38 protein-coding genes, 1 pseudogene and 1 other annotated feature are annotated in these 41,105 nt (G+C 46.8%); of the genes and pseudogenes, 36 read left to right on the top strand and 3 right to left on the bottom strand.

Features of this window, described 5'->3' with window-relative positions:
- Both E1963_RS18005 and E1963_RS18000 read left to right on the top strand, forming a co-directional pair.
- Positions 1 to 121: helix-turn-helix domain-containing protein (locus tag E1963_RS18005; RefSeq protein WP_132281075.1), on the top strand; the 121-nt coding region annotated here is incomplete at its 5' end.
- A 314-nt stretch (positions 122 to 435) separates the two neighbouring features.
- On the top strand, positions 436 to 1,401 hold the full coding sequence (locus E1963_RS18000) for a calcium/sodium antiporter (RefSeq protein ID WP_132281072.1): 966 nt from the start codon (positions 436 to 438) through the stop codon (positions 1,399 to 1,401).
- 42 nt (positions 1,402 to 1,443) lie between these two features.
- Here E1963_RS18000 and E1963_RS17995 read toward each other — a convergent pair whose 3' ends face one another.
- Complete coding sequence (locus E1963_RS17995; protein ID WP_243117797.1) at positions 1,444 to 2,355, bottom strand: DDE-type integrase/transposase/recombinase; 912 nt, start codon at positions 2,353 to 2,355, stop codon at positions 1,444 to 1,446.
- A gap of 237 nt (positions 2,356 to 2,592) precedes the next feature.
- Positions 2,593 to 2,806 (top strand) — a binding site (T-box leader).
- Between the two features lie 91 nt (positions 2,807 to 2,897).
- Here E1963_RS17995 and proS point away from each other — a divergent pair.
- The 15 genes from proS to E1963_RS17920 all read left to right on the top strand — a co-directional run bounded on the left by proS (position 2,898) and on the right by E1963_RS17920 (position 19,206).
- The gene (gene proS, locus E1963_RS17990) at positions 2,898 to 4,340 is read left to right on the top strand and encodes a proline--tRNA ligase (protein WP_132281066.1); all 1,443 of its coding nucleotides are present in this window, start codon (positions 2,898 to 2,900) and stop codon (positions 4,338 to 4,340) included.
- Between the two features lie 109 nt (positions 4,341 to 4,449).
- Complete coding sequence (locus E1963_RS17985; protein ID WP_117772154.1) at positions 4,450 to 5,217, top strand: transposase; 768 nt, start codon at positions 4,450 to 4,452, stop codon at positions 5,215 to 5,217.
- 191 nt (positions 5,218 to 5,408) lie between these two features.
- Positions 5,409 to 6,734 (top strand): CCA tRNA nucleotidyltransferase, encoded by a 1,326-nt coding sequence (locus E1963_RS17980; RefSeq protein WP_167482253.1) that lies wholly within the window; start codon positions 5,409 to 5,411, stop codon positions 6,732 to 6,734.
- A gap of 151 nt (positions 6,735 to 6,885) precedes the next feature.
- Complete coding sequence (locus E1963_RS17975) at positions 6,886 to 7,977, top strand: protein kinase family protein (protein WP_132281060.1); 1,092 nt, start codon at positions 6,886 to 6,888, stop codon at positions 7,975 to 7,977.
- Between the two features lie 49 nt (positions 7,978 to 8,026).
- Positions 8,027 to 9,763: a phospho-sugar mutase gene (locus tag E1963_RS17970; RefSeq protein WP_132281057.1), complete on the top strand. Its 1,737-nt coding sequence runs from the start codon at positions 8,027 to 8,029 to the stop codon at positions 9,761 to 9,763.
- A gap of 144 nt (positions 9,764 to 9,907) precedes the next feature.
- Positions 9,908 to 10,216 carry an HU family DNA-binding protein gene (locus E1963_RS17965; protein ID WP_227188315.1) on the top strand — a complete coding sequence of 103 codons (309 nt, stop codon included), beginning with the start codon at positions 9,908 to 9,910 and terminating at the stop codon, positions 10,214 to 10,216.
- A 127-nt stretch (positions 10,217 to 10,343) separates the two neighbouring features.
- Positions 10,344 to 10,583, top strand: coding sequence for an RNA-binding S4 domain-containing protein (locus E1963_RS17960; RefSeq protein WP_066571498.1), 240 nt, complete (start codon positions 10,344 to 10,346; stop codon positions 10,581 to 10,583).
- Between the two features lie 49 nt (positions 10,584 to 10,632).
- Positions 10,633 to 10,917, top strand: coding sequence for a sporulation protein YabP (gene yabP / locus E1963_RS17955; protein WP_049730510.1), 285 nt, complete (start codon positions 10,633 to 10,635; stop codon positions 10,915 to 10,917).
- Positions 10,918 to 10,923: 6 nt separating this feature from the next.
- Positions 10,924 to 11,277, top strand: a complete 354-nt coding sequence (yabQ, locus tag E1963_RS17950; protein WP_132281054.1) for a spore cortex biosynthesis protein YabQ — start codon at positions 10,924 to 10,926, stop codon at positions 11,275 to 11,277.
- A 62-nt stretch (positions 11,278 to 11,339) separates the two neighbouring features.
- Complete coding sequence (locus E1963_RS17945; RefSeq protein ID WP_132281051.1) at positions 11,340 to 11,663, top strand: FtsB family cell division protein; 324 nt, start codon at positions 11,340 to 11,342, stop codon at positions 11,661 to 11,663.
- A 220-nt stretch (positions 11,664 to 11,883) separates the two neighbouring features.
- Entirely contained in the window at positions 11,884 to 13,287 is a 1,404-nt protein-coding gene (locus tag E1963_RS17940) for a SpoIIE family protein phosphatase (protein WP_132281048.1), read from the top strand.
- Between the two features lie 71 nt (positions 13,288 to 13,358).
- Positions 13,359 to 14,729, top strand: a complete 1,371-nt coding sequence (tilS, locus tag E1963_RS17935) for a tRNA lysidine(34) synthetase TilS (protein WP_132281045.1) — start codon at positions 13,359 to 13,361, stop codon at positions 14,727 to 14,729.
- Positions 14,713 to 15,240, top strand: a complete 528-nt coding sequence (hpt, locus tag E1963_RS17930) for a hypoxanthine phosphoribosyltransferase (RefSeq protein WP_066571507.1) — start codon at positions 14,713 to 14,715, stop codon at positions 15,238 to 15,240. Before tilS ends, hpt begins: the two co-directional genes overlap by 17 nt.
- Before the next feature lie 16 nt (positions 15,241 to 15,256).
- On the top strand, positions 15,257 to 17,104 hold the full coding sequence (gene ftsH, locus E1963_RS17925) for an ATP-dependent zinc metalloprotease FtsH (protein WP_132281042.1): 1,848 nt from the start codon (positions 15,257 to 15,259) through the stop codon (positions 17,102 to 17,104).
- 44 nt (positions 17,105 to 17,148) lie between these two features.
- Positions 17,149 to 19,206, top strand: coding sequence for a glycoside hydrolase family 13 protein (locus E1963_RS17920; RefSeq protein WP_132281039.1), 2,058 nt, complete (start codon positions 17,149 to 17,151; stop codon positions 19,204 to 19,206).
- 116 nt (positions 19,207 to 19,322) lie between these two features.
- Here the strand turns inward: E1963_RS17920 and E1963_RS17915 are convergent, their stop codons facing one another.
- On the bottom strand, positions 19,323 to 19,658 hold the full coding sequence (locus E1963_RS17915; RefSeq protein ID WP_132281036.1) for a helix-turn-helix domain-containing protein: 336 nt from the start codon (positions 19,656 to 19,658) through the stop codon (positions 19,323 to 19,325).
- A 121-nt stretch (positions 19,659 to 19,779) separates the two neighbouring features.
- Here E1963_RS17915 and E1963_RS17910 point away from each other — a divergent pair, with 121 nt between their 5' ends.
- The 6 genes from E1963_RS17910 to E1963_RS17890 all read left to right on the top strand — a co-directional run bounded on the left by E1963_RS17910 (position 19,780) and on the right by E1963_RS17890 (position 26,417).
- Positions 19,780 to 20,337 (top strand): hypothetical protein, encoded by a 558-nt coding sequence (locus E1963_RS17910; protein ID WP_132281033.1) that lies wholly within the window; start codon positions 19,780 to 19,782, stop codon positions 20,335 to 20,337.
- Between the two features lie 18 nt (positions 20,338 to 20,355).
- Positions 20,356 to 21,081: a LytR/AlgR family response regulator transcription factor gene (locus E1963_RS17905; protein ID WP_132281030.1), complete on the top strand. Its 726-nt coding sequence runs from the start codon at positions 20,356 to 20,358 to the stop codon at positions 21,079 to 21,081.
- Positions 21,078 to 22,382, top strand: a complete 1,305-nt coding sequence (locus E1963_RS17900; protein WP_132281027.1) for a sensor histidine kinase — start codon at positions 21,078 to 21,080, stop codon at positions 22,380 to 22,382. The genes E1963_RS17905 and E1963_RS17900 overlap by 4 nt, the downstream gene beginning before the upstream one ends.
- Positions 22,383 to 22,405: 23 nt before the next feature.
- The gene (locus E1963_RS19855; RefSeq protein WP_167482252.1) at positions 22,406 to 22,558 is read left to right on the top strand and encodes a hypothetical protein; all 153 of its coding nucleotides are present in this window, start codon (positions 22,406 to 22,408) and stop codon (positions 22,556 to 22,558) included.
- Positions 22,559 to 22,632: 74 nt separating this feature from the next.
- Complete coding sequence (locus E1963_RS17895) at positions 22,633 to 25,758, top strand: type 2 lanthipeptide synthetase LanM family protein (RefSeq protein ID WP_132281024.1); 3,126 nt, start codon at positions 22,633 to 22,635, stop codon at positions 25,756 to 25,758.
- 101 nt (positions 25,759 to 25,859) lie between these two features.
- Complete coding sequence (locus E1963_RS17890; protein WP_132281021.1) at positions 25,860 to 26,417, top strand: DUF3795 domain-containing protein; 558 nt, start codon at positions 25,860 to 25,862, stop codon at positions 26,415 to 26,417.
- Between the two features lie 2 nt (positions 26,418 to 26,419).
- Here E1963_RS17890 and map read toward each other — a convergent pair whose 3' ends face one another.
- Entirely contained in the window at positions 26,420 to 27,229 is an 810-nt protein-coding gene (gene map, locus E1963_RS17885) for a type I methionyl aminopeptidase (RefSeq protein ID WP_132281018.1), read from the bottom strand.
- Positions 27,230 to 27,545: 316 nt separating this feature from the next.
- Between map and E1963_RS17875 the strand changes: the two are divergent.
- The 13 genes and pseudogenes from E1963_RS17875 to E1963_RS17815 all read left to right on the top strand — a co-directional run bounded on the left by E1963_RS17875 (position 27,546) and on the right by E1963_RS17815 (position 40,769).
- Positions 27,546 to 28,793: pseudogene (locus E1963_RS17875) on the top strand (IS110 family RNA-guided transposase).
- Between the two features lie 296 nt (positions 28,794 to 29,089).
- Entirely contained in the window at positions 29,090 to 30,166 is a 1,077-nt protein-coding gene (locus tag E1963_RS17870; RefSeq protein ID WP_132281012.1) for a 6-phosphofructokinase, read from the top strand.
- Between the two features lie 35 nt (positions 30,167 to 30,201).
- A complete protein-coding gene (gene dnaX / locus E1963_RS17865) occupies positions 30,202 to 31,776 on the top strand; it encodes a DNA polymerase III subunit gamma/tau (protein WP_132281009.1) in 1,575 nt (524 codons plus the stop codon).
- Positions 31,777 to 31,813: 37 nt separating this feature from the next.
- Positions 31,814 to 32,158 carry a YbaB/EbfC family nucleoid-associated protein gene (locus E1963_RS17860; RefSeq protein ID WP_132281006.1) on the top strand — a complete coding sequence of 115 codons (345 nt, stop codon included), beginning with the start codon at positions 31,814 to 31,816 and terminating at the stop codon, positions 32,156 to 32,158.
- A 14-nt stretch (positions 32,159 to 32,172) separates the two neighbouring features.
- Positions 32,173 to 32,769 (top strand): recombination mediator RecR, encoded by a 597-nt coding sequence (gene recR / locus E1963_RS17855; protein WP_132281003.1) that lies wholly within the window; start codon positions 32,173 to 32,175, stop codon positions 32,767 to 32,769.
- Between the two features lie 93 nt (positions 32,770 to 32,862).
- Positions 32,863 to 33,969 carry a LacI family DNA-binding transcriptional regulator gene (locus tag E1963_RS17850; protein WP_132281000.1) on the top strand — a complete coding sequence of 369 codons (1,107 nt, stop codon included), beginning with the start codon at positions 32,863 to 32,865 and terminating at the stop codon, positions 33,967 to 33,969.
- A 257-nt stretch (positions 33,970 to 34,226) separates the two neighbouring features.
- A complete protein-coding gene (gene fsa / locus E1963_RS17845) occupies positions 34,227 to 34,880 on the top strand; it encodes a fructose-6-phosphate aldolase (RefSeq protein WP_132280997.1) in 654 nt (217 codons plus the stop codon).
- 23 nt (positions 34,881 to 34,903) lie between these two features.
- On the top strand, positions 34,904 to 35,740 hold the full coding sequence (locus tag E1963_RS17840; protein WP_066571560.1) for a transketolase: 837 nt from the start codon (positions 34,904 to 34,906) through the stop codon (positions 35,738 to 35,740).
- On the top strand, positions 35,728 to 36,666 hold the full coding sequence (locus E1963_RS17835) for a transketolase family protein (protein ID WP_132280994.1): 939 nt from the start codon (positions 35,728 to 35,730) through the stop codon (positions 36,664 to 36,666). Before E1963_RS17840 ends, E1963_RS17835 begins: the two co-directional genes overlap by 13 nt.
- Positions 36,667 to 36,839: 173 nt before the next feature.
- Positions 36,840 to 37,334 carry an HD domain-containing protein gene (locus E1963_RS17830; protein ID WP_066581150.1) on the top strand — a complete coding sequence of 165 codons (495 nt, stop codon included), beginning with the start codon at positions 36,840 to 36,842 and terminating at the stop codon, positions 37,332 to 37,334.
- 114 nt (positions 37,335 to 37,448) lie between these two features.
- Positions 37,449 to 38,537 carry a LysM peptidoglycan-binding domain-containing protein gene (locus E1963_RS17825; RefSeq protein WP_132280991.1) on the top strand — a complete coding sequence of 363 codons (1,089 nt, stop codon included), beginning with the start codon at positions 37,449 to 37,451 and terminating at the stop codon, positions 38,535 to 38,537.
- 51 nt (positions 38,538 to 38,588) lie between these two features.
- Entirely contained in the window at positions 38,589 to 39,842 is a 1,254-nt protein-coding gene (locus tag E1963_RS17820) for a DUF5711 family protein (RefSeq protein ID WP_132280988.1), read from the top strand.
- A gap of 9 nt (positions 39,843 to 39,851) precedes the next feature.
- Positions 39,852 to 40,769 (top strand): CvpA family protein, encoded by a 918-nt coding sequence (locus E1963_RS17815; protein ID WP_132280985.1) that lies wholly within the window; start codon positions 39,852 to 39,854, stop codon positions 40,767 to 40,769.
- Positions 40,770 to 41,105: the final 336 nt, after the last annotated feature.

The following is a 41,105-nucleotide window of genomic DNA, read 5'->3' as shown; positions in this document are numbered from 1 at the left end:
CTTACGTCCATACTATCATGCAAATGGTACTGTAAATATGCAGGTTGATGAAGAATTAAAAGGTCAAATTCATACAGAAATGATGAAAGCCATTTTAAGGTTTGAAGTCAGAGAGAAGTAGTCAAGTGGTATGAAAAAGGGAGATACACAGTTTCATTTCATGTGCTATCTCCCTTGTGGTTTATATTGTCATATCAAGGCTCTTCAATCGTGGTAAATTCGTGGTAAAATGAATGTTTTTCAATTTTGAAATTGCTTATAAATGTAGTGTTTATGGGGATAATTCAAAATCTTATATAAAATTTATAAGAAATAATATATCTAAACGATTTATTTTCATAAAGAAATCTCCTTGACTTTGCGTGATTAGGCTCTTATCATTTAAACATAGCGCGTAAAAATATGCAAATAGATTGAGCAAAAGAGGATAATTACATGGAATATTTAATGCTGATATTAGGCTTTTTATTATTGATAAAAGGTGCAGACCTGTTCGTGGATGGGAGTTCCAGCGTGGCGAAGATTTTAAAGATACCAACTATCATTATCGGCTTGACGGTAGTTGCCTTCGGGACAAGCATGCCGGAATTATCTGTCAGCGCTACTGCCGCCATAAAAGGAAACAATGACCTTGCGGTGAGCAATGTACTCGGTTCTAATATTTTCAATCTCCTTGTTGTCCTCGGGTGCTGTGCACTTGTACAGCCGGTGCGTGCAAAATGGTCTCTTCTGAGAAAAGAATTGCCTTTTTCAATATTTATTACATTAATATTGCTGCTTTTGAACTCGGATTTTTCGATTGCCAAAGTCTGGAAAGAGGACCAGGTTTTTGTTCTGGGAAGGTGGAGCGGTATTTTATTACTAGCCCTTTTTGTGGTATTCCTTTTTGCTACCGTGCGGTCTGCGCTAAAGTCCAGGGATGAAATTACTGCAGACGAGGAAGACTATAAGATGATGGGCCCGCTAAAAAGTGGAATTTATATTGTAATCGGCCTTGCCGGTATCATATGGGGGGGAGACCTCGTAGTAGACAGCGCGACCAGCATAGCCGTGGACTTCGGATTGAGCCAGACATTTATAGGCCTTAGCATCGTCGCTTTAGGCACTTCGCTTCCAGAGCTGGTGACATCTATGGTGGCGGCCGGAAAAGGGGAAAATGACCTGGCAGTGGGCAATGTTGTCGGCTCAAATATATTTAATATCCTGCTGATATTGGGCGTATCTTCTGTAATAACGCCTATTAAGCTCGATGTTACGGCCGTGTATGATACCCTCATACTCGTGGCGGCCAGCATAATCGTATATATAGCTGCAATCAGCAAACATGAAATTAAAAAGACGGAAGGAGCGCTGTTCCTGCTGGCGTACCTCGCATTTTTCATATACGTTTTACTGAGGTAATATATTTTGCTGTATTAAATTTGTAGGTTTGTCAAACATTTGTTACACTGACCGTAAATAATCCTTTAAGACCTCATTCGGTGTTTTCCAGCCTAGAGGGCGCATGGGGAAATTATTATAGTCCCTACGGTTATACACCTTCAGCTGCGCAGCAAAGTCCTCAAAGGAATAGAACAGATGGGTCGCATAAAAACGTTCATTATTTTTCCGATGGCTGCGCTCTACCTTCCCGTTGTGACGAGGGGTAAAGGGACGGATGACTTTGTGCTTTATCCCGTGTGCTTCCAAGTGCTTTTGGAAGAGGGTCGGCTTGTCCCGGTGAGAAGTAAAGCGGTTGGTGAATTCCGACCCATTATCCGTCTGGATGCACTCGATGGAGATGGGGAACGCTTTTACGAGGTGTTCCACAAACTGCGCGGAAGAATAGGTGCTGTGTTCCTCAAAGGCTTCCACGAAGCGCCATCTGGAATACTCGTCAATGGCAGTGTACTGGAAGAACTGCTTCCCAATGACCCTGCTGTTTTTGAGGCAGGCGAAAGGGACGAATTTCACATCCACCTGAATATGCTGCCCGGGATACTCCATTCGCTCATAGGGCTTAGGGATGTACTTTGGATTGGGTGGATGTACGGCCATGATGCCCTGTTTTTTGAGGAAGCGGTAGAGTCCGGTGATGGAGCGGGAATAGCCGCGCTGCCTGAGCTTGACCCAGAAGACGACCAGTCCGGCATCAGGGTTACGGCGGCGCATATCCGAGATAAGCTTAACCTCCTGTGGGGTATGCTGGTTGGGGTGATGGTGAGGCCGTCTGGAGCGGTCACGGAGGGAATCCATGGAGCCGTCAAAGCGGCGTTTCCAGCGGTAGACATACTGCCGGTTGGTCTTGTATTTGACAGCCGCCTTGGTGACGCCATACTTCTCAGCGTAGCGGATCAGGGATAGACGGTATCTCATATCTTGTGTTATACTAGCCATAGCAGGGAACTCCTTTGTTTATGTTGTGGTTGTGGTGACTAAAATATAACACAAAGGAGAGAACCCTGCATTTTAATTATTCAGTTGTAACACATGTATTGTAATCCTACACAGTAATATATTTTGCTGTATTAAATTTTGCTTGACAAATGTGCTGTGCTAAAGTACAATTACGTTTAACTAAATATTTGCCGGCAATGATTGTTGCACAAGGCAGAATTGGCTGTGAGAAGGAATAGTAGTTACAGAGGATATTCCACAGAGAGAGAGTCCCCGGTGCTGAAAGGCTCTTGTTTTGAAATGTGATGAACCTACCTTGGAGCCACTGTGCGAAAGCACAGCGTATCATCAGCGTTAATGGTGATTAGAGAGAGCTGCGAAAGGGTCGCAGTTAACTAGGGTGGTACCGCCGAGCTTTTCGGTCCCTTTTTCAGGGGAGCGAAAGGCCCGGCGTTTTTTGTTTCCCGGCGAAAATTAATTAAGTGGGGCAAGGGCTCTGCGGAAAAAAGGAGAAGAGAAACATGGCAAACGAGAAGAAGTTAGTAGAGAATATCACACCACGTGATGAGGATTTTGCACAATGGTACACAGATGTCGTTCGAGAGGCCGAGCTTTGCGACTATTCAAGCGTAAAGGGATGCCTTAACTACCTGCCGAACGGATATGCTATCTGGGAGCTGATTCAGGCAGACTTAGACAGACGTTTTAAAGAGACGGGTGTAGAAAATGTATACCTTCCAACGTTGATTCCGGAGAACCTTCTGGAAAAAGAGGCTGACCATGTAGAAGGTTTTGCGCCTGAAGTCGCCTGGGTTACACACGGAGGCATGGAGCGGCTTCAGGAAAGGCTCTGTATCCGCCCGACATCTGAAACATTATTCTGCGATTTATGGTCCAAGACCGTTCAGTCATACAGAGACCTTCCGAAAGTTTGGAACCAGTGGAATTCTGTGCTTCGATGGGAGAAGACTACAAGACCTTTCCTTAGGTCCAGAGAGTTTTTATGGCAGGAAGGGCATACGCTGCATGCAACTTATGAAGAGGCTGAAGAGCGTACGATCCAGATGTTCCATGTATATGAAGACTGCTATAAAGAGACGCTTGCAATTCCTTTTGTATCAGGAAGAAAAGCAGAACATGAAAAGTTTGCAGGAGCACAGGACACTTATACGATTGAAGCGCTTATGCATGACGGAAAAGCACTCCAGTCAGCGACGAGCCATTTCTTCGGAAGCGGCTTCCCTGACGCATTTGATATCAAGTATGTAGATAAGAATAACCAGCTGCACAGCGCATATGAGACATCATGGGGATGGTCAACAAGAAGTATCGGCGCCATCATCATGGTCCATGGAGATGACAGCGGGCTCGTCCTTCCACCACACGTTGCACCTGTAGAATGTAGAATCATTCCAATCGCACAGCACAAAGAAGGCGTGCTTGACAGAGCTCATGCACTTTTCGACGAGCTGAAAAAAGCCGGATACAGAGTGAAAATCGATGAATCCGATAAGAGCCCGGGCTGGAAATTCTCCGAACAGGAAATGCTTGGTATACCTACGAGAATTGAAATAGGACCCAAGGATATAGAAAATAATCAGGTCGTCGTAGTACGGCGTGATAACCGTGAAAAGATTATCGTTTCGCTGGACGAAATCGCAACAAAGCTGCGTGGCATCTTAGAGACGATACAGGAAGACATGTACAACAGAGCAGTTGACTTCCTGAACAGCCACATCGATTCAGCTGTTGCCATGGATGAAATGGTTGAAAAGTTTAAAGCTAACCGTGGATTCGTCAAAGCGTGCTGGTGTGGAGACCCAGAGTGCGAAGGCGAAGTGAAATACGCAACAGGCGGTGCCGCAACACGCTGCTTAATCGAGGATGAAGAAATGATATCCGATAAATGCATCTGGTGTGGAAAACCCGCAAAACACATGGCATACTGGGGAAAATCATATTAATTTTAACTTTGGGACGGAGGTTTTTTAAAAAATCTACGTCCCAAATTAAAATAGTCATGCCCTCGATTGATTTTACCCTGTCCCCATAATAGGGAAGGGAGGTAACATTATGCCGAGAAAACCTAGACAAGAAAGTGTAACGGGTTTGTATCACATAATGGCGCGGGGCCTAAACCGCAGCGCAATATTTGAAGAAAACAGAGAGAAAAGCAGGTTTATAAATTTGCTAAGGGATAATCTATCCCAGTTTGAAGTGGCAGTATATGCATACTGCATTATGCCAAATCACATTCATCTACTAGTCAAAACAGAGATTCAGGAACTTTCATCATTTATGGCTAAAGTCTTAGCCGCATATGCCCAGTATTATAATTTCAAGAATAACCGTATAGGATATGTTTTCCAGGACAGATTCAGGAGCCAGTGCATAGAAGAAGAGGAATATTTTTGGAACTGTCTGAGATATATACATCTAAACCCCTTGAACGACAGAGATTTGAATAAATTGCTAAAGTATAAGTATTGCAGTTTCTATGAGTACTATTATGGGAAAGATGACATTCTGTGTGAAAAAGCATTTGCTGCAAAGGAAAAAAGATTTCAGACCAAAAAGGCATTTCTGGCTTTTCATAAAATGGACAATAGAGATGTGTTTGAAGATGTTTCAGAAGATACGCAGTGGAATAATCTAAGAATAGCCAGGGAAGTACTTTTTGATATGCAGTGGCAGCTGGGGGTCCCGGAAGAGGAAATATTAGAATACATAGACACACGCAGGTTATTTGGGGAGGTACTTATGAAATCCCTTGGAATATCTAAAAAGGATGCGGACGAGATTCAGGCCTATCTTAGAAAAGAGATAAAAGGAACCGGATAAAGAAAAAGGGACATGGCTATTCAAATTTGGGACAGGGTAAAACAAATTGGGGACGGAGGAAATCTAAAAAACCTCCGTCCCCAACGGGTGTTTTCTGATTAGAAACGGACAAATTTGTGTTGCAGAAGGTGATGCAGAAAGAGTATGATATTATTATGTTGATTATAGGGGAGGTTATTGTATTGTCTGATTTGAATATTGAACTGCCTTCTAAGGTTGATGATATTATAACAACGCTGCAGGAACACGGGTTTGAAGCGTATGCGGTGGGAGGCTGTGTCAGGGACTCGATTCTCGGAAGGGTGCCGGAAGACTGGGACATCACTACATCTGCCATGCCGGAGGAGACTAAGAAATTATTTCCCCGGACATTCGATACGGGCATAGAACATGGAACCATTACCGTATTAATAGACCATGAAGGATTTGAGGTTACGACTTACAGAATTGATGGAGAGTATGAGGACAGCCGGCATCCCAGGGAAGTTACATTTACACGCAGCCTGAAAGAGGATCTGCTGCGGAGAGACTTTACTATCAATGCCATGGCATATAATAAAAAAGATGGCCTGATAGATATATTCGGAGGCATGGAAGATCTGGAGCGGCATCTGATACGCTGTGTGGGTGATGCGGCAGAAAGATTTTCTGAAGATGCCCTGCGGATACTGAGAGGCATCCGTTTTGCCGCACAGCTTGGATTTGATATAGAAAATGAGACGAAAAAAGGGATGCGCCGGCTTGCCCATTCATTGCATAACATTAGTGCGGAACGGATACAGACAGAGCTTGTCAAAACTGTGACATCAGAACGGCCACAACTGTTGAGCACGGCCTATGAACTCGGAATTACAAAGGTGTTCCTTCCGGAGTTTGACCGCATGATGGAGACAGAACAGGAGACGCCTCACCATATGTACAATGTAGGAGTGCATACCCTCCATGCAATGAAGAACGCCAGGCCGGATAAGATATTGAGGCTTACCATGCTCTTGCATGACACAGGAAAGCCCGGCTTTAAAACAGTGGATGCCAATGGGGTGGCACATTTTAAAAAACATGCAGCAGGAAGCGAGAATATTGCCAGAAATGTGTTAAGAAGGCTAAAGTTTGACAATGATACGCTGCATAAGGTGACTAAACTCGTATACTATCACGATTACCGGATGCCTGCCAAAGCCAGGAACGTGCGCCGGGCGATGAATGTCATCAGTGAAGAGTTGTTTCCATATTATATGGAGGTGAGGAAGGCGGATGTACTGGCTCAGAGCATGTATCTCCGAGAAGAAAAGATGAAAAACCTGAACGAGATAGAAGCTTTGTATAGAGAAATAAAAGAGGCCGGGCAATGCGTGTCATTGAAAGAACTCGCGGTAACAGGGAAAGATCTGATAGAAGCAGGAATGAAGCCAGGAAAAGAGATAGGGGATAAATTAAGCGAACTGCTTGCGCTAGTAATAGAAGAACCAGAGCTAAACACAAAAGAAGAGCTGCTGAGTCGTCTGGGACAGGATTAGGCGAAAAAGGGACAGGGTAAAATGAATTGGGGACGGAGGAAATCTAAAAAACCTCCGTCCCCAATTCATTTTACCCTGTCCCTCTTGCATATTCCGTTGTTCTTTATCATACGTTAGAAAGAATATGTTATATAAAGTGCAGGGGAATGTTATGCAAGAATATGAGCTAAATGTATTAGACCAATATAATATAGATGTCACCGGCACCCGTAAGACAAGGGGTGCTATTTTATGCGACACACGGCAGGGGCTTCTGCTGCTTAGGGAGGTGGCGACTTCTGAGAAACGTATTCCTGCGCTTTGCAATCTGTATGGCTATCTGAAGGGGCAGGGTTATGAATGGACCGACGAGATCCTTCCGAACAAGAACGGAGAATACGTCAGCACGGCGGAGGACGGTAGTAAATATATATTGAAGCAGTGGTATCAGGGGCGCGAGTGTGACATACGCAAGCCGGCAGAGCTGCTGGCAGCATCCGGCAATCTTGCTAAGCTCCACACCGTTATGTCCCATGGACTGGAACAGGGGGCGCCGGCAGGTACACACCTTGGAGAAGAGTATAACCGGCATAACCGCGAATTGAAGAAGGTCCGGAGATTCATGAGAAGCCTTTCCCCAAAGGGCGAATTTGAATTTACATTTTTGAAATATTTTGACCAGATGTACCAGTGGGCAGACCTTGCGCTGGAAGAGCTGGAGCACTCCGACTATGATGCGCTGTACCAGGACAGCATGGAACGGGGATGCATGACACATGGCGAGTATAATTATCATAATATACTTATACTTTCAGGCACTTATGTGCATGGCGAGACAGCCCAGGGAGGAGCTTCCGGCAAAAGTGGAACCAGAGGGCCTGACTATAAAGGGCACGGAGGACACACGAACAGGGAGCCGCTCCGGATTACTACGACAAATTTTGACAAATTCAAAATAGATATCCAGGTAGAGGATCTATATTATTTTCTCAGAAAAGTCATGGAAAAGCACGGCTGGAAAGAACGGCTCGGCGACAATATGCTGAACGCCTATTCCGCCATACGCCCATTATCCTCCGGAGAGACAGAGTATATCAAAAACCGGCTCATATATCCGGAAAAGTTCTGGAAAATCGCGGATTCCTACTATCACTCGAACAAAGCATGGATATCCGTGAAAAGCATAGAGAAGTTAAACGTTGCTATAAGGCAGACAGAGGAAAAGAAGCGTTTTTTGGAGAATATATTTTCTTTCCATTTATAGAATCCTGTTGTATAATATGAAGCATATAAGAGACAGGAGGTACTTATGTATGGGATATCTTGAAAAGTACAAGGAGTGGTTGGAAAATCCATATTTTGATGAGGGCACGAAAGCTGAATTGAGGGGAATTGAGGGGGATGACAACGAGATCAAAGAGCGTTTCTATAAAGACCTGGAGTTCGGAACTGCAGGTCTCAGAGGAATCATCGGAGCAGGAACGAACCGCCTGAATATCTACACGGTCAGGAAGGCGACACAGGGACTTGCAAATTATATCATGAAACAGAACGGACAGGACAGAGGGGTTGCGGTCGCGTACGATTCCAGACGCATGTCCCCGGAATTTGCGGATGAGGCCGCTCTCTGCCTTGCCGCTAACGGCATCAAGGCATACGTCTTTGAATCGCTCCGTCCGACACCTGAATTGTCTTACGCCGTTCGGACCCTCGGCTGTATCGCCGGCATCAATATCACGGCCAGCCACAATCCGCCGGAATATAACGGATATAAAGTATACTGGGAAGACGGTGCTCAGATTACGCCGCCTCATGACAAAGGAATCATGGACGAGGTTGAGGCGGTCACCGACTACAATACGGTCAAGACGATGGGCCTTGCAGACGCCAAGGCGGCCGGAAAGTACGAGGTCATAGGAACGGCAGTGGATGACGGATACATCGCAGAGCTTAAGAAGCAGGTCATCCACCAGGACGCGATAGATGAGATGGGAAGCGAGCTGAAAATTGTGTACAGCCCTCTTCACGGAACGGGAAATATACCCGCAAGAAGGATATTAAAAGAGCTTGGCTTCAAAAATGTCTATATAGTCAAGGAACAGGAACTGCCGGACGGAGAATTCCCTACGGTCTCCTACCCGAATCCAGAGGCGGAAGAGGCATTTGCTCTTGGGCTCAAGCTGGCCCGCGAAGTGGACGCAGACCTTGTACTTGCCACGGATCCGGATGCGGACCGTCTCGGAGTCTATGTAAAAGATGCACGGTCAGGCGAGTACAAGGTGCTTACAGGCAATATGTCAGGCTGCCTCCTTGCAGACTACGAGCTTGGCCAGCGCAAGGCAGCAGAAGGAAAGCTTCCGGAAGACGGATACCTTATCAAGACGATAGTAACGTCCAATATGGCCGATGCGATTGCAAAAGGCTACGGTGTGGGGCTGATAGAAGTCCTGACCGGATTTAAATATATCGGCCAGCAGATACTTGGATTCGAGACGACAGGAAAAGGGCAGTACCTGTTCGGGTTCGAGGAAAGCTACGGCTGCCTGATCGGCGCACATGCCAGGGACAAGGATGCAATCGTTGCCACAATGGCGCTGTGTGAGGCTGCTGCATACTACAAGACCAAGGGCATGACGCTCTGGGATGCGATGGTGGACATGTATGAGAGGTACGGATACTACAAAGATTCGATTCAGTCCATCACGCTGAAGGGAATCGAAGGGCTACAGAAGATTCAGGAGATACTGGAGACACTGCGGAAGAACCCTCCGATGGAAGTAGGCGGATACAGAGTCCTGAAGGCAAGAGACTACCAGGCAGATATCATCAAGGATATATCCACGGGAGAGGTGACACCTACCGGACTGCCGTCCTCCAATGTTCTGTACTACGATCTGACAGAGGACGCATGGCTCTGCGTGAGGCCGTCAGGTACAGAACCGAAGGTCAAATTTTACTATGGCATAAAAGGGTCATCTCTGGAAGATGCAGATGAAAAATCACGTGTGCTCGGCGAGGAAGTTTTGTCGATGATAAATACGATGTTGTAATCGGTAAAACCCTTGGAAATACGGCAAAAACTGCGAAATTCCCTTGACAAACATAGGGAAAGAAGGTATAACAGTAACTAAGGGCAACGCCGCATGGAAGAAGGCGTGCGCCGTTTTTCAAAAACAGTAGAATTTTAGTAAGGGATTCTATATCTAAACAAGAGGAGGAAATTATCCATGAACAAAACAGAATTAGTAGCAGCTATCGCTGAGCAGGCAGAATTATCAAAGAAAGATTCAGAAAAAGCCTTAAAAGCTTTTGTTGATGTAGTTACAGCTGAACTTAAAAAAGGTGAGAAAATTCAGTTAGTAGGATTTGGTACATTTGAAGTAAGCGAAAGAGCAGCAAGAGAGGGCAGAAACCCACAGACAGGCAAGACGATGAAGATTGCTGCATGCAAGGCTCCTAAATTCAAAGCTGGTAAAGCATTAAAAGACGCTGTTAATGCATAAGGATTAAAAGCGGTTATCAAGTAGAGAGCATCCTGCTCTCTACTTTTTTAGTTTCGGAGAGGGGACAGGCCCCTTTCAAAAGGGGCCTGTCCCCTCTCCGAAAAATCACATACAGGAGGATATACGTATGCGTTTAGACAAATTTTTGAAAGTCTCGAGGCTGATCAAGCGGAGGACCGTCGCAAACGAGGCCTGTGACGCAGGACGCGTGGCAGTAAACGGAAGCGCTGCCAAAGCATCGGTAAAGGTCAAGCCGGGAGATATCATCGAGATCCAGTTCGGTACAAAGGCAGTGAAGGTAGAAGTGCTGGATATCCAGGAAACGACGAAGAAAGAAGAGGCAAAGGACCTGTTCAGATATTTGTAATAAAGAAGAACAACCTGTCATATGATTATGAAGAAAGGTTGTGATGCACATGGAAGAGAGACCAGTACAAAAAGGACATAAGCTGGTAGTTAATAATAGAAAAACCAGCCTGGTGACAGGCGTTATCGACGTATTATCTTTTGATTTGAACGAGATTCTACTGGAGACGGAGCAGGGCATGATGATGGTAAAAGGGACGGACCTTCATGTGAACCGGCTGAGCCTTGAGAAGGGCGAGGTGGACCTGTCAGGCAATATCGACAGCATCGCGTATTCAGAAGTCCATGCGGGAGGAAAGCAAGGGGAGAATCTGTTTTCCAAACTGTTCAGGTAGCTGCGTATGCCGGGGATCAGGGAAGAATTTATCGTATTTGTACTGGCCGTATTGTCTGGTGCGATTGTGCGCCTTGTATACAAGTGCATCAGCAGCTTCAGAGAGATTGTAAGGCACAGCCTTGCCGCGATAGGGGCTGAAGATTTCTTATTCTGGATGGGTTCGGCGCTGTATTTGTTTGTGCAAATTTACCATACAAGTGATGGTAGCATCCGATGGTATTTTATACTAGGTGTTGTGCTTGGAGCTGTTTTGGCTGCTTTTTTAATCCGACAGGCTGAAAAATTACACAAAAAAATGTACGCCCGCTCCAAAAAGAATTCGTCCAAAACTATTGATAAATCGGGTAAAAAAAGATAATATTATTATGATTAACGGGTGAATATTCTGGCTTTCTGCCGGAAAAAAGGGTGAGTATAACAATGAATGGAATTAAACAAAAGAGTCGCAGGAGACGGCAGAAAAAGCGTGTCCAGCGCCACAAAAGAAGTGTGCTGGCTGTCAGTTCAGTCATATTGCTGCTGCTCGTTATGGTGTCCGTCAACGGGATAACGCTCCGCGCGAAGGAGAAATCCTATGTGGTGCAGGAGACAGAGCTTAAGAAGCAGATAAAAGAAGAGAAGAGCCGGGCGTCCAAGATAGACGAGCTGGAAGATTACGTAGGTACGGATGAATATGTAGAAGACGTGGCAAGAGAAAAGCTTGGCCTCGTCCACGAAGGTGAGATCATATTCAAGGCAAAATAGATTAGATGGTATAAAACACAGATGATGAAGCTTTAGGAAATAGTATTCCTAAAGCTTTTTTATGTTCAGTCAAAGACCCCGCTGCAAGCAGCGGGACATCAAATTTGCAGCGCAGCAAGCTGCGGGGTATTTGACTACACGGGCAGTTGCCAAATGGACATGCAGGCATGTCCACTTAGCCCACTGCCTTCGCGAGAATAAATTAAATGGGGGAGCTATAATGGCTGAAGTAAAAGAAAAGGGGACTTTCCTGAACCCTTATGTCATACAGATGGACAAGTTCGCAGATTCGCTCATGCACCTGTCCCGGACATTCCTTACGCTGGAAGACTACAAAGGTACGTTCTCTAAAGAAGAGATTGAAGACATGTTCGTAAAGATAACAGATAAAGTGTGCGAAAACTGCGAGAAAAAGGAATGGTGCCTCGGCGAGAACAGAGTACATACCTACCAGATGCTTTATGAGATACTATGCACGGTAGAAGAGTACGGGGCGGAGCTGAATGTAGAGATCAAGAGGAAGCTGCAGAAGAAATGTATTTCGGCGCCCCGGTTCCTGCGGGAGACGCTGGAAGTGTTTGAAAACGCCAAACAGATACTGCTCTGGAACAACAGGATCGTGCAGAACCGGGAAGGCTATGCGATCCAGCTCAACAGCTTCGCAAAGATGATACAGTATACGACAAGAGAGCTGGATGCCGGCATATTTGAGGACGAGCATCTGGAGAAAAAGCTGAAGAACCATCTGAAAAAGATCGGAGTGCGTATGCTCTCTTCGGTATTCTTTGTGACGTCAGAAGGAAAGTATGAGATCCATGTGACCGTCAAAGCATCTAAGGGGCACTGTATCGCGACAAAAGAGCTTGCCACGGAGATTGGACGATGTGTGGGACGAGTCATGATGCTGGAGCAGGGAGAACGGCCCATCATCGGGGAAGAATACTGCACCATCGCCTGTGTAGAAGGTGCCAGATACCATACGCTGCAGGGAGTTGCCAAGATAGGGAAAGGCTGTGAGAAGATATCAGGAGATACCTTCCTCATGACTGACCTGCCGGGCGGAAAGAAAGGCGTGGCATTGTCGGACGGCATGGGTTCCGGAGAGGACGCCCTGCGCGAGAGCACGATGGTCGTAGAGATGCTGGAAGAGCTTCTGGAGGCCGGCTTTCCGGTCAAGACGGCAATCCAGATGATGAACACGGCTCTTGTCATCGGCAGGGAAGAAGTACGCTTTTCCACGATTGACGTAAGCCTGTTTGACTTATACAGCGGAAAATGCGAATTCGTAAAGGCAGGCGCGTCCACTACATTTATCAAAAGGAAAGAAGGCGTGGAACGCATCAGCTCCACGACGCTGCCCATCGGCGTCATACAGGACATAGAGATAGAATCTGTAGAAAAAGAGCTGGAATCAGGCGATTTCGTAATCATGGTCACGGACGGTGTGATGGATGCCCTTCCTGTAGGCGAGCAGGACGTCCTCATGAGCACCTTTATCCAGGGATCTAATATTGTCAACCCGAAGGAGCTTGCCCACCATATCCTGGGCCAGGTGCTGGAATGGACCGGGGAAGTTCCGATAGATGATATGACCGTGCTGGCGGTCGGAATGTGGAAACTGTGAGGAAAACTTGCATTTTAGGGAGAACTTCTATATATTTAAGATAAGAAAAATATAAGAACTGGTGGATAAACATGTATCAGCGTGTCAGAGAGTATGCGGCGGAGCATCATATGCTGCAGCAGTCAGATATCGTAATAGCAGGCATATCGGGAGGAGCAGATTCCATATGCCTTCTTTTCGTGCTGCTGGAGCTGAAAAGAGAAATGGGATTTACCGTCACGGCGGTCCATGTCCACCACGGCCTCCGCGGTGACAGCGCAGACAGAGATGCCGGATATGTCGAGAAGATATGCCGGGAACAGGGAATCGAGCTAGTGATATTCCATGAAGACGTGAAAGCATATGCCGTGCAGCATAAGCTCACGGAGGAAGAAGCGGGCAGGGAAGTGCGCCGTGCAGCATTCCTGAAAGTGCTGAAGCAGAAGGGCGGTACGAAGATAGCGCTTGCGCATCACCAGAATGATAATGTAGAGACGCTGCTGCTCAACCTGTGCAGGGGGACAGGTCTGAAAGGGATCGGGGGAATCCCTCCGGCAGAAGGAGTGTGGATACACCCACTTTTATGCCTGAAAAGGAAAGAAGTGGAATCATATCTTGAAGATCGGGGAATATCATATTGTACGGATGAAACAAATCTGGAGGATGGATACGCCCGCAATAAGATCCGCAACCACGTTGTCCCCTACCTGGAGTCGGAGATCAATGTGCAGTCATCCGACCATATGGCAGAGACGATGAGGCAGATACGCCTATTGGGAGAATATGTGGAATCCGAGGCAGGCAAATATAAGGAAGCGTGCATATGCACGGACGGGGCAGGAGCCATACTGCTTCAGAAAGAAGCATACCGGCAGGTGCCGGAGGCGCTCAGACCTTACGTCGTGCACAGCATACTGTGCCAGTCCGCGGGGAAAAGCAAGGATATAGAAGCCGTCCATGTAAGGCTTGTCAGAGAACTTATGGATAAGCAGGTCGGGAGACGGATCTCCCTTCCTTACGGCGTAACCGCAGGACGGTGCTACGAAGGCATCAGGTTTGCGAAGGAGGAGCAAAAGGCCGGAGGGAAGGAAGAAACGGAAACTGTGCACATAACGAGCCGCGTGATAGAGAGGACGCCGGAGATGAGAACATTTCCCAAATCCCCCTACACGAAATGGTTTGATTATGATATAATAAAGAATACTGTTCAAATGAGGCACCGGGAGCCGGGAGATTATCTTACTATCGACAGAGACGGCAGGACCCAGAAGCTGAAACAGTATTTCATCAATGAAAAGATACCGCGGGAGGAACGGGACCGTATATGGCTCGTGGCCGACGGGCACCATATCATGTGGGTGGTGGGCGGCAGGCAGAATCAGAGATATCAGGTCACCGGACATACGAAAAGAATTCTGGAAATAGAAGTGGACGGAGGAGAAAAGGATGGCAGAGACTGTTAAAGTATTGTTGTCGGAGGAAGAAGTTGCAAAGAGGATCGAGGAATTAGGCAGAAAAATCAGTGAAGATTATGCGGGGAGACAGGTGCACCTCATCTGTGTGCTGAAGGGCGGAGTGTTCTTTATGTGCGAATTGGCAAAAAAGATCTCCGTCCCTGTATCCATGGACTTTATGAGTGTCAGCAGCTATGGTGACGGTACGGCGTCAAGCGGTGTCGTCAAGATAGCAAAAGACCTGGATGAGGCGCTGGAAGGCAAGGATGTGCTCGTCGTCGAGGATATCATCGATTCAGGAAGGACTCTGTACTATCTTCTGGACATACTTGCCAAGAGACATCCAAACAGCATGAAGCTGTGTACACTGCTGGATAAGCCGGAGAGACGTGTAAGAGACGTCACGGTAGATTATGTGGGCTTTGAGATTCCGGACGAATTCGTAGTGGGATATGGGCTGGATTATGCTCAAAAATATAGAAATCTACCATACATCGGAGTAGTGGAAGGTGTGGAGTAGAAAGGGGCTTTAAACATTGAACGAGAAAAAAGGAAGAGGGCTGAGCGGTGTAACCTTGCTTATTTTTGTCGTGTTCTTATTTGCGGCGCTATGGTTCACCAACCAGTTCGACCAGAAAGAAAAAGAATTGACCTGGAAGGAATTCCAGAAGGTAATCGTGAAAGACAACGTAGAATCTGTAGTCGTGTCACAGAATAAAAACGTTCCTACGGGCCGGGTAGAGATAGAGCTGAAAGACAAGAAGAGCTCTGACAGCGAGGTAAGATATTACTATGTGTCGGATGTCAACGAGATCCAGAGCTACCTGAAGGAGAAAGGGATTGACTATGAGATGCCGGACGTGCCGCAGGACAGCTGGCTGACAACTACGATCGTACCTATGCTGCTCATGTTCGGAGGCATATTTATTATATTCTTCCTGATGAACCGCCAGGGCGGCGGGGCCAATGCGAAGGCTATGAGCTTTGGGAAGAGCCGTGCAAGGCTGAGCACGGATACAGATAAGAAGATAACATTTGCTCAGGTTGCGGGGCTTCAAGAAGAAAAAGAAGAGCTTGAGGAGATCGTGGACTTCCTCAAGTCCCCCAAAAAATATATCCAAGTCGGGGCACGTATCCCGAAAGGTGTGCTCCTCGTAGGCCCTCCGGGAACAGGCAAGACGCTGCTCGCAAAAGCGGTGGCCGGAGAGGCGGGCGTGCCGTTCTTCACCATATCAGGGTCTGACTTCGTAGAGATGTTTGTAGGCGTCGGCGCATCCCGCGTCCGCGACTTGTTTGAGGAGGCCAAGAAAAATGCCCCCTGCATCATCTTTATCGACGAGATCGACGCGGTAGCCAGACGGCGGGGTACCGGCATGGGCGGCGGACATGACGAGAGGGAGCAGACGCTGAACCAGCTGCTTGTAGAGATGGACGGATTCGGCGTGAACGAGGGCATCATCGTAATGGCTGCGACCAACCGTGTCGACATACTGGATCCTGCTATATTGCGGCCGGGCCGTTTTGACAGGAAGGTCATGGTAGGACGGCCGGACGTCAAAGGCCGGGAAGACATATTGAAAGTGCACGCAAAAGGCAAGCCGCTCAGCGAAGAAGTAGATTTAAAGCAGATTGCCCAGACTACGGCGGGATTTACCGGTGCAGATCTCGAAAACCTCCTGAATGAGTCGGCAATCATCGCGGCAAAAGAAAACCGCATCTATCTGAAACAAGAAGATATTAGAAAAGCATTTGTCAAAGTAGGTATCGGTGCGGAAAAGAAAAGCCGTATCATATCCGAAAAAGAAAAACGGATTACGGCGTTCCACGAAGCCGGCCATGCGATACTGTTCCATGTTCTGCCCGACGTGGGGCCGGTATACAGCGTATCGATCATACCGACCGGAGGAGCAGGCGGGTATACGATGCCCCTCCCTGAAAATGACGAGATGTTCAATACAAGAGGAAAGATGCTCCAGGACATCACGGTCGCGCTTGGCGGCCGGGTTGCGGAGGAAGAGGTCCTTGACGATATAACGACAGGAGCGTCACAGGACATCAAACAGGCCACGAGCCTGGCGAAATCCATGGTGACGAAGTTCGGCATGTCCGAGACGGTCGGCCTTGTCAATTACGATGATGACAGCGATGAAGTATTTATCGGCCGTGACCTGGCCCATGCCTCCAGAGGATACGGAGAGAGTGTTGCCACGATAATCGACCAGGAAGTAAAGCGCATTATAGACGAGTGCTACACAAGGGCAAGAAGCATCATCAAGAAATACGATGATGTGCTGCATTCATGTGCAGAACTGCTGTTGGAAAAAGAAAAAATATCAAGGGATGAATTCGAGTCATTATTCACAGGAGAGGTATCTGAAGCATAAAGGAAAAAATATATGTTATATAATATAGAGAGGAATTGAGTTGCATGAAGGAACAAGCTTTGTTTTGTGATGGAACCGCGAGCTATGTCAGTCCGCCCGAACCGGCGGAGAATGAGAGGGTGACGCTCCGGTTCCGGACAGCCAAAGATGATGTGGACAGTGTCCGCCTCGTAACCAGAGTCGGTGGTTACGAAATGGAGCTAGAGGATACCAGGGGCGGGTTCGACTATTACACTATCAGCTGGCGGCTGAATGAGGAGCGTTTCCACTATTGCTTTGAAATCCGCTCTGGTGAAGAAGTCTGCTTTTACAACAGATGTGGTGTGTCAAAAGAGGTTGTTGAATTTTATGATTTTGTTATAGCACCGGGATTTTCTACACCGGATTGGGCCAAGGGAGCCGTGATGTATCAGATATACACCGACCGCTTCTATAATGGAGATAAGTCCAATGACGTAGAGTCAAATGAATATTTCTATATCGGAGGCTACAGCCGCAAGGTCACGGACTGGAACAAGTACCCTGATACGATGGGGGTACGGGAATTTTATGGCGGAGACCTGAAAGGGGTCATGGATAAGCTGGATTATCTGCAGGAGCTCGGAGTCGAGGTGCTGTACTTCAACCCGCTGTTCGTATCGCCGTCGAACCATAAATATGATATTCAGGATTATGATTATATCGACCCTCACTACGGGGTGATATTGGAAGATGGAGGAGAGGTCCTGCCCGAAGGCGTGACCGATAACTCTAAGGCGAGCAAGTACCAGAAGCGCACGACCGACCGCAGGAACCTGGAAGCCAGCAACCAGCTTTTCATACGGCTGGTGGAAGAACTTCACAGGCGGGGAATGAAGATTATACTGGACGGGGTGTTCAACCATTGCGGTTCATTCAATAAATGGATGGACAGGGAAAGGATATATGAAGCCCAGGATGATTACGCCAAGGGGGCGTACGTATCTCCGGACAGCCCGTACAGGAGCTACTTCAGGTTCTACAAAGAGGAGCCGGATAACTGGCCGTACAATCATAATTACGATGGATGGTGGGGACACGATACCCTGCCGAAGCTGAACTATGAAGATTCTGTAAAACTGGAAAATTACATTTTATATATCGGACGCAAGTGGGTATCGCCTCCGTACAATGTAGACGGCTGGCGTCTGGACGTGGCGGCGGATCTGGGGCGGAGCAATGAATACAACCATCAGTTCTGGAAGAAGTTCCGGACGGCGGTGAAAGATGCCAATCCTGACGCCCTTATACTTGCGGAGCACTATGGCGATCCAAGCGAATGGCTCAGAGGTGACGAGTGGGATACGGTCATGAACTATGACGCATTTATGGAGCCGGTCACATGGTTCCTGACCGGGATGGAAAAGCACAGTGACGAAGCACGGGAAGAGCTGTCGGGAAATGCGGACAACTTTGTCGGCTCTATATCACACCACATGTCCAATATGCTTACGCCGTCTCTTCAGGTGGCTATGAACGAGCTGTCCAACCACGACCATTCCCGGTTCCTGACAAGGACGAACCACATGGTTGGCCGAGTAGAGAAGCTGGGTCCGCAGGCAGCGGAGGCATATGTCAATACGGCTGTCATGCGTGAGGCGGTCGTGATCCAGATGACCTGGACCGGGGCACCGACCATATACTACGGGGATGAAGCCGGAGTCTGCGGATTCACAGACCCTGACAACAGGCGTACGTATCCGTGGGGTAATGAAGATAAGGAGATGCTGTCTTTCCATAAGGAAGTGATACGTATACACAAAGAGCACAAAGCACTGCGGACGGGATCGCTGAGCATGCTGTCATGGGCAGAGAATGTCCTGGCATACGGCCGCTTCCTCCGGGAAGAGCAGATTATAGTAATCATCAATAACAGAAGTGAACTTACGGAAGTGAACGTGCCGGTCTGGAGGGCAGAAGTACCAGCCAAATGCCGGATGAGAAGGCTCATCTACTCATACACCAAAGGTCATACCACAGAATATGAAGAGTATCTTGTTGTTGACGGTGAGCTCGTCGTCAACATGGGGGCACATTCCGCCCTTGTGCTTGAGACGATCGTGGAAGAAAGACAGGGGGAATAGAATACACGAACAAAAAACAGGCATATGTGCCTGTTTTTTGTTCACTCTATATTCTCCTGTTTGAGGACAAAACTATGCTATTTAAAGACAGTTCTACAAATCCTTCCCTAAACATGCTATCTTTTTCCTATAAAGTTGCGAAATAATTCGACGTATGCCAATAGATATTGTTTTTCAGGAACAGTCATCATATCTACTTGATACAAGATCTGTTCTGTAAGCGCATCCGAAGGCCCGCCTGATTGACGAAAAAAGTCGCGGAGCAGATCTTCCAGCCCGACATCTAATATATCGGCCAGCATATGAAGCTTCATGACACTGGGAAGAATCTTTCCATTTTCCAGACGGCTGATAAAACTGGAAGACAAGTTTGCTTTTTCGGCAAGTTCTTCCTGAGTAAGCCCGGCATCTAATCTGGCCTGCTTTACTCTTAATCCGATTTTTTCTTCCATGATGGCTCCTTTCGCTTTTGGGATTAGTGTAACAATATTTTGTAAAAATATGAAATAACTAATATGCACATATATTTACTAATATGCAAGAAAACAGAGGTATAAGACGGGGACGGAGTGAATGATTAAACACACGAATGAGTACGCAGAAACTATCCGGCTGGCCGTAATGAATCTGGAGAAGGAAGGGCTTGAGACAGGCGAAGTGCTCATAGACAGTATCGGCTGGCTCTATGAAAAATATCTGGTCAGCGGTGACAAACGATATGTGCGGCAGTCGCTGGCGCATATGCAGGTGTATCTGGAACAGGGAAACGACTATGAAGATAACAGGCGTTTATTTGACCGTGTCATAAAAGTGCTGGATATGAATAAAGAGGAGCTGCTCATCAGGCTGTACGATGACTGCCCCGTCATAAAGGCCAATAAGAGCCAGGTCAGGAGCATGATAGGCAGATGGAATCCTCATATACATTCAATGTCGATTCATGAAGTAATAGATGATATAATAGAGAAGGTAAATGATGGAAAAGACGGGATGTATTATTACTACAGCGGCAAAATGCTGGACGTCAATAAGAATGTTGTGCCTAAGGACAAGTACCGTCTTACCATACGGGACGGCCGTTCCCTGTTTTGGGATATGCGCCGGAACCGCTATTTTACGATAAAAAGATAAGGGTTAGAGAGAAGCAATATGATAAGAGTAGCTATTGTGGATGACAATCCTCAAATCGTGGAACTGGTGCACACGATCGTATTGGATAAAGTGGGCAAAAATCAGGAACAGTCTGACAACGTAAAGTGTTTTACGAAGCCTATAATGCTGAGATATGTACTGGAAGAAAACAGACAGTACGACCTGTATCTGCTGGATGTCGAGATGCCGGGAGTGAACGGCATAGAACTGGCTAAATATATTAGGAAGATTCAAGAGAATGCGTATATCGTATTCCTTACGTCACATCCCGAATTTGCCATATACAGTTATGACTTGAGCATTCAGGCATACCAGTATATACTGAAAAGCAAGATGAAGACGACGCTGCCGTATGTTCTTGAGAAGATTCAGAATAACCTGAAGAACAAGACAGACCAGTTTCTCGTTATACACAATAATATCAGGTATGAAAAGATAGACCATCCGAAGATAATCCGCATGTACAAAGAAGGAAAGAATACGGTCATCGTCACAGACAACGGCGTCCACAAGAAAAGGACAACTCTGGAAAAAGTCCTTAAGGAGCTGGAAGGTTCTTCCTTCATACAGATAGAACGGGGCAGTATTGTAAACATAGAGCGCATAGACAAGATCATCAGGAATGAAGTACATATGGACAACGGCGATGTTATGGAGATAAGCAGAGCTAACGTCAAGTCCGTTAAACAGCGGATCAACCAGTATTGGGGAGAGCATATATGATTGTGGAAATGCTGCAGTTCTTTCTGGCGCTGGCAGAGATCGGCGTTTGCTTCTGGGCCTGTGATAAGCTGATCTACCATGGGGAAGTCGTGGGGAGGCATCAAAGTTATTTTGTGGTGTGTACATGCCTGATAGCTTTGCTTATATGCTGGAATAAAATGACAGCATTCTTTTCTGTACTTGTTTTAGGGGCAGAAATTATTATTATATGGTTAGCGATGTTCGTACGTAGAAGGAAAAAAGCGTTGTTAAGCTTTGTATTCATTTTTGATACTCTATTACTTGCTACACTATTAGATTTAGTATTATCTTTGTGCGCAATAAGTGTTCTTGGCCACAACTTTTGGGATAAAGTTTATTTTGCGGTAAGTGCAGAAAGAATTTGTATTTATGCTATATCTAGAGTTCTTTTATGCTTAATTTGTTATTTGCTTTTGCTCTATACTAAAAAATTTAAATTTGAGGTAGAGGATTACAAGGGGATTTTATTTGGTTTTGGAACTATAAGCTGTATTTGGGGCTGGTGGTTTTTAACTACTTTATTTGACCGTAGTACAACTAATAATTTAGGTGACAGTTTATTTGTGATTACATGCTTGGTTATACTCATAGCGTTAATGGCTATTGAATTAAAAAGTATTTATTTAAAAACTCAATCACAAATGATACAAATAAAAAATGAGTTGTTAGAGAAAAATTACGATAATTTCTCTAATTTATATGAGAATAGCCGTTATATTTATCATGATTTTAAAAATCATATGATACTTTTAGAAAATTATCTTGAATGTGAGGACTATGCTAAAGCCAAACAGTATCTCAAAGATATTGTTGCACCAATGGACGAATTAAGTAATTATACTTATTGCGGTTCGCAGATACTAAACTTAGTGCTTAATATAAAAGGGTACGAGGCAAATCGTAAAAATATTACATTTTCAACGGATATCGAAACAACTCCATATGAATATGTGGATGAAAATGATTTGGGTATTATATTATTTAATCTTCTTGATAACGCTATTGAAGCTTGTGAGAAAATAGAGGAAAAAGACAAGTGGATACAAATAACAATTAAAAGAAAAAAACAACTATCTATAATAAAGATTGAAAATAGTGTAGAAAAACAAATTTTGGTTAAGGATGGAAAGTATATAACTGGAAAAGAAAACAAATCGATACATGGACTTGGGCTGCAGTCTGTAAAGGCATTGGTAGAAAAGTATGAAGGAGAGGTGGCATATAATCATACAGAGGATATATTTTCAGTGGTAATTACATTCTTTGAGAATGGATTATAGATTTTTTAGAAGGAGGATGAAAAATGCATATTGAAGACAGAAACATTGAATTATCTGGTGACTTACTTCATGAGTTTGAAGAAGTACAGAGGCTTGTTGACGAAGAAATTGGCGTACCATATTCTACATGGTCAATAGGATGCACATCTTTTTTTACTTTGATTTGCTGTAGTTAGGAAGAGGGTAAGAGCTTAATGCTCTTACCTTTTCTTAAATTAAGAAATGTACAATTAATATACAAGAGGTGCTTATGAGAGATAAAAGAGAAACTTATCTGTGGGAGCGGAGCTTCCGGGATATGGAATGTACCGAATCTAAGATTAACATAGAGGAGCTGAGGTTCTGGAAAAGAACAATGGGGGAGGCATTTTTTCAGGAGTTATATGCCAACATCCCGCAGATACGAACCTATTTGTCCGGGCAGGATTATGAGGATGTATCAGGAAACTATGCGAGGGTTATTGCAGACTCTGGCATTGCTAAGGATGAGCTGCCAGAGGAGACGGTGTTATTTTCTGCAAAATATGAGGATGAGAACTTCATGCAGTTCTATATGCCATATCTGGCGGCAGGAGTTACAAAACTGAAGGAGCTTATCGCCTGCAGCGATATATGCAGCCCGGGAGTGTATGAACAATATTTGCTTTCGCTGCTTGCCAGGCTGCAGAAGATCTGTATCCGTACTTTGATCCATGAGCTGCGGCGGAGCAAATCAGAGGGAGAGCTTGAGGGGAAGGATGCTTCGGAAGAATATGAATACTTTGCAGGCAAAGTGATAGACGAGGAGTGGAGAGGCAGACTATGCGGCAAGTACCCGGTACTGGACAGAAGCGTGGGAGAAGCGGTCGCAATGTCGGCAGAATTGTATGCCGAGGCTGTTAACCGTCTCCGGGAGGTGGCGGATGAGGTCACGGAACGTATTTGCGCAGGGAAGACATTTACACATATTACGGGCATAGAGGGAGACATAGCCGACTCTCACAGGGGTGGGAAGAGTGTCCTGAAAATCAGCTTAGACAATGGGATGACCGTCATATATAAACCCCACAGCCTGGAAAATGAAAAGGTGTTCCAGGAACTCCTGCAGTCTCTCGGGGAAAAATGCGGAGTCGATATGTACCGGATGAAGCGTGTAGAAGGCGCCGGATGGGGATTCAGCGAATGTGTAGAACGGAAGGAGTGCACCTGCCAGGAGGAGATGGAGCGATACTATCGAAGGATGGGCGTGTGTATTTTTGCATTTTACCTGCTCGGCACTAATGATATCCACAGCGAAAATATTATTGCCCATGGCGAGTATCCCGTACTTGTTGATCTGGAGAACATTATGAGCGCGCCTGAGGCGTTTGAGCCGTCCGATATCATTGAAAAGGTACAGATGTTCCTACATACCTCTGTGCTGTACTCCGGCGTGCTCCCAAGCTGCAAATGGATGCAGGACGGGGGGAATGTCAATGTGAGCGGTATCGGGGGAAAGGGTGGAAGCAGGATGCCGTTTAAGGTGCCGCGGGTTGTCAATGGCAGGACGTCTGACATGCAGATCCAATATGTGCATCCGGTTCTTGGCTCTGATGATAATACGCCGGTGCTTCAAGGAATGCCGTCAGGACCTGAACGGTATCTCGTCTATATCACCGCCGGTTTCCGGGCGGCTTATGCGTGGGCAGCCCATAACAAGAAGGAGCTGGCTGAGTGGACGCAGCCGCTGCAGCATGTGGAAAGCAGGTATCTGCTCGCGGATACGCAGCGTTATGTCATGTGCCAGAACAGCTCCTACCATCCGGCTTTGATGACGGACGGCGCGAGGCGCCAGATATATCTGTATACGATGTGGTATGGAAGGGATATAGAAAGTGACCGGGACAGGCGAATTGTGGAGTGGGAGGTAAGAGACCTGCTTAAGCATGATATCCCCTTCTTTTATTTTATATCATCAGAGAAGAATCTGTATCATGCAGACGGAAATCGGCTGGAAGGATATTTTCCTAGCACTTCCTATGATATGCTGCTTGAAAAGATTGGCAGCCTAAATGATTCGGATATGTCGAACCAGCTTGAGCTTATTGAGATGACGATTGTGCTTCAAAGCCATGTGGAAAATGAGCTTATGAACGGAGAAGCCAAGGAGTACGGCAGCTGCGTAGAGGAATTTGACTCCGCCGGGAAGGAGAAGCTGCTGGAGCTGGCAGCAGGTATCGGAAAGAGGCTCCTCGCGGGAGCAGTGGACTTTGTCAATGACGACAAAGGGTGGTATATGGCCTGCGTGACTACAGATGGCAGCCTGAGCTGGATGATTCAGCCGGCAGATATGTATCTCTACAGCGGGATAATGGGGATAGCAGTATATTTTCATCTGCTCTTCAAGTATACAGGTGAGGAGAAGTACGGCAGGGCGGCCCTGCAGCTGGACCGCCAGTTATTTGCCTACACAGATCGCATGCGGGCATCGGGGACGGACGAGCTGGCAACAGGAATCTACAATGGAGAATCATCGATCGTGTATGGCTATCTGTATCTTTATAAGGCCGCCGGAAAGGAAGAGTATCTTGAATATGCCAGACGGCATGGGGAGATAGTTGCAAGATGCGTCCGGAAAGATAAGAACTTCGATTTGCTCGATGGGCTGGCAGGTGCGGTTCATGCATTTCTCCTTCTATATCGATGTACGGAAGAAGGGACCTGGCTTACGGCTGCAGAAGAGGCCGCCTGCCGTCTGCTGGAGGCTGCCATAGAGGCTGGCGAAGGGCTGTGCTGGAAAAATGGGCTGTCAGAAGCTGCGCTGCTCGGAATGTCCCATGGGAATGCAGGGATTATGACTGCGTTTGCCGCCCTTTATGAGGCAAGCGGCAGACAGGAGTATCTGGATGCATCCAGGCAGTCTTTTCTATACGAAGATGCCTGTTATGACTCCAGTTTGAAGAACTGGACGGACTTCCGGGCTAAGGAAGGCGTGGACAGGCGGCAGGCGGATACGGTAGCGTGGTGCCATGGAGCGGGAGGAATCCTCCTGTCCAGGATTATGGCGTCAAAAAGCACTGCAGGGGTTCTTGAGGATATCCTGGAGCCGGATATGAAGCGGGCGTCTGATAAGCTCGTAGAAAAGTGCGTGAGAGAGGGCATGTGCCTCTGCCACGGAACCATGGGGAACCTTCTCATGCTCCAGGAGTATTGCAAATATATTAAAAACGAGACGGCGGAGCGGTATAAATGGAAAAATGTACAGTATGTATATGAAAAGCTGAAGGGAGGTCTGTCCCATCTTCTGCCACAGGAAAGGTATAACCCCGGGCTGATGAGCGGTTACGCAGGAATAGGCTATGCCCTGCTCTGTATCTATGATGAGGAGCTGGCGGATGTTCTTTGCCTGGAAGTATAGGATCTGCAAGAATGATATACTTATAAAAAATCATCTGTCTCTGTCCTGCCGGATAGTGTTATAATGGATAAAATCATCAAGCTGCAGGAGGATACCCATTTGTGAAGGACTTTAAAAGAGATAATTTATTGCTGTCACTGTGCGGATTAAACTGCGGCCTTTGCCCTATGCATCTTGGCGGATACTGTCCCGGCTGCGGGGGAGGAGAAGGCAACCAGGCCTGTAAGATAGCGAAGTGCAGCATGTCCCGTGACAAGGTGGATTATTGCTATGAATGTGGAGATTACCCGTGCGAGAAGTATGAAGGAATCGATGAATTTGATTCCTTCATCACGCACAGGAACATGAGAAGGGATCTGCGGAAGGCGAAGGAGACAGGGGTGGACTGCTACGTGGCGGAGCAGGAGGAGAAAGTGCGGCTGCTGCGGTTCCTGCTGGAGAATTATAATGACGGCCGGCGGAAGAATTTTTTCTGCGTGGCAGTAAATCTTCTGGAACTGCAGGATATCAAGGCTATCGTGGAGAAGGCGGAGGCGCGTGCGCAGTCAGAGAATTTTACATTGAAAGAGAAGGCAGCCTGTATCGTGCAGCTTTTGAAAGAGCATGCGGACGGACAGGGTATTGAGCTGAAGCTGATTAAAAAACCCGGTAAAAAATAATTCTACCGGGTCAGAACTTCTGCCCCTCTCTCGGTGATAAGGACCATATATTCAATCTGTGCGGACAGCCCGCCGTCGATCGTATATACAGTCCAGCCGTTGGCTTCATCTACGTGGAAGTCAGGGCTGCCTTCGTTTATCATAGGCTCGATTGTAAACATCATCCCTGGGACGAGCACCATCTCGCTGCCCTTTGGAGTGACGTAGCTGACATATGGGTCTTCATGAAATTCAAGGCCGATTCCATGTCCGCCGATATCTTCCACGACGGAATAGCCATTATCGCGTGCGTGCGAGTTGATTGCGAAGGCGATATCTCCCAGATGTCCCCATGGCTTTGCCTCTTTTAACCCGAGTTCGACACATTCTTCGGTAACGCTCAGAATCTTTGTGGCCCGTTCCGATATGCTCCCTATGGAAAACATTCTGGACGCGTCGGAATAATAGCCGTTCAATATGGTAGATACATCTACATTAATAATATCACCATTTTTAAGAATCTCGTTCTCGTCCGGGATCCCGTGGCATACGACATCGTTGACAGAAGTGCACACGCTCTTTGGGAATCCCTGGTAATGTAATGGAGCCGGAATGCCGCCGTGCTCTGTCGTATAGTCGTACACAAGCCGGTCGATCTTAGCGGTGCTCATGCCTTCGCGGATGTGGGCCGCTACATGGTCAAGCACTGCCGTGTTCAAGGCAGCGCTTTTTTTGATGGCCTCAATCTGGGCGGGAGTCTTCAAAAGAGAGCGGTCAGGTACAATCTGCCCCTTGGCGGCGAGAGACCAGAGCTTAATATCTAGTTTATCCATAATTATATCCATTCCTTTCGCTTCGCTCAGGCACAAAACGTAATGAAAATGTTTTCCTGAGCTTATTTTTTCTTTATAATTCTTCTTGTAGGGAACTCGGTATACTACAAATCACGGGGAGGCGAGTGGGCTGTCCGACTTGCCGGATGACCGCATAATTATATGTGTAGTCTGCCTTTTCAAGCACAAATAAGTGTGACTTTGAGCACGTAATCTTATCTTTGCCTAAACAATCTCGTTTATGGCTTAGGCATTCAGTCAATGCCGTCTCTCCCTATAATCTTTAGCGAACCTATCGGTTCTGAAAGGAGTCCCTATGGCTTTAAAAATCGTGTACAAAATCTGTTGTGGCATTGATGTCCACAAGACTTTTGTAGTGGCCTGCATTGCTTCTACTGATAGCAAAGGCGTGACCACCTATGAGTGCCAACGTTTTTCAACCTACACGAAAGGTTTGAAAAATTTGTTACACTGGCTGCTCGGACACAATTGCAAAGACGTTTGTATGGAATCTACAGGTAAATATTGGATTCCTGTTTATAACATTCTGGAAAGAAAATGTTCCATTGTCCTTGCCCATCCTAAATATGTTAAGGCTATCCGTGGAAAGAAAAGTGACAAGAAAGATGCCAAATGGATTGCTGACCTGTTCAAGCATGATCTTGTTGCCGGAAGCTTTATGCCACCCGCTGACATCCGTCAGCTCCGTGACCTTATGCGCTACCGTTTCAAACTGACCTGCTTTAAATCAAGCGAAAAGAATCGTTTGCAGAACTGTCTCACGGTTTCCAATATCCAGTTGGGAAACGTTGTTTCGGACACCTTCGGCAAATCTGCTCAGGTGATACTGGATAAACTTTTGGAAAATCCCGCAGATACTTCCTTTGACCTTGAACCTCTTGTTTACAAAAGTTTGAAAAAGAAACTCCCTGGACTGCATGACGCTATTGATGGGTATATCACACCGGAACAGGCTGGTAAACTAAAGGTAATTAAAGCTCATTACGAAAACCTGGAATCCCGGAAAGCAGAGCTTGAAGTACTCATTCTTGCGCTCGCCACTCCCTATCAGCAAGAACTTGCCATTCTTCAAACCGCTCCTGGTATCAGCAGTGATTTCACTGCGATTGGAATCATTTCCGAAATCGGTACCAACATGGAGGCCTTTCCTTCGGCGAAACACTTATGCTCATGGGCTGGGCTTACACCAACCAACAATGAAAGTGCAGGGAAGAAAAAATCTGTCCGGGTTTCCAAGGCCGGATGCTATATCAAACCACTACTTGTGCAGTGTGCCAATGCGGTTGTTACCAGCAAAAAGCATCCTGAAATTCGTAACCGCTATCTCCGTCTCAGAAAGCGTCGCGGTCACAAGAAAGCAATCATTGCCATAGCAAGAATGCTTCTGACTGCATTATATCACATGTTGAAGAACGGAGAAAACTATAATGCGGAACTTTACCAAAAATCAGAGTAACCCCCCGTTGATCGAGAAATCACGGTAGAACAGGCTCTTATCATAGCAAGGAATCAAGGTTATAGGATTAAGTCAGCAACTGCATAACCTCAACATACTCGATATTCAATTTTCAAAGCAGCCACCGAAAGATGGCTTATTTGTCATACGATTAAGGGAATGGATACCCTCTACTTTTCATTTTCAATCTTTCCCCTGCTTTCTGTTTATTCATAATATACAATATGCTTTATTATAGCACTTTATATGCGGTTGGGGACACCCTGAATTTGATCGGGGACGGAGGTTTTTTAAAAAACCTCCGTCCCCGATCAAATTCAGGGTGTCCCCAACCGCAGAAATGGGTTATAATATCTATAAGTATGCACGAAAGGAGTGAGTATATGTTTCGAATAGGAATGCTTACAAGCGGCGGAGACTGCCAGGCATTGAATGCCGCCATGCGCGGGGTGGTCAAGGGAATCTGCTCTAAGATACAGGATGTTGAAATCTATGGATTCCAGGAAGGTTATAAAGGTCTGATATATTCTAACTTTAAGATGCTGACATCCAGGGATTTCTCTGGGATACTGACTTTGGGCGGGACGATTCTCGGAACATCCCGGCAGCCCTTCAAGATGATGCGGGTTCCGGATGAGGACGGGCTGGATAAGGTCGAGGCAATGAAGCACACGTATCATAAGCTGAACCTGAACTGTCTTGTCGTGCTTGGAGGCAATGGCACGCATAAGACGGCTAACATGCTTCGGGAAGAAGGCCTTAACATGATGACGCTCCCCAAGACGATTGACAATGACCTCTGGGGAACCGATATGACGTTCGGCTTCCAGAGCGCGGTCGATATCGCCACGGACACGATTGACCGGATCCACACGACGGCAACCTCACACAGCAGGGTATTTATTATCGAGGTCATGGGCCACAAGGTAGGATGGGTTACGCTCCATGCAGGCATTGCCGGCGGGGCTGATATTATCCTGCTTCCGGAGATTCCATATGATATTGACGTGGTAGTTGATGCAATCAACAAGAGGAAGGATGCCGGAAAGAGGTTTACTATAATTGCCGTGGCGGAAGGTGCCATATCAAAGGAAGATGCGAAGCTTTCTAAAAAGGAGCTGAAGGCGAAACAGGCCCAGAATTCATACCCTTCTGTGGCATATGAAATATCCGAAAAGATACAGAAAAAGACCGATCAGGAAGTCCGTATTACAGTGCCCGGACACACCCAGAGGGGAGGTTCGCCCTGCGCTTACGACCGTGTGCTTTCGACGAGGCTAGGCGCGGCAGCGGCAGAAGCCATCATTGACGGGGACTTTGGCAATATGGTAGCAGTAAGGAACAATGAGATCGTACGTGTTCCACTGGCTGAAGTTGCGGGTAGATTAAAATACGTATCTCCATCGGCCGATATTATTAAAGAAGCGAAGCTTACAGGTATCAGCTTTGGGGATGCATAGACAACAATGAGAAAACAGTCAGGAGTGTAGATAAGATGTCATATATGGCATTATACCGGAAGTTTCGTCCGGATGAATTTGAAGACGTTAAGGGGCAGGATGCAATTGTCAAGACGCTGAAAAACCAGATAAAGGCAGACCGTATCGGACATGCCTACTTGTTCTGCGGAACAAGAGGGACGGGTAAGACTACGGTCGCGAAAATATTTGCGAAGGCGGTAAACTGTGAGCATCCGGCAGATGGGAGCCCATGCGGAGAATGTGAGATGTGCCGTTCCATTGCCGCCGGCACTTCCATGAATGTGATAGAGATAGACGCCGCTTCCAACAATGGCGTTGACAACATCCGCGAGATAAGGGAAGAAGTGGCATACAGGCCGACAGAAGGCCGATATAAAGTATATATCATAGATGAGGTACACATGCTCTCCATCGGGGCATTTAATGCGTTGCTAAAGACGCTGGAAGAACCGCCGGAATATGTAATCTTTATCCTGGCGACAACGGAGGCTCATAAGATACCGATAACCATACTGAGCAGATGCCAGCGTTATGATTTTAAGCGGATATCTATCGAGACGATAGCGTGCCGGCTTCAAGAGCTGATAGAAAAAGAGCAGTGGGATGTGGAAGACAAGGCGGTGCGCTATATAGCTAAGATGGCGGATGGTTCCATGAGGGATGCCCTCAGCCTGCTCGACCAGTGTGCTGCATTTTATATCGGAGAGAGGCTGACATACGACCATGTACTGGAAGTGCTTGGGGCTGTGGACACGGAAGTGTTCAGCCGGCTGCTCAGGGAACTGCTCGGCATGGATGTACATCAGGTGATCGAGACCGTGGACGAGCTTGTCATGCAAGGAAGGGAGCTGTCTCAGCTTGCCGCAGATTTCACATGGTATCTGAGGAACCTTCTGCTTGTAAAAGGCTCTGACAACATGGAGGACGTCCTGGATGTTTCCACGGAGAATCTGGCGCAGCTCAAGGAAGAGGCGCAGATGATTGACAACGACACGTTAATCCGTTATATTAGAATCTTCTCAGACCTTACAAACCAGCTCAAGTTCGCGACCCAGAAAAGGGTGCTTCTGGAAGTCGCGATGATAAAGCTGTGCAAGCCGGCCATGGAGTCGGCCCCGGATACGCTGCTTGACCGGATCCGGGCAATCGAAATGCAGCTGGAAAAGGGGATTCCGTCGGCGGAAGTGAAAGAAAAGGTAGTATATGTTAATGCAGACGAAGGTGCAACGCCGGTTCAAGAGCAGAAGCCACAGCTACCGGCTGCCTTAAATGAAGACGTAAAAGCAGTGGCACAAGATTTCCGCGGTATAGCGAATGACGTATCCCCGATGCTTCGTAATTATCTGAAGAAGGCCAGATTGAGCGCGGGCGAAGGAAACCGGCTTCTGATTGTCCTTCCGGACGAGGTGAGCGCCGGCGTCGTAGGGACTGAAGCACATAAAGCAGAGGTGGAGCAGCTGATTGAAGACAGGATTGGGAAAAAGGTAGTGCTGGAAGTCCGGCACGTTGAAACGGGCCGCCGGTTTGAGGACAGCTTTGTGGATATAGAAAATCTGATTCACATGGATATAACCGTGGAAGACGAATAATATTAAAAAAGACAGGAAAACAGGAGGACATTTTATTATGGCAAAACGAGGAGGATTTCCGGGCGGAGGGATGCCTGGCAATATGGCGAATCTTATGAAACAGGCACAGAAGATACAGCGCCAGATGGAAGAGCAGGCGAAGGAAATGGAGACGAAAGAATTCACGGCTTCAGCCGGAGGCGGTGCCGTAGAAGTAACCGTATCCGGTACAAGGCAGGTTCTGAAGGTGAAGCTGGATGAAGAGGTCGTAGATCCCGATGACATCGAGATGCTGGAGGATCTGATTGTGGCAGCAGTGAACGAAGCAATCGGCCAGGTGGAAGAAGTATCTGCATCAGCTATGTCCAAACTTACGGGCGGACAGATGCCGGGCATGTTCTAGCAGGAGCGCAGATAATGGATTATTACAGCAACCAGATAAGCAAGTTAATTGAAGAACTGTCATGTCTGCCGGGCATAGGTACAAAGTCAGCGTCAAGGCTGGCTTTTCACTTGATACATATGCCTGTGGAAGAAGTGAAAAGGCTGGCGGATACTATGGTGGAGGCACGGGAGAATGTGAGGTACTGTTCAGAATGCTATACGCTGACCGACCAGGAGCTCTGCCCAATCTGCAGGAACGACGGAAGAGACCATAAGACGATTATGGTCGTAGAGACGTCAAGAGACCTTGCCGCCTATGAAAAGACCGGCAAGTATGAAGGCGTATACCACGTACTGCACGGAGCGATTTCTCCGATGCTCGGAATCGGTCCGGAGGATATCAAGCTGAAGGAACTGATGGAACGCCTGCGGGGCGACGTAGACGAAGTGATAATCGCCACCAATTCCAGCCTGGAAGGCGAGACTACCGCTATGTACATCAGCAAGCTGATCAAGCCGACCGGCATCAGAGTCAGCCGCATCGCAAGCGGAGTGCCGGTTGGAGGCGATCTGGAATACATCGACGAAGTGACCCTGCTGAGAGCCCTGGAAGGAAGAACCGAAATCTAAAAAGGGACAGGGCAAAACGTAATTGGGGACGGAGGAAATTTAAAAAACCTCCGTCCCCAATTAAAAAAAGGGTGTCCCTGAGGGAGAACTGGTATGGGAAAAAAGAAAGTTACATCTACAGATATTGCCAAAGCGGCGGGGGTATCCCAGTCGACGGTATCTATGGTGCTGAATAAAAAGTATAATGTATCTTTTTCTAAGGAAACGGTCCGGAAGGTGGAGGAAGCGGCGGAAGCGCTCGGCTATGTCCCTCCGGGGAGGAAGAGCCGCAAGGGGAGCCGGAAGGAAAGGCTTCTTGTCGTATTCTGCTCTAATTTGACCAACCCATATTATGTCATGCTTCTGCAGGGGATTGAATCCCGTGCCAAAGAGCAGGGATTCGGCCTGTTCGTATGCAACACGCAGAGAGATCTGCGTATGGAAGAGCGTTACCTGAAGATGATGTGGGAGCTGCGGCCGCTTGGAATCATCTACACGTGCAATCCGAGCGAATGCTTTATGGGGCTGGTGGAGGAACTGTCTGTGCACATTCCGGTCGCTATCATCAACAATCAGAATGAGAAGCTGAATGTAGATGCCGTTGAGCTGGACAACTCCAAACTTGGGCGGATGATGGCACGCCACCTACTGGAGCTCGGGCACAGATATGTAGCATATATCGCGCCGCCGCTGACGGTCAGGCAGAAGCAGCGCTCCAAACGTGTAGAAGGATTTCTGAAAGAATTCGCCGAGGCGGGCATCAAGGAGAATGTCATTATAAAGGCAGCGAAAGAAGAGCTTGACCTGGACATCGCCCACATCGATTCAGAGTATAAGATTGGCTATGACTTGACGAAAGAGCTGCTGAGCGAGACAAAAGAGATCACTGCCATAGTCGGGTTAAATGACATGATTGCGTTTGGAATACTGGATGCACTCCAGGAGGCTAAGATAAAAGTTCCTGGGGATATGTCGGTGATGGGCTGCGACAACACGCTTTTTGCCCGTATGCATAAGGTGGCGCTGACCACGATTGAACACTTTGTCATTTTCAAAGGGCGGGACGCCTGTGACATCATTATGAAGAAAATCGCGTCCCACAACTCCAAATATTCGGAGATTGAACCCATCAGCACTTACCATGTAGAATATGAACCAAAGCTTATCGTAAGAGGGACGACCTCTTATGTGAGAAGGCGCAAAAAAAATAAATTAATGTAAACCGGGGAATTATTAGTAATAATAGGACCGGGATATATTATAAGAAAATCGGAAAAGCGTCAAATATGGCGGAGTAACAAAGGGACTGTTTAATAAATCACAATAATGCAATTAATAATATCTAGTTATTAATTACATAAATTACTAATAATATTTTAAAGCTATTGACCTACATTCCCCACATAGGCTATAATTTTACCATGTGGCAAAATGTAACGAACATGTGTAGGAATGATATATTTAAAGGAGGAAAAAGCATGAAATTTTTCATTGACACAGCTAATGTAGAAGACATTAAAAAGGCAAATGAAATGGGAGTAATCTGCGGGGTTACTACAAATCCTTCCCTCATTGCAAAGGAAGGAAGAGTATTTGAAGAGGTTATCGCTGAAATCGCATCCATCGTTGACGGAGCTATCAGCGGAGAAGTAAAAGCAACGACAGTTGACGCAGAAGGCATGATAGCGGAAGGACGCGAGATTGCAAAGATTCATCCGAACATGGTAGTAAAAATTCCTATGACAGTAGAAGGCTTAAAAGCTTGTAAAGTTCTTTCTTCTGAAGGCATCAAGACAAATGTGACATTAGTCTTTAATTCAAACCAGGCACTTCTGGCAGCCAGGGCAGGCGCGACATATGTGTCTCCGTTCCTTGGACGTCTCGATGACATCAACGTAAGAGGCGTGGACCTGATAAGCGAGATAGCAGAAATCTTCGCAGTATCAGGAATCGAGACTGAAATCATCGCAGCGAGTGTCCGCAATCCGATTCACGTAACAGACTGTGCACTTGCAGGCGCCGATATTGCAACTGTGCCGTACAAAGTAATCGAACAGATGACAAAGCACCCTCTGACCGATGCCGGTATCGAGAAATTCCAGGCAGACTACAGGGCAGTATTTGGAGAATAAATAAGAAGCAGGAGGCAATATTCATGAATAAATTAGAATTAATGAAGACTGCTAATGAAATCCGTAAAGGCGTGGTTACAGCGACACACAGTGCCAAATCCGGACATCCGGGCGGATCATTATCAGCAGCAGACATCTACACATATCTCTATTTTGAAGAGATGAATATAGACCCGAAGGACCCGAAGAAAGCAGACAGAGACCGCTTCGTACTTTCCAAGGGGCATACGGCACCGGGATACTATTCAACGCTTGCCCAGAGAGGCTTCTTCCCCATAGAGGACCTTAAGACCTTGCGAAAAGTAGGCTCTTATCTTCAGGGACATCCTGATATGAAGCACATACCTGGCGTGGACATGTCCTCAGGCTCTCTTGGACAAGGTGTTTCCGCGGCAGTTGGCATGGCCCTCTCAGCAAAGCTTTCCGGGGACAGCTACAGAGTGTACACGCTGCTTGGCGACGGGGAGATTCAGGAAGGGCAGGTTTGGGAAGCAGCAATGCTTGCAGCCCACAGAAAGCTTGACAATCTAGTAGTTATCGTGGATAACAACAACCTTCAGATTGACGGGGCAATTGATGAAGTCAATTCTCCATATCCAATCGACAAGAAGTTTGACGCGTTTAATTTCCATGTAATCAACATCAATGGCCATGACTTTGATGAGATTGACGCGGCATTTAAAGAGGCCAAAGCGACCAAAGGGCAGCCGACGGCCATCATTGCCAAGACAATCAAAGGAAAAGATGTATCCTTTATGGAGAACCAGGCGTCATGGCACGGAGCGGCTCCAAATGATGAGCAGTATGCAACAGCTATGGCAGATTTAGAGAAGGTAGGTGAAGCATTATGTCAGAAGTAAAAAAGATTGCAACGAGAGAAAGCTACGGTAATGCTTTAGTTGAACTTGGTAATAAACATGAGGACGTAGTCGTACTTGACGCTGACCTTGCGGCGGCTACCAAGACAGGCACATTCAAGAAGGCATATCCGGAGCGGCACATCGACTGCGGTATCGCAGAGTGCAACATGATTGGAGTGGCAGCAGGAATCGCCACGACAGGGAAAGTACCTTTTGCAAGCTCCTTTGCCATGTTTGCGGCAGGACGGGCATTTGAGCAGGTAAGGAACTCTGTGGGTTATCCCAAGCTGAATGTCAAGATTGGCGCCACCCACGCAGGAATCTCCGTCGGAGAAGACGGTGCGACCCACCAGTGCAACGAAGACATCGCGCTTATGAGAACGATTCCGGGAATGGTAGTCATCAACCCGTCTGACGATGTAGAGGCCAAGGCAGCCGTAGAAGCGGCTTATGAACATGTAGGTCCTGTATACCTCAGATTCGGAAGGCTTGCGGTACCGGTCATCAATGACAAGCCGGACTATAAATTTGAACTTGGCAAGGGCGTCGTGCTGCGTGAGGGCAAGGACGTGACAATCGTCGCTACGGGACTTCCTGTGTCCAACTGCCTTGAAGCGGCCGAGAAGCTGGCGGCAGATGGAATAGAAGCCAAGGTTATCAATATCCATACGATCAAGCCGTTTGATGAGGAACTGATTGCAGAGGCTGCAAAAGAGACCGGAAAGATTGTAACAGTGGAAGAACACTCCGTTATAGGAGGACTTGGAAGCGCAGTGTGCGACGTCGTGGCAGAAAAGGCACCGGCCAAGGTTATGAAGATCGGTATCAATGATACTTACGGCGAATCAGGCCCTGCCGTAGAGTTGGTTAAGAAATATGGCCTGGACGCTGACAGCATCTATGAGAAAGTAAAAGCGTTCTGCTAAATTGAATAATGAAGCAGCAGGAGAAAGGACATGGCAGTGACAGCATACTGCCATGTCCTTTTGCCAGTATTGAGGTATTGCAAAGACACGGCAGAGAAGGTAGAATATAGAAGGTAAAAGTCTGGACAGACGATGTACCTGAATCTATATGAAAAGCGATAGAAAGAGTCGATATGCGAAACATAAGGAAAGAAATAGTTGAAAAATTATATACGCTCCGCCGTGGATGGAAAGAGGAGTTCTACGATTGTATCAAAGATGTGGCGAGACATCCGGTCGTACTGCGGATGAAGCTCTATCCGCACCACGGGAGCACCAACTGCTATCAGCACTGCATGAACGTCGCCTACTATAACTACCAGTGGTGCCGTTTCCTGCATCTGGACGCCAGGTCGGCAGCCCGCGCAGGCATGCTTCACGATCTGTTCCTGTACGACTGGCATACCCACGCGGCGAGAACAGGAGATAAATTCCACGGCCTGACACATCCGGATGTGTCATATAAGAATGCCTCAAGGCTGTATCAGTTGAATAAGGTAGAGAAAGATATCATATTGAACCACATGTGGCCGGTGACCTTTTTCCGATTTCCGAGGACAAAAGAAGGATGGATTACGACCATAACAGACAAGTATTGCGGCGCCTGTGAAACAAGCCGTCGAAAATAAAAAGAAATGCCGGTAACATGCCGGAAATTTAATAGGACAAGTCCCATCAAATGATAAAATGCGCACAATCCATATGCTATCATAAGCAAAAATATGCAGATGAGGTGAGAGTATATGGAGAAACAATTTCCCAAGAATGTAAGGCAGATAGGGAACGTCAGCGATGAGCCTAAGATATATGTAGAAGACTATGTAGACACCTATTTGAGCCAACTGCGTGAGAAAGCGGCAGAGACAGCCATAGGGGCTGCTCTTGTCGGAGAGATACAGTCTCTGGAAGACCAGGATGTGGTCTACATATCAGGTGCGATACAGATGAAGGAACTGGAAGTCAAGGGGACAGAGATCGCTATAGAGGAAGAGACATGGAAACAGCTGGAGGAGGACAAGCAGGAATACTTCCCTTCCAAAGAGCTGGTTGGATGGTGCCTGATTGAAACCGGACATCCCATGGGGCTGAACAGCGGTGTCAAGAAAGTACATGAAGCCTCTTTTTCCAAAGCGAACAGCATATTCATCTGGAAAGATGCCCTCGAGGCGGACGAGATCTATTACGCATATAAATATCATGAACTGATGCAGATGGGAGGACATTACATCTATTATGAAAAGAATCCTTCCATGCAGAATTATATGATAAATACACGTAAAAAGATCGGCGTTACACCCAGTGAAGTGGTTGAGGATCGAGCTGCAAAGGATTTTCGTAGTGCAGTAAGGGAAAAGATGGAATATAAAGAGCAAAAAGGAAGCTCCAAATTCACTTACGCTACGAGCGTACTGCTTGTCGTAGTAGTACTGGCGATTGGTATCTCAACCGTTAATAACTTCGATAAAATGGAAGCTGTCCAGACATCTCTCGAGTCACTGTCACAGTCAGTGAACAAGCCGGAGAGCAAGACGGGCACCGTCAATGAAAATGAGGGAGCAGATTCTGATAAAAATACTACTGCAGGTGAGGCGAAGGCTGAGGATGCAGACGCAGAAGATAAAGAAGTTTCCGGAGGTACGGTTCCGGAAACTTCTACTATTCAGGAGCAGCTTGGCGATGAAGACTATTATGTAGTCCAGAAAGGAGATACGCTGGACAGCATCAGTGTAAAGCTATATGGAAACACTTCCCATGTGGAGGCGATCTGCAAGATGAACGGCCTGTCTGACGGCAACCTTATATTCATCGGGCAAAAATTGCTATTACCATAGAAGTAAAATATGGTATACTGAACACAAATGAAAATACAGAAGGAGATACAGATGTTACACAGAAGAAATAAGAACTTGCGTGTAGTAAGTGAATCTGGAGATCCGACAGATGCAATCATTGACCAGATAATGACGGAATTAAACAGCGAGGACAATCCGGTAGAGAATATGGAGGAGCAGATCAGGCAGCATAAAGCCAGATTCAGACGCCGTATCATAATAGCTGTCTCGGCTGTTGTGGCCGCGGCTGTCGGCATCTACCTCCTTATACATCTTCAGACGTATACAAAGGCCAGGGTCAGCGACACCTATGCAATCAAAGGCGCCGGCAATAACAGCTATGAAGAATTTGCAGACGGAGTCCTCAAGTACAGCCGGGACGGAGTGTCATACCTGAACCATAAAGGAGAGGAAGAGTGGAACCAGCCGTATCAGATTCAGAATCCATCTGTAGATGTATGCGGAGATTCTGCCGCCCTTGCGGACAAAGGCGGGAACAGTATCATGATACTCCATAAAGGAGGGCTGAAGGGAGAGATACACACGACGCTGCCGATAGAAAAGATATCTGTGTCAGGACAAGGAATTGTCAGCGCAATATTAAAAAATGAGTCTTCACCAAAAGTAATATGTTATGATACTGCCGGAAATGTGCTCGTTGAGATAAAAGCATCATTGTCAGGGTCGGGCTACCCGGTTGACGTGGCTTTATCAGAGAACGGGGAGGTTATGCTTGTCTCCTATCTGTATACGCAGGAGGGCAGGGTCACATCCAAGGCCGTGTATTATAATTTTGGCGAGGCAGGGGAGGAGAAGGCGGACCATCAGGTGGCGTCCAAAGAGTATGAAGGGACTATATTCCCGTCGGCCTTTTTCATGAAGGGAGAGATTTCCGCAGTCGTGGGTGATGACAGGCTCGTCGTATATAAAGGGCTGGATGAACCGAAAGAACAGGTGGACGTCAAGATTGAAAAAGAGATCAAGAGCGTGTTCCACAGTGAGAAGTATATAGGCATGGTTCTGAAAAATGAAGGAAAAGAAGGATATGAGCTTCGGCTTTATAATACTAGCGGCCGTCAGGTGATGTCTAAAGATTTCACGGGCGATTACAGCCAGGTGAAGCTGAGCAAAAGCCAGGTCATCATGTATGACGGGAAGAAGTGCACCATCTTTTTGAGGACCGGCGTCAGAAAGTTTGACGGTGAGATGAAATCGAACATACTGGAAATGTTCCCGATCGCAGGAGTAAATAAATACATCGTGATGAATGCAGACGGAATGGAAGTAGTCCGGCTTGTAAAATAAGGAGAAGACATGAACTGGATATTAATAGCGACTGGAGTTATATTTTTAATCTGTATTGTGGCAGGTATCAGCAGGGGAGCGATTAAGATAGCAGTATCCCTGGCCGCAACCCTTCTGACTTTGCTGCTTGTATATTTTGCCACGCCTTATGTGGCTCAGGGAATAACCAAGTACACTCCTCTAGACGAGATGATTGAGGATAAGGTGATCAGTACGATGGCAGGCGCCGCGGCATCACAGATAGCGGAAGGTGATACGGACGGGCTGACGCAAGAGGATGTCAGGAAGGCATTAAACGCGGCAGGAGTGACGGAGGACATGCTGTCCCAGTATGGCGTGACGGTCCAGGATATTGTAGACGGCAAGATTAAAAGTTCGGATCTGGAGAAATATGGGATATCCGGTGATTTGCTGAACTGGCTCGGCGGAGAGAAGAAAAAAGAGGTGGAGAATGCAATAAATAATGCGGATATACCGAGAGACCTTCAGGTGGCCGCGATAGATAAAGCCGATCTCCCGGGTCTGTTTAAGGACATGCTGACAACGAATAATAACAGCGACGTATACAAAGAGCTTGGAGTGGAGACGTTTGCCCAGTACGTCGGACATTTCCTGGCAAAGCTTATCATCAACATTATTGCATTTCTGTGTACGTTCATATTAGTTACCATAGTGGTTCGGGCGATCGTATTCGCCCTTGACATTGTCTCGGAGCTGCCGGTGCTCGGAGCTGTAAACAGGCTGGCCGGAGGGGTGGTAGGAGTGGCAGGCGCCCTGATAATAGTATGGACCTTGTTTGTTATCATAACATTGCTCTATACGACGGATATCGGTAAGCAGATGTTTGGGATGATTGAAAGCAACAGCCTGTTGAAGATGCTTTACGATTTTAACCCGATAATGAAGCTGGCCACGATTTTAAAATAAAATAGTATAAAATCCCTTGACATCAAAAATAAAAGATGATATTATTAAAATCCACCGCGGGAACGTGGTGGATTTTTGAGCGGGACAAGCAGGCAAGAGCCGATAGAGCCGCTTAAAAAAATAAAAAAAGATATCCAAAAAGTATTGACAAAACATTCCAATATATGGTATCTTATAAAAGTTGTCGCTGACATGAAGCGAAACAACAGAGCACCTTGATAATTAAACAATAGACAACGACCCTGAAGATTTCTTGAAAAGAGAAAAATTCAGAACGGACATCGAATGAGATGTCAACCTAAAAACAGTAATAACGGGATAGGATTAGCTAGTAGT

Origin of the sequence: Extibacter muris (assembly GCF_004345005.1) — a bacterium.
Taxonomy (GTDB): Bacteria; Bacillota; Clostridia; order Lachnospirales; family Lachnospiraceae; genus Extibacter; species Extibacter muris.
Note: the sequence above shows the minus strand (reverse complement) of the source record. Positions and strands in the feature narration are given on the sequence as shown.

Excerpts from the sequence above, each read along its gene's own strand:
- E1963_RS18000 (WP_132281072.1), top strand. The coding sequence starts at position 436 with ATGGAATATTTAATGCTGATATTAGGCTTTTTATTATTGATAAAAGGT.
- E1963_RS17995 (WP_243117797.1), bottom strand. The coding sequence starts at position 2,355 with ATGAGATACCGTCTATCCCTGATCCGCTACGCTGAGAAGTATGGCGTC.
- proS (WP_132281066.1), top strand. The coding sequence starts at position 2,898 with ATGGCAAACGAGAAGAAGTTAGTAGAGAATATCACACCACGTGATGAG.
- E1963_RS17985 (WP_117772154.1), top strand. The coding sequence starts at position 4,450 with ATGCCGAGAAAACCTAGACAAGAAAGTGTAACGGGTTTGTATCACATA.
- E1963_RS17975 (WP_132281060.1), top strand. The coding sequence starts at position 6,886 with ATGCAAGAATATGAGCTAAATGTATTAGACCAATATAATATAGATGTC.
- E1963_RS17970 (WP_132281057.1), top strand. The coding sequence starts at position 8,027 with ATGGGATATCTTGAAAAGTACAAGGAGTGGTTGGAAAATCCATATTTT.
- E1963_RS17960 (WP_066571498.1), top strand. The coding sequence starts at position 10,344 with ATGCGTTTAGACAAATTTTTGAAAGTCTCGAGGCTGATCAAGCGGAGG.
- yabP (WP_049730510.1), top strand. The coding sequence starts at position 10,633 with ATGGAAGAGAGACCAGTACAAAAAGGACATAAGCTGGTAGTTAATAAT.
- yabQ (WP_132281054.1), top strand. The coding sequence starts at position 10,924 with ATGCCGGGGATCAGGGAAGAATTTATCGTATTTGTACTGGCCGTATTG.
- E1963_RS17945 (WP_132281051.1), top strand. The coding sequence starts at position 11,340 with ATGAATGGAATTAAACAAAAGAGTCGCAGGAGACGGCAGAAAAAGCGT.
- E1963_RS17940 (WP_132281048.1), top strand. The coding sequence starts at position 11,884 with ATGGCTGAAGTAAAAGAAAAGGGGACTTTCCTGAACCCTTATGTCATA.
- tilS (WP_132281045.1), top strand. The coding sequence starts at position 13,359 with ATGTATCAGCGTGTCAGAGAGTATGCGGCGGAGCATCATATGCTGCAG.
- hpt (WP_066571507.1), top strand. The coding sequence starts at position 14,713 with ATGGCAGAGACTGTTAAAGTATTGTTGTCGGAGGAAGAAGTTGCAAAG.
- E1963_RS17920 (WP_132281039.1), top strand. The coding sequence starts at position 17,149 with ATGAAGGAACAAGCTTTGTTTTGTGATGGAACCGCGAGCTATGTCAGT.
- E1963_RS17915 (WP_132281036.1), bottom strand. The coding sequence starts at position 19,658 with ATGGAAGAAAAAATCGGATTAAGAGTAAAGCAGGCCAGATTAGATGCC.
- E1963_RS17910 (WP_132281033.1), top strand. The coding sequence starts at position 19,780 with ATGATTAAACACACGAATGAGTACGCAGAAACTATCCGGCTGGCCGTA.
- E1963_RS17905 (WP_132281030.1), top strand. The coding sequence starts at position 20,356 with ATGATAAGAGTAGCTATTGTGGATGACAATCCTCAAATCGTGGAACTG.
- E1963_RS17900 (WP_132281027.1), top strand. The coding sequence starts at position 21,078 with ATGATTGTGGAAATGCTGCAGTTCTTTCTGGCGCTGGCAGAGATCGGC.
- E1963_RS19855 (WP_167482252.1), top strand. The coding sequence starts at position 22,406 with ATGCATATTGAAGACAGAAACATTGAATTATCTGGTGACTTACTTCAT.
- E1963_RS17895 (WP_132281024.1), top strand. The coding sequence starts at position 22,633 with ATGAGAGATAAAAGAGAAACTTATCTGTGGGAGCGGAGCTTCCGGGAT.
- map (WP_132281018.1), bottom strand. The coding sequence starts at position 27,229 with ATGGATAAACTAGATATTAAGCTCTGGTCTCTCGCCGCCAAGGGGCAG.
- E1963_RS17870 (WP_132281012.1), top strand. The coding sequence starts at position 29,090 with ATGTTTCGAATAGGAATGCTTACAAGCGGCGGAGACTGCCAGGCATTG.
- dnaX (WP_132281009.1), top strand. The coding sequence starts at position 30,202 with ATGTCATATATGGCATTATACCGGAAGTTTCGTCCGGATGAATTTGAA.
- E1963_RS17860 (WP_132281006.1), top strand. The coding sequence starts at position 31,814 with ATGGCAAAACGAGGAGGATTTCCGGGCGGAGGGATGCCTGGCAATATG.
- recR (WP_132281003.1), top strand. The coding sequence starts at position 32,173 with ATGGATTATTACAGCAACCAGATAAGCAAGTTAATTGAAGAACTGTCA.
- E1963_RS17850 (WP_132281000.1), top strand. The coding sequence starts at position 32,863 with ATGGGAAAAAAGAAAGTTACATCTACAGATATTGCCAAAGCGGCGGGG.
- fsa (WP_132280997.1), top strand. The coding sequence starts at position 34,227 with ATGAAATTTTTCATTGACACAGCTAATGTAGAAGACATTAAAAAGGCA.
- E1963_RS17840 (WP_066571560.1), top strand. The coding sequence starts at position 34,904 with ATGAATAAATTAGAATTAATGAAGACTGCTAATGAAATCCGTAAAGGC.
- E1963_RS17835 (WP_132280994.1), top strand. The coding sequence starts at position 35,728 with ATGTCAGAAGTAAAAAAGATTGCAACGAGAGAAAGCTACGGTAATGCT.
- E1963_RS17830 (WP_066581150.1), top strand. The coding sequence starts at position 36,840 with ATGCGAAACATAAGGAAAGAAATAGTTGAAAAATTATATACGCTCCGC.
- E1963_RS17825 (WP_132280991.1), top strand. The coding sequence starts at position 37,449 with ATGGAGAAACAATTTCCCAAGAATGTAAGGCAGATAGGGAACGTCAGC.
- E1963_RS17820 (WP_132280988.1), top strand. The coding sequence starts at position 38,589 with ATGTTACACAGAAGAAATAAGAACTTGCGTGTAGTAAGTGAATCTGGA.
- E1963_RS17815 (WP_132280985.1), top strand. The coding sequence starts at position 39,852 with ATGAACTGGATATTAATAGCGACTGGAGTTATATTTTTAATCTGTATT.